59 protein-coding genes and 2 pseudogenes (2 of these 61 only partly in view) are annotated in these 53927 nt (G+C 62.4%); 31 read left to right on the top strand and 30 right to left on the bottom strand.

From position 1 onward, the window contains the following. On the top strand, positions 1-461 hold the 3' portion of the coding sequence (locus PFLCHA0_RS12340) for a DMT family transporter (protein ID WP_015635166.1). The gene continues 436 nt to the left of window position 1, outside the view; 461 of the gene's 897 nt are visible here — the last part of the coding sequence; its start codon lies beyond the left edge, outside the window; it ends in the stop codon at positions 459-461. Positions 462-874: 413 nt separating this feature from the next. Here PFLCHA0_RS12340 and metE read toward each other — a convergent pair whose 3' ends face one another. Continuing rightward, positions 875-3163 (bottom strand): 5-methyltetrahydropteroyltriglutamate--homocysteine S-methyltransferase, encoded by a 2289-nt coding sequence (gene metE / locus PFLCHA0_RS12335; protein ID WP_015635165.1) that lies wholly within the window; start codon positions 3161-3163, stop codon positions 875-877. A 212-nt stretch (positions 3164-3375) separates the two neighbouring features. After that, positions 3376-3705, bottom strand: a complete 330-nt coding sequence (locus tag PFLCHA0_RS12330; RefSeq protein WP_015635164.1) for a hypothetical protein — start codon at positions 3703-3705, stop codon at positions 3376-3378. A 419-nt stretch (positions 3706-4124) separates the two neighbouring features. Between PFLCHA0_RS12330 and yfcF the strand changes: the two genes are divergently transcribed. Continuing rightward, the gene (gene yfcF, locus PFLCHA0_RS12325) at positions 4125-4757 is read left to right on the top strand and encodes a glutathione transferase (RefSeq protein ID WP_015635163.1); all 633 of its coding nucleotides are present in this window, start codon (positions 4125-4127) and stop codon (positions 4755-4757) included. 72 nt (positions 4758-4829) lie between these two features. On the opposite strand, the gene PFLCHA0_RS12320 is transcribed toward yfcF, so the two are convergent. Beyond that, entirely contained in the window at positions 4830-5360 is a 531-nt protein-coding gene (locus PFLCHA0_RS12320) for a DUF1993 domain-containing protein (protein WP_015635162.1), read from the bottom strand. A gap of 187 nt (positions 5361-5547) precedes the next feature. Here PFLCHA0_RS12320 and PFLCHA0_RS12315 point away from each other — a divergent pair, with 187 nt between their 5' ends. Then, entirely contained in the window at positions 5548-5985 is a 438-nt protein-coding gene (locus PFLCHA0_RS12315; RefSeq protein WP_015635161.1) for a hypothetical protein, read from the top strand. Between the two features lie 13 nt (positions 5986-5998). Here PFLCHA0_RS12315 and PFLCHA0_RS12310 read toward each other — a convergent pair whose 3' ends face one another. Both PFLCHA0_RS12310 and PFLCHA0_RS12305 read right to left on the bottom strand, forming a co-directional pair. Further along, positions 5999-6460 carry a methyltransferase family protein gene (locus PFLCHA0_RS12310; RefSeq protein WP_011060697.1) on the bottom strand — a complete coding sequence of 154 codons (462 nt, stop codon included), beginning with the start codon at positions 6458-6460 and terminating at the stop codon, positions 5999-6001. Between the two features lie 38 nt (positions 6461-6498). Next, entirely contained in the window at positions 6499-7056 is a 558-nt protein-coding gene (locus tag PFLCHA0_RS12305) for a hypothetical protein (RefSeq protein WP_015635160.1), read from the bottom strand. Positions 7057-7173: 117 nt separating this feature from the next. Between PFLCHA0_RS12305 and PFLCHA0_RS12300 the strand changes: the two genes are divergently transcribed. Both PFLCHA0_RS12300 and PFLCHA0_RS12295 read left to right on the top strand, forming a co-directional pair. Beyond that, entirely contained in the window at positions 7174-7575 is a 402-nt protein-coding gene (locus tag PFLCHA0_RS12300; RefSeq protein ID WP_011060695.1) for a GFA family protein, read from the top strand. Between the two features lie 31 nt (positions 7576-7606). Further along, on the top strand, positions 7607-7972 hold the full coding sequence (locus PFLCHA0_RS12295) for a hypothetical protein (protein WP_015635158.1): 366 nt from the start codon (positions 7607-7609) through the stop codon (positions 7970-7972). Here the strand turns inward: PFLCHA0_RS12295 and PFLCHA0_RS12290 are convergent. Continuing rightward, positions 7969-8592, bottom strand: a complete 624-nt coding sequence (locus PFLCHA0_RS12290) for a cell wall hydrolase (RefSeq protein WP_015635157.1) — start codon at positions 8590-8592, stop codon at positions 7969-7971. The genes PFLCHA0_RS12295 and PFLCHA0_RS12290 overlap by 4 nt on opposite strands. 302 nt (positions 8593-8894) lie before the next feature. Between PFLCHA0_RS12290 and PFLCHA0_RS12285 the strand changes: the two genes are divergently transcribed. The 3 genes from PFLCHA0_RS12285 (at position 8895) to PFLCHA0_RS12275 (ending at position 12936) form a co-directional block, all read left to right on the top strand. Then, entirely contained in the window at positions 8895-9428 is a 534-nt protein-coding gene (locus PFLCHA0_RS12285) for an RNA polymerase sigma factor (RefSeq protein ID WP_011060692.1), read from the top strand. Beyond that, positions 9421-10395 carry a FecR family protein gene (locus PFLCHA0_RS12280; RefSeq protein ID WP_015635156.1) on the top strand — a complete coding sequence of 325 codons (975 nt, stop codon included), beginning with the start codon at positions 9421-9423 and terminating at the stop codon, positions 10393-10395. Before PFLCHA0_RS12285 ends, PFLCHA0_RS12280 begins: the two co-directional genes overlap by 8 nt. A gap of 69 nt (positions 10396-10464) precedes the next feature. Then, complete coding sequence (locus PFLCHA0_RS12275; RefSeq protein WP_015635155.1) at positions 10465-12936, top strand: TonB-dependent siderophore receptor; 2472 nt, start codon at positions 10465-10467, stop codon at positions 12934-12936. A 58-nt stretch (positions 12937-12994) separates the two neighbouring features. On the opposite strand, the gene PFLCHA0_RS12270 is transcribed toward PFLCHA0_RS12275, so the two are convergent. Genes PFLCHA0_RS12270 through PFLCHA0_RS12260 form a run of 3 tightly spaced genes read right to left on the bottom strand, consistent with a single transcriptional unit; the run spans position 12995 to position 14943 of the window. Further along, the gene (locus PFLCHA0_RS12270) at positions 12995-13441 is read right to left on the bottom strand and encodes an NUDIX hydrolase (protein ID WP_169893659.1); all 447 of its coding nucleotides are present in this window, start codon (positions 13439-13441) and stop codon (positions 12995-12997) included. A gap of 57 nt (positions 13442-13498) precedes the next feature. Then, positions 13499-14128 carry a DMP19 family protein gene (locus tag PFLCHA0_RS12265; RefSeq protein WP_015635153.1) on the bottom strand — a complete coding sequence of 210 codons (630 nt, stop codon included), beginning with the start codon at positions 14126-14128 and terminating at the stop codon, positions 13499-13501. Positions 14129-14154: 26 nt separating this feature from the next. After that, positions 14155-14943 (bottom strand): hypothetical protein, encoded by a 789-nt coding sequence (locus PFLCHA0_RS12260; RefSeq protein WP_015635152.1) that lies wholly within the window; start codon positions 14941-14943, stop codon positions 14155-14157. A 434-nt stretch (positions 14944-15377) separates the two neighbouring features. Here PFLCHA0_RS12260 and PFLCHA0_RS12255 point away from each other — a divergent pair, with 434 nt between their 5' ends. From PFLCHA0_RS12255 to PFLCHA0_RS12240, 4 genes are read left to right on the top strand one after another with little or no spacing between them, the layout of a single operon-like run. Further along, positions 15378-15758 carry a hypothetical protein gene (locus PFLCHA0_RS12255; RefSeq protein ID WP_041752167.1) on the top strand — a complete coding sequence of 127 codons (381 nt, stop codon included), beginning with the start codon at positions 15378-15380 and terminating at the stop codon, positions 15756-15758. Positions 15759-15785: 27 nt separating this feature from the next. After that, complete coding sequence (locus PFLCHA0_RS12250; protein WP_041752165.1) at positions 15786-16115, top strand: cyclic-phosphate processing receiver domain-containing protein; 330 nt, start codon at positions 15786-15788, stop codon at positions 16113-16115. A gap of 4 nt (positions 16116-16119) precedes the next feature. Beyond that, entirely contained in the window at positions 16120-16554 is a 435-nt protein-coding gene (locus PFLCHA0_RS12245; RefSeq protein WP_041752163.1) for a hypothetical protein, read from the top strand. 44 nt (positions 16555-16598) lie between these two features. After that, positions 16599-17264 carry a hypothetical protein gene (locus PFLCHA0_RS12240; RefSeq protein WP_015635150.1) on the top strand — a complete coding sequence of 222 codons (666 nt, stop codon included), beginning with the start codon at positions 16599-16601 and terminating at the stop codon, positions 17262-17264. A gap of 52 nt (positions 17265-17316) precedes the next feature. Here PFLCHA0_RS12240 and PFLCHA0_RS12235 read toward each other — a convergent pair whose 3' ends face one another. From PFLCHA0_RS12235 to PFLCHA0_RS31825, 4 genes are all read right to left on the bottom strand, one after another. Beyond that, positions 17317-17868: a GNAT family N-acetyltransferase gene (locus tag PFLCHA0_RS12235; protein ID WP_015635149.1), complete on the bottom strand. Its 552-nt coding sequence runs from the start codon at positions 17866-17868 to the stop codon at positions 17317-17319. Positions 17869-17880: 12 nt separating this feature from the next. Then, positions 17881-18732, bottom strand: coding sequence for an EcsC family protein (locus tag PFLCHA0_RS12230; protein WP_015635148.1), 852 nt, complete (start codon positions 18730-18732; stop codon positions 17881-17883). A gap of 84 nt (positions 18733-18816) precedes the next feature. Further along, complete coding sequence (locus PFLCHA0_RS12225) at positions 18817-19116, bottom strand: barstar family protein (RefSeq protein WP_015635147.1); 300 nt, start codon at positions 19114-19116, stop codon at positions 18817-18819. Positions 19117-19173: 57 nt separating this feature from the next. Further along, positions 19174-19344 (bottom strand): winged helix-turn-helix transcriptional regulator, encoded by a 171-nt coding sequence (locus PFLCHA0_RS31825; protein ID WP_162865003.1) that lies wholly within the window; start codon positions 19342-19344, stop codon positions 19174-19176. 115 nt (positions 19345-19459) lie between these two features. On the opposite strand from PFLCHA0_RS31825, the gene PFLCHA0_RS31820 reads away from it, so the two are divergent. Beyond that, complete coding sequence (locus PFLCHA0_RS31820) at positions 19460-19606, top strand: MFS transporter (protein ID WP_145992905.1); 147 nt, start codon at positions 19460-19462, stop codon at positions 19604-19606. Between the two features lie 131 nt (positions 19607-19737). Here PFLCHA0_RS31820 and PFLCHA0_RS12215 read toward each other — a convergent pair whose 3' ends face one another. Both PFLCHA0_RS12215 and PFLCHA0_RS12210 read right to left on the bottom strand, forming a co-directional pair. Continuing rightward, positions 19738-20670 (bottom strand): alpha/beta hydrolase, encoded by a 933-nt coding sequence (locus tag PFLCHA0_RS12215; protein ID WP_015635146.1) that lies wholly within the window; start codon positions 20668-20670, stop codon positions 19738-19740. A 356-nt stretch (positions 20671-21026) separates the two neighbouring features. Next, entirely contained in the window at positions 21027-21977 is a 951-nt protein-coding gene (locus PFLCHA0_RS12210) for an AraC family transcriptional regulator (RefSeq protein WP_015635145.1), read from the bottom strand. Between the two features lie 233 nt (positions 21978-22210). Between PFLCHA0_RS12210 and PFLCHA0_RS12205 the strand changes: the two genes are divergently transcribed. Next, positions 22211-22642, top strand: coding sequence for a hypothetical protein (locus tag PFLCHA0_RS12205; protein ID WP_015635144.1), 432 nt, complete (start codon positions 22211-22213; stop codon positions 22640-22642). Positions 22643-22705: 63 nt separating this feature from the next. Here the strand turns inward: PFLCHA0_RS12205 and PFLCHA0_RS12200 are convergent, their stop codons facing one another. Both PFLCHA0_RS12200 and PFLCHA0_RS12195 read right to left on the bottom strand, forming a co-directional pair. Then, entirely contained in the window at positions 22706-23131 is a 426-nt protein-coding gene (locus PFLCHA0_RS12200; RefSeq protein ID WP_011060675.1) for a GNAT family N-acetyltransferase, read from the bottom strand. Positions 23132-23244: 113 nt separating this feature from the next. Beyond that, positions 23245-24096, bottom strand: coding sequence for a hypothetical protein (locus PFLCHA0_RS12195; protein ID WP_015635143.1), 852 nt, complete (start codon positions 24094-24096; stop codon positions 23245-23247). A gap of 213 nt (positions 24097-24309) precedes the next feature. Here PFLCHA0_RS12195 and PFLCHA0_RS12190 point away from each other — a divergent pair, with 213 nt between their 5' ends. Next, positions 24310-24792 carry a GNAT family N-acetyltransferase gene (locus PFLCHA0_RS12190; RefSeq protein ID WP_015635142.1) on the top strand — a complete coding sequence of 161 codons (483 nt, stop codon included), beginning with the start codon at positions 24310-24312 and terminating at the stop codon, positions 24790-24792. Positions 24793-24921: 129 nt separating this feature from the next. Here PFLCHA0_RS12190 and PFLCHA0_RS12185 read toward each other — a convergent pair whose 3' ends face one another. Together PFLCHA0_RS12185 and PFLCHA0_RS12180 are read right to left on the bottom strand one after the other, a co-directional pair. Further along, positions 24922-25845, bottom strand: coding sequence for an NADP-dependent oxidoreductase (locus tag PFLCHA0_RS12185; RefSeq protein ID WP_169893653.1), 924 nt, complete (start codon positions 25843-25845; stop codon positions 24922-24924). Between the two features lie 75 nt (positions 25846-25920). Beyond that, positions 25921-26361: a DoxX family protein gene (locus PFLCHA0_RS12180; RefSeq protein WP_011060672.1), complete on the bottom strand. Its 441-nt coding sequence runs from the start codon at positions 26359-26361 to the stop codon at positions 25921-25923. Between the two features lie 219 nt (positions 26362-26580). Between PFLCHA0_RS12180 and PFLCHA0_RS12175 the strand changes: the two genes are divergently transcribed. Further along, positions 26581-27507, top strand: coding sequence for a LysR family transcriptional regulator (locus PFLCHA0_RS12175; RefSeq protein WP_015635140.1), 927 nt, complete (start codon positions 26581-26583; stop codon positions 27505-27507). Positions 27508-27617: 110 nt separating this feature from the next. Here the strand turns inward: PFLCHA0_RS12175 and PFLCHA0_RS12170 are convergent, their stop codons facing one another. Next, positions 27618-28310, bottom strand: coding sequence for a tRNA (adenine(22)-N(1))-methyltransferase (locus PFLCHA0_RS12170; RefSeq protein WP_026022876.1), 693 nt, complete (start codon positions 28308-28310; stop codon positions 27618-27620). On the opposite strand from PFLCHA0_RS12170, the gene PFLCHA0_RS31955 reads away from it, so the two are divergent. From PFLCHA0_RS31955 to PFLCHA0_RS31950, 3 genes and pseudogenes are all read left to right on the top strand, one after another. Beyond that, complete coding sequence (locus tag PFLCHA0_RS31955) at positions 28263-28820, top strand: hypothetical protein (protein WP_152686118.1); 558 nt, start codon at positions 28263-28265, stop codon at positions 28818-28820. The two genes, PFLCHA0_RS12170 and PFLCHA0_RS31955, sit on opposite strands and share 48 nt — an antisense overlap. A gap of 52 nt (positions 28821-28872) precedes the next feature. Further along, positions 28873-29088 carry a hypothetical protein gene (locus PFLCHA0_RS12165; RefSeq protein ID WP_019095014.1) on the top strand — a complete coding sequence of 72 codons (216 nt, stop codon included), beginning with the start codon at positions 28873-28875 and terminating at the stop codon, positions 29086-29088. Positions 29089-29102: 14 nt separating this feature from the next. Further along, positions 29103-29314: pseudogene (locus PFLCHA0_RS31950) on the top strand (HIT domain-containing protein); the annotation flags it as partial. Between the two features lie 27 nt (positions 29315-29341). Here PFLCHA0_RS31950 and PFLCHA0_RS12160 read toward each other — a convergent pair. The 5 genes from PFLCHA0_RS12160 to PFLCHA0_RS12140 form a co-directional block, all read right to left on the bottom strand. Beyond that, positions 29342-30385 carry a hypothetical protein gene (locus PFLCHA0_RS12160; RefSeq protein WP_015635138.1) on the bottom strand — a complete coding sequence of 348 codons (1044 nt, stop codon included), beginning with the start codon at positions 30383-30385 and terminating at the stop codon, positions 29342-29344. 183 nt (positions 30386-30568) lie between these two features. After that, positions 30569-33403 carry a TonB-dependent receptor gene (locus PFLCHA0_RS12155; RefSeq protein ID WP_015635137.1) on the bottom strand — a complete coding sequence of 945 codons (2835 nt, stop codon included), beginning with the start codon at positions 33401-33403 and terminating at the stop codon, positions 30569-30571. 97 nt (positions 33404-33500) lie between these two features. After that, the gene (locus PFLCHA0_RS12150) at positions 33501-34466 is read right to left on the bottom strand and encodes a FecR domain-containing protein (protein WP_015635136.1); all 966 of its coding nucleotides are present in this window, start codon (positions 34464-34466) and stop codon (positions 33501-33503) included. Continuing rightward, positions 34463-34969: a sigma-70 family RNA polymerase sigma factor gene (locus tag PFLCHA0_RS12145; RefSeq protein WP_011060663.1), complete on the bottom strand. Its 507-nt coding sequence runs from the start codon at positions 34967-34969 to the stop codon at positions 34463-34465. Before PFLCHA0_RS12145 ends, PFLCHA0_RS12150 begins: the two co-directional genes overlap by 4 nt. Positions 34970-35180: 211 nt before the next feature. Next, positions 35181-35621, bottom strand: a complete 441-nt coding sequence (locus PFLCHA0_RS12140; protein WP_011060662.1) for an Lrp/AsnC family transcriptional regulator — start codon at positions 35619-35621, stop codon at positions 35181-35183. Between the two features lie 139 nt (positions 35622-35760). Here PFLCHA0_RS12140 and PFLCHA0_RS12135 point away from each other — a divergent pair, with 139 nt between their 5' ends. The 5 genes from PFLCHA0_RS12135 to PFLCHA0_RS12110 all read left to right on the top strand — a co-directional run bounded on the left by PFLCHA0_RS12135 (position 35761) and on the right by PFLCHA0_RS12110 (position 41926). After that, positions 35761-38808, top strand: a complete 3048-nt coding sequence (locus tag PFLCHA0_RS12135; RefSeq protein ID WP_015635135.1) for an aminotransferase class III-fold pyridoxal phosphate-dependent enzyme — start codon at positions 35761-35763, stop codon at positions 38806-38808. 188 nt (positions 38809-38996) lie between these two features. Then, positions 38997-39785: an ABC transporter substrate-binding protein gene (locus PFLCHA0_RS12125; protein WP_011060660.1), complete on the top strand. Its 789-nt coding sequence runs from the start codon at positions 38997-38999 to the stop codon at positions 39783-39785. Positions 39786-39848: 63 nt separating this feature from the next. Then, on the top strand, positions 39849-40496 hold the full coding sequence (locus PFLCHA0_RS12120; protein WP_015635134.1) for an amino acid ABC transporter permease: 648 nt from the start codon (positions 39849-39851) through the stop codon (positions 40494-40496). Between the two features lie 9 nt (positions 40497-40505). Continuing rightward, entirely contained in the window at positions 40506-41165 is a 660-nt protein-coding gene (locus tag PFLCHA0_RS12115; RefSeq protein WP_015635133.1) for an amino acid ABC transporter permease, read from the top strand. After that, the gene (locus tag PFLCHA0_RS12110) at positions 41162-41926 is read left to right on the top strand and encodes an amino acid ABC transporter ATP-binding protein (protein WP_015635132.1); all 765 of its coding nucleotides are present in this window, start codon (positions 41162-41164) and stop codon (positions 41924-41926) included. Before PFLCHA0_RS12115 ends, PFLCHA0_RS12110 begins: the two co-directional genes overlap by 4 nt. Before the next feature lie 168 nt (positions 41927-42094). On the opposite strand, the gene PFLCHA0_RS12105 is transcribed toward PFLCHA0_RS12110, so the two are convergent. Then, positions 42095-42484 (bottom strand): MerR family transcriptional regulator, encoded by a 390-nt coding sequence (locus PFLCHA0_RS12105; RefSeq protein WP_015635131.1) that lies wholly within the window; start codon positions 42482-42484, stop codon positions 42095-42097. Positions 42485-42558: 74 nt separating this feature from the next. Here PFLCHA0_RS12105 and PFLCHA0_RS12100 point away from each other — a divergent pair, with 74 nt between their 5' ends. From PFLCHA0_RS12100 to PFLCHA0_RS12090, 3 genes are all read left to right on the top strand, one after another. Next, complete coding sequence (locus PFLCHA0_RS12100; protein WP_015635130.1) at positions 42559-43638, top strand: SDR family oxidoreductase; 1080 nt, start codon at positions 42559-42561, stop codon at positions 43636-43638. A gap of 156 nt (positions 43639-43794) precedes the next feature. Continuing rightward, a complete protein-coding gene (locus tag PFLCHA0_RS12095) occupies positions 43795-44694 on the top strand; it encodes a DMT family transporter (RefSeq protein WP_015635129.1) in 900 nt (299 codons plus the stop codon). A gap of 253 nt (positions 44695-44947) precedes the next feature. Then, positions 44948-45376 (top strand): hypothetical protein, encoded by a 429-nt coding sequence (locus PFLCHA0_RS12090; RefSeq protein WP_080644476.1) that lies wholly within the window; start codon positions 44948-44950, stop codon positions 45374-45376. Positions 45377-45398: 22 nt separating this feature from the next. On the opposite strand, the gene PFLCHA0_RS12085 is transcribed toward PFLCHA0_RS12090, so the two are convergent. The 3 genes from PFLCHA0_RS12085 to PFLCHA0_RS12075 all read right to left on the bottom strand — a co-directional run bounded on the left by PFLCHA0_RS12085 (position 45399) and on the right by PFLCHA0_RS12075 (position 47126). After that, positions 45399-45653: a bacteriocin immunity protein gene (locus tag PFLCHA0_RS12085; RefSeq protein WP_041117385.1), complete on the bottom strand. Its 255-nt coding sequence runs from the start codon at positions 45651-45653 to the stop codon at positions 45399-45401. A 181-nt stretch (positions 45654-45834) separates the two neighbouring features. Next, a complete protein-coding gene (locus tag PFLCHA0_RS12080; RefSeq protein WP_015635128.1) occupies positions 45835-46521 on the bottom strand; it encodes an HD domain-containing protein in 687 nt (228 codons plus the stop codon). After that, positions 46518-47126 carry a TetR/AcrR family transcriptional regulator gene (locus PFLCHA0_RS12075; protein ID WP_041752159.1) on the bottom strand — a complete coding sequence of 203 codons (609 nt, stop codon included), beginning with the start codon at positions 47124-47126 and terminating at the stop codon, positions 46518-46520. Before PFLCHA0_RS12075 ends, PFLCHA0_RS12080 begins: the two co-directional genes overlap by 4 nt. 105 nt (positions 47127-47231) lie before the next feature. Here PFLCHA0_RS12075 and PFLCHA0_RS12070 point away from each other — a divergent pair, with 105 nt between their 5' ends. The 4 genes and pseudogenes from PFLCHA0_RS12070 to PFLCHA0_RS31690 form a co-directional block, all read left to right on the top strand. Then, complete coding sequence (locus PFLCHA0_RS12070; RefSeq protein WP_015635126.1) at positions 47232-48746, top strand: 2OG-Fe(II) oxygenase; 1515 nt, start codon at positions 47232-47234, stop codon at positions 48744-48746. A gap of 288 nt (positions 48747-49034) precedes the next feature. Continuing rightward, positions 49035-49757 (top strand): lecithin retinol acyltransferase family protein, encoded by a 723-nt coding sequence (locus tag PFLCHA0_RS12065; RefSeq protein ID WP_197731929.1) that lies wholly within the window; start codon positions 49035-49037, stop codon positions 49755-49757. Positions 49758-50178: 421 nt separating this feature from the next. Continuing rightward, on the top strand, positions 50179-52785 hold the full coding sequence (locus tag PFLCHA0_RS12060) for an AAA family ATPase (protein ID WP_015635124.1): 2607 nt from the start codon (positions 50179-50181) through the stop codon (positions 52783-52785). A 154-nt stretch (positions 52786-52939) separates the two neighbouring features. After that, positions 52940-53067, top strand: a pseudogene (locus PFLCHA0_RS31690) (transposase); the annotation flags it as partial. Between the two features lie 186 nt (positions 53068-53253). Here PFLCHA0_RS31690 and PFLCHA0_RS12055 read toward each other — a convergent pair. Further along, positions 53254-53927 carry the 3' portion of a hypothetical protein gene (locus PFLCHA0_RS12055; RefSeq protein WP_015635123.1) on the bottom strand. Its footprint extends 301 nt past the window's final position, so only the last 674 of its 975 coding nucleotides appear in the window; the start codon falls outside the window, past its right edge; the stop codon is at positions 53254-53256.

Raw genomic sequence — 53927 nt, 5'->3', positions numbered from 1 at the left:
TGGGCTATGCCCTGTCCCAGGGCCTCACGGCTTCGCCCGAGGGTGACCTGCTCATGCTCCTGGCCGTGCTGGTATGCGGCCTGGGTTATGCCGAAGGCGCCAAGCTGTCGCGCACCCTGGGCGGCTGGCAGGTGATCTCCTGGGCCCTGGTGCTGTCGCTGCCACTGATGGCCGCACTGACCCTGTTCAGCATGCCCGCCTCCTTTAGTGGCATCAGCCTGCCGGCCTGGGTCAGCCTGGGCTACGTATCGCTGTTCAGCATGCTGATCGGTTTTGTCTTCTGGTACCGCGGGCTGGCCCAGGGCGGGATCGCCGCCGTCGGCCAGTTGCAGTTGCTGCAACCCTTTTTCGGCCTGGCCCTGGCCGCCGGCCTGCTCCACGAGCACGTCAGCCTGGGCATGCTCGGGGTCACCGTGGCGGTGATCCTCTGCGTGGTCGGGGCACGAAAGTGTTCCAAATAAGTACAAGGCAGTGGCGGCGCTTGCCGGGCTGCCACTGATTGCGCGGGGATATGAAGCAAGAGCCGCAAAGGGCTCGGGGGTCAGGTCGGAGAGATAGTCGCGAGCGCACCGAGCGCGATGGTCAAGGCTAAAAATCCAAACAAGAAAAACGCCATCTTAGTCATCAGGCCTCCTGAACAGTAGGTATGCGGTGCAGCGGGCCCGGTCTCCAGCCGTAAAGCCGGCCGGGCGCGCCATTTTCAAACCATGGCTGTTCTGATAACAGACGCAGATGCGCAAGAAAAATACGGATCAGATGCGCCGCACCGGCCTCCGCTACCTGCTTGCTCGCCCTCGCACCACTTGCCCCCGATGCCATGCTGGAAGCAGAAAACCGGAGCACGCCGACGTGCTCCGGTGGCGGGGTTGGCCGATCAGGCCAGTTCTTTACGCAACTGACGGGCCGCGGTGACCATATGCACCAGGGCTGCTTCGGTTTCCGGCCAGCCGCGGGTCTTCAGGCCGCAGTCCGGGTTGACCCACAGGCGCTCGGCAGGAATGCGCTGGGCGGCCTTGCGCAGCAGGTTGGCCATTTCCGAGGCATCCGGCACCCGTGGCGAGTGGATGTCATAGACGCCCGGGCCGATCTCGTTCGGGTAGGCGAAGGCTTTGAAGGCGTCCAGCAGTTCCATGTCCGAACGCGAGGTCTCGATGGTGATGACGTCCGCATCCATGGCGGCGATGGACTCGATCACATCGTTGAATTCGCTGTAGCACATATGGGTGTGGATCTGGGTTTCATCACGCACGCCAGAGGCGCACAGGCGGAACACTTCGGTGGCCCAGTCCAGGTAGTGCTGCCACTGCGCCCGGCGCAGCGGCAAGCCTTCACGGAACGCGGCTTCGTCGATCTGCACGACCCTGATGCCGGCGGCTTCCAGGTCCAGCACTTCGTCGCGGATCGCCAGGGCCAGTTGCCGGGCCTGTACTTCGCGGCTCACATCTTCGCGCGGGAAAGACCACATCAGCATGGTCACCGGGCCGGTGAGCATGCCCTTCATCACCTTGTCGGTCAGGCCCTGGGCGTAGCGGATCCACTCCACGGTCATGGCTTTGGGGCGGCTCAGGTCACCGAAGATCACCGCCGGCTTGACGCACCGGGAACCGTAGCTCTGCACCCAGCCGAAACGAGTGAACACATAGCCGTCCAACTGCTCGGCGAAATACTCGACCATGTCGTTGCGCTCGGCCTCGCCGTGCACCAGCACGTCCAGGCCCAGGCGTTCCTGCACCAGCACCGCGTGGCGGATTTCGCTGTGCATGGCTTCGGTGTATTCGGCCACGCTCAGCTTGCCCTGCTTGAACGACTGGCGCGCCAGGCGGATCGAGGCGGTCTGCGGAAACGAACCGATGGTGGTGGTGGGGAACAGCGGCAGGTCGAGGCCGGCGCGCTGCTTGGCGATGCGCTGGGTGAAGGCTGAGCGCCGCTGGCTGTCCTTGGTGGTGATGGCCTCCACCCGAGCCTGTACCGCCGGTTTGTGGATGCGCGGCGAGGCCGCGCGGCTGGCCTGTACGGCGCGGCTCTGCGCCAGTGCCTTGAGCACCGCCTGGGCCTGCGGCTGGTTCACCGCCTGGGCCAGTACCGCCACTTCCTGGCATTTCTGCACGGCGAAGGCCAGCCAGCTCTTGAGCTCGGCGTCCAGCTGGTCTTCACGGCCCAGGTCCACTGGGCTGTGCAACAGCGAGCAGGAAGGCGCCACCCACAGGCGCTCACCCAGGCGCTCATGGGCGTGCTGCAGGGTGGCCAGGGCTTTTTCCAGGTCGCAGCGCCAGACGTTACGCCCATTGACCAGGCCCAGTGACAGCACCTTGTAGGCCGGCAGGCGATCGAGGATGGTCGGGTACTGCTCGGGAGCACGCACCAGGTCGATGTGCAGGCCATCCACCGGCAGGTTCGCGGCCAGGCCGAGATTCTCTTCCAGGCCACCGAAATAGGTCGCCAGGAGTTTTTTCAGCGGCTCGCGCTGGATCTGGTTGTAGGCACGTTCGAACGCGTTTTTCCAATCCTGGGGCAAGTCCAGCACCAGGATCGGCTCGTCGATCTGCACCCACTCCACACCCTGGGCCGCCAGGCGCTGGAAGATCTGGCCGTACAGCGGCAGCAGGCGGTCCAACAGCTCCAGCTTGTCGAACTCGGCGCCCTTGGCCTTGCCCAGCCACAGGTAGGTCAGCGGGCCGATCAGCACCGGCTTGACGGCGTGCCCCAGGGCCCGGGCCTCCTCGACCTCTTCGAAGAGCTGCTCCCAGCCCAGCTGGAATTGCTGGTCGGCGCCGAATTCAGGCACCAGGTAGTGGTAGTTGGTGTCGAACCACTTGGTCATTTCCTGGGCGTGGGCACCGCCGCAGCAGCCGTCGCTGACGCCACGCGCCATGCCGAACAGGGTCTGCAGCGTGGCTGGGCCATGCTGCGGACGGAAACGCTGGGGGATCACGCCGAACATCAGGGAATGGGTCAGAACCTGGTCGTACCAGGCGAAATCGCCTACGGGCAGCAGGTCGATACCGGCGTTTTTCTGCAGCTCCCAGTGAGTCTTGCGCAGATCACGGCCCACGGCGCGCAGGCCGGCTTCGTCGAGTTCGCCCTTCCAGAACGCCTCTTGCGCTTTCTTCAGTTCACGGTCGCGGCCAATGCGCGGAAATCCTAGAGAATGGGCCAAAGCCATGACATGCAACTCCCCTGTGTTTGATGGGAGCCATTGTCGGCACTCGGCACTTAGTGAGACAAACTCATTTTAATCGCGATGATCACAAGTTCCATTCATGATCAAACAGGCAGATCAGACACTGCCGCAGGAGGCCGCGCGCCCTTCAGGCTCCTGCCCGGGGCGGCCCGGGCCAGCTACAGGCCTGCGACCCGGTGCAGATCTGCGCCCCCTCAGCGGCGAGCCAACTTATACCTCAGGCAATCCTCGTTAAAGCTTTTGCGCAGTGCCTCGGGCTTGATCCGCGAGGGGCTGTCGTAGGTCTGCTCGGTGATGCCCAGGGCCATCATGCGCATCCAGCCCTTGCTGAACTTGTAGGTCTGGATCTTCTGCCGCGCCGCATACAGCGACACCCCGGACAACTTCAATTCCTGGGCCCTGGCGGCAGTGCCCGCCCCCCAGCTGCAGACATACCGGTCATTGGCCGCCAGCTCCCGGGCCTGGGCCGCAGAAGCCCCGCCCAACAGGGCAAACGAAGTCAGCGTAATCAACACATGGCGCATTTTGCGGTCACCTAACCACCTGAAAATAAAGTGATTTTGGCGACACTTCAGACTGCCCGGGGCCAGTACTTTGCCTTCTCGATCAAGGCAATGTGCCTGCCAATGCTGGCCACTCGCGCGGCACAGGCGCACCCGCCGCTGACGCCAGTCGATCAACTGCAACACGCTGAAGCCGGGTTTTTCCGCACCCCGGGAGGGCCCACCGTGGGCCGACTCGATAACCGACGCTAGCCACTGCTGCACGCCCCGGTCCGCCTCCGACGCCCGCCCGCGACTCCAGAACCGCATCGCCACGGCTGCATCGCGCACGGAGGCCGAAACGCCAGTATTCCTACGAGGAATGCACGGATAAAAAACCTGCATTTTATTTATCGACCAGGATCTCCTAGCGTGGGCGCTCCCCCCTTGGAGAGACCGCCGTGACCGCTTCCCGCCCGCGCCTGTACGTCGATGCCCAGTTCACCAGCCCCTATGCCCTGTCCGTGTTCGTGGTGCTGCGGGAAAAGGGTATCGACTTCGACCTGCTGCCCCTGGACCTGGACGCCGCGCAGAACCGCGAGCCGGCCTACACCCGCCTGTCCCTGACCCAGCGCGTGCCGACCCTGGTGCTGGACGATTTTGCCCTGTCCGAATCCTCGGCCATCGCTGAATACCTGGAACAGCTATTCCCGCACAACCCGGTCTATCCCCAGGACCTGCGCCAGCGTGCCAAGGCCCGCCAGGTCCAGGCCTGGCTGCGCAGCGACCTGCTGCCGATCCGCCAGGAGCGCACGACCCTGGTGGTGTTCTACGGCTGCAAGGGCGAACCGCTGTCGCCCCAGGCCCAAGCGGCGGCTAACACCCTGGTGGAGGCCGCGCAGGAGCTATTGGCGGATGGCCGCGACTTCCTGTGCGGCCAGTGGTCGATCGCCGATGTCGACCTGGCGCTGATGCTCAACCGGCTGATCCTCAACGGTGACCCGGTGCCGGCGAGCCTGGTGGACTATGCCCGGCGCCAGTGGCAACGGCCGGCAGTGCAGGAATGGGTGCAGTTGCCGCGGCCGGCGCTGTAGGGCCTGGAGCGCCGGGTGATGCGGCCATCGGCGTTGACCTGACGCTGGCCGGGGAGTCTGCGGCCGGCGCGGCTAGGCTTCTTGCGGTTGGCGCAGGTAGGCGAACATGTGCTGGGCATAATCGGCCTTGCCCAGGGGCACACCGTTGTGCCGCAGGATGTTGTAGGCCGTGACCAGGTGGAAATAGAACTGCGGCGTCGCCCAGTTGCGCGCGAACTCCTCGCCGTTCATGTCGAAGGCAATACCGTTGTGCAGCTCGATGGCGATGGCCCGCTGGCCACTGCTGTCGATCAGCTCGCGGTCCGCCGCCGCCAGGAACGCCAGGGTGTCTTCGATCAGTGCCCTGGCCTCGGCCATACCGGCCGGCGCCTGCAATGCAGTCACAGGCTGCCCGCTCAGGCGCTGTACCGCTTCCCGGGCCTGGGTGCAGGCAAAACGCACCTGGGCCGCCAGGTCATACATGTCCGGTGCCAGCCGCGACTGCAACAGCACCTGGGGTTCGAACCCCCGCTCCCGGGCCTGCTCTTCGCCCTTGGCGAGAAAGCCCTCCAGGGCGCGCAGCATCTGGGCAAAACAAGGAACGGTGAGGGTGTAGATCGACATGGGTGTTCCTCGATGAGATCAAGACACAGGGGCCGGGTGCTGCCCGTCGCCCCGCCATAAAAGCCGATGGATCCTAGCAGATGTCCCCCCTCTCTCAAGCCGCGAACAATGCCAGAAAAGTACCCCTGGGCCGATCCGGCTGGTATGGTGCGCCCCTTGAGAAATACACCGCCTGACAGTGAGGAAAATGACCTTGAGCAGTGAAGCAAAAATGACCGGGGACCTGTTCGAAGTCGACAAGCGCCTGGCCCTCAAGCCCATCGTCGATTTCAACAGTTACCTGCGCGCGGCCTTCGCCGATGGCCCCTGCTCCTGTGGTCGCTGCGTCACCAGCCAGGGTGACGAGAGCGGCTACGACTACCAGCACACCTTCAACTTCGCCGGCCGGGTGGCCAACCGGCGCTTCGCCTCCACCGCCGGCAGCGATGTGCTGCAGGCCCTGAAGAAAGCCTGGCTGTCCTTCACCAAGGCCGAGCTGCCGGCGAGCGGCGATCTGGACCTGGCAACGGTCAAGGAATTCGTCGACCCCCAACTGCACAAATTGCTGGTTCCGCTATTCGTCGCCAGCGGCCTGACCCGCGAAGTGGATGGCCAGTTGCAACTGCAGGCGCAAGTGGCGGCTTGAACAGCCGTACCGCCTAAAGCCAGCGCCGCACACGCTGGCGATACGCCGCAAAATCAGCCCCGAACAATTGCCCGAGCGCCCGTTCTTCGGGGTAGATCTGAAAGCGGTTCATGTACAGGACGAACCCCAGCACGCCGAGCAGCACCAGGGGCGAGGCCAGGTACAGCCCCCAGGCCAGCAGCCACAGGGCAAAGCCGACATACATCGGGTTGCGTGTGTACTGGTAGATCCCCGAGGTGACCAGGGCCGAGGCGCTGGCGGGTTTCAGCGGGTTGACCGTGGTCTTGGCCCGGCGAAAGGCAAGCCCTCCGGCCAGGACAAACAGCAGCCCGGCCATCACCAGCGGCAGCGCCAGCAACAGGCGTGTGCCCAAGCCCGGATCCAGGCCCGGCAAGCCGCGCGCAAGCAGCCCCATCAACACGGCGAACAGGACCGCGACAAGGGGGGGTGGAATGCGGTTTTCCAAGGCCTGCATGGTGCCTCTCTCCTCTGCCCGGGTTCAGGTCCGGGGCGTTACAGGTTGTCCGTCACCCGGCACAGCTTGCTGTCTTTCAACGGGGCCGCAGCATATTCCTTCGAGCCAAGCGGCGCCTGCTTGAGCATCACCGCGCACTTGTACATCCCCGAGGCTTCCAGCTGGTAGTCCATGCCTTCCTTGGGCACGAAGCTGAACAGGTTGTAGCACTGGTTGCCCAGGTAGTGAAACGCCATGGGCTGCCCGGTCGGCACCAGCACTTCGGTCCGGGTACCGGGCACTGCGGGAGTCTGCGGCGCCGCCATGCCCAGGCTTTCACCGTTACGGTTGGCGTAGCCGTCCCGGGCAGCCACCACGACCCCGGCACCGGGCAGGCGGAAATCCACGCAGTCGGACCTGGGCACACCGCGCACCATGCCGTCGCTGATCACCCGCAGGCGCACGGTTTCGCCACCCGGCGGCGTGGAATAGGGCGTGGAAAAGGACCGCACATCGGTCAGGGCGCCGCAGCCGGCCAGCGCCAGCAACAGGCCGGCGAGACCCGGCAGGCGCACGCGCCCTATGCAGGTGTTGAGGGGATGAGGCGATTGACTCACTATGTCGCTCCTTGCGGGTCGGGTTCCTGGGCAGCTGCTGCGATCAGCAGCCGGCGTTTTATAAAGGGTTCACCCACTCGCGGCAATGCTGGCCCTGAAACTTCGGAAACCCTGACCATGCAAAACCAGCATCAAGGCAGTTGCCTGTGCGGCGCGGTGACTTACCAAGTGTGCGGCGCGCTGAAAGCCGTCACCCACTGCCATTGCCACAAGTGCCAGAAGGGCCACGGCGCGGCCTTTGCTTCCTACGCCAGTACGCCGCGTGCGAATCTGGAAATCCGCGACCAGAGATCGGCGCTCAAGGTGTACGAATCCTCCCCTGGCGTGCTGCGCCAGTTCTGCTGCCACTGCGGCTCTTCGTTGTTCTGGCAGGACACCCAGGGCGAATATCGCCAGTGGATTTCCATCGCCATTGCCACCCTGGACACGCCCTTCGCAGCCCCCAGGCAACAGCATTACTGCGTGGCCATGAAAGCCGACTGGTATGCAATCACCGATCAGTTCGACCAAGTGCAATAAGCCACGCCGCACCCAGAGGAATGCCCCTGTCATGACCCGGCACTTCAGCTACGTCTGGCTCCTGCCGTTGCTTGAACGCCCCTACGAATCGGTCGCAGCCGACCTGCCTGGCGCCCTCGCCGGGCTCAGGATAGAACCCCCGCCGGGTGAACCGCTGTGCCTGCGCCAGTTGCTGCTGAGCGCCCTGGGGTCCGGCTCCGAACACTGGGAGCACTGTGCTGTGGCATGGCTGGAAGCCGGCTTCCCGCTGGATCGCGAGCTGTGCGAAAGCCTGCTGCACCAGGTCTCGCAAAAAATGTTCAGCCAGCCCATCCGCCATCGGCTGACCACCCTCGGCAAACGCTGGCTACGCCAGGACAACCAGGCCCGTACCCACGACTCAAACCCACGCCACTAGCGCGCCGCGACGTCCTTGGGTTTGTAGAAGCTGAAGCTGCCGATCTCGGTGGTCTTGATATAGGCCCGGGACCAGTCCGGCGAAACACTGCGGTCGTGAAAGAACAGCGCGCCGCCGGTACGGTCCTTGAGCTGCTGGTTCAGCGCCTTGCGGGCAATTTCCTTGGCGATGGTATAGCGGCCCTCTTCCTCCACCTGGTCGGGCCGGCCATCGCACCACCAGGAGAACTGGCAGGGGCTTTTTTCCGAACCCTGCTTGACCACTTCGCACACCGTCCCGGGAAAACCCTCATGGCCCAGGCGGTTCAGCACCACATTGGCCACGGCCTCCATATCGGCGCTTTCACCGCCCTTGGCTTCCCAGTAGATGGTCCGCGACAGGCACGTGATGGCGTCGTCCACCGGGGCCTGGCCGGCCGGGTCCACGGCCTGCACTTCGGTCTTGGTGATGGGTGCCGCCTGGGGCTCGGCCTTCGGGCTCTCCTTGTCCGCGGCTTTCTGCTCCAGCGCCTGGGCCTTGTCCTGGGCAGCGGCCTGCACCGCCGGCTGCGGGTCGGCGGCCCAGAGCTGGGCTGCGGGCAACAACAAGGCAAAACACAGGGTCCTGACAATCCAGCGCATGATCGATCCTTCCCGAAAAACCTTTACCCCCTGCCAGCGCCGCCCCTGAACGTACCTGGCGGCAGAGCGGCGCAACCGGTTGCAGCATGGCCGGCACAATGGCGCGTCGAGGGGGAGCGAACGGGTCACCGGGGGCCATGTTGAATCGACCATGGGCCGCGCGAATCATTCCCTGGTGCCGCAAGCCCTGCACAAAGCCCAGGACAAGGCTCCCGTGGAAATTCGCTGGTAATGATAAGAATTCTCATTAGAATGCCCAGCCATTCACGCTGAGCCGTATCAGGTAGTGGGAGCAGTGGGCGATGGAAACCGGAGACGACCAGCAACAACTCAGCGCGCTGTTCATTGCACAGCGCGGGGGGCTGATCCGCATGCTTGCGCGGGTGGTGGGGTGCGCCAACCTGGCCGAGGACCTGGCCCAGGAGACCTACCTGCGGGTGGCCAAGGCGCTCAACGCCCGCCCCATCGAGCACTTGCAGCCGTTCCTCTATCAGACCGCCCAGTACCTGGCCTTCGATCACCTGCGCAGCCAGCGCAGCAAACGCCGCTTCGAGTACCAGCCCACCGACGCCAGCCAGCTCAGCGAAGTGCCCACCGCTGCCCCCGGGCCGGAAAGCCATGTCCAGGGCCAGCAGCAGTTGCACTTGCTGCAACAGGTACTGGCCACCCTGCCCAAGCGCCAGCAACAAATCCTGGTTTTGCATAAACTGCATGATCTTTCGCAAAGCCAGATTGCCCAGCGCTTGCAGGTTTCCCTGAGCACGGTGGAAAAGGACCTGCGCCATGCACTCAATGCCTGCATCAAAGCCACCGACCGGCAGAACCCCGATGACTGAACACCTCAGCGCCCTTCCCGGCGACGCCATTCGCGAGCAGGCGAGCTACTGGTTCACCCAGCGTGAGGCCATGACCCACAACCTGCCGCTGCGCCAGCGCTTTGAACAGTGGCGCAACAGCCATGCGCAGCACGCCGAGGCCTACCGCGCCCTGGAAGACCTGTGGCAGGCCAGCGCCTTCGAACAGGCCCTGGAACAGCTGGCGCTGGGCCTGGACCTGCCGGCCGCGCCGGCCCCCGCCACGCCGCGCAGAAAACGCCACCGCACTCGCTGGCTGGCCGCCGCGGCCACGGTGCTGGTGATGCTCGGTGCCGGCTGGTTCGGCGACCTGCCACTGCGCCTGCAGGCCGATCACCTGAGCGCGGTCGGCGAACTCCAGCGCTTCGACCTGGCCGATGGTTCGCACATCGTGCTGGGCAGCGACAGCGCCATCAGCAGCGACTTCAGTAACGCCCGGCGGCGCATCCAGCTGCTGCGCGGCGAGCTCTATGTCGAGGCCTTCCACGACCCGTCCCGGCCGCTGACCATCGAGGCCGGCAGCGCCACGGTGACCGTGGTCGGCACCCGCTTCAGCGTCAACCGCCAGGCCGACGGGGTGACCGTGGCCGTACGCGAAGGCCGGGTACGCCTGGCCGACGAAAACGGCCAGCAGAGCCTGCTGCAAGCCGGCAACTGGCAACAGTTGCAGGGCCACCGGTTGCAGCCCCTGAACCCCGAGGGCAGCGAACGGCAACTGGCCTGGATCAACGGCCGCCTGTCCTTCCAGGACGCGCCCCTGGCCCAGGTTCTGCAAGAGCTGCAGCGTTACCATCGCGCGCCGATCCTGCTGTTCAACGCCGACGCGGCGCAGCAGAAAGTCAGCGGCAACTACCAGCTCGATGACCCGCAGGCCATTGTCCGGGCCCTGAGCAAAGTCACCGCCACCGAGCTCACCCGCCTGCCGGGCGGCATCCTGGTACTGCGCTGAAACACTGCCCGGGGGGGCTGAAAAAAGTTTTACGGCTTTGCCGAGGCCAACCCGTCAGGGTGTTTGCTTATGCAAATCATTCCTATTTCGTACGGGACTTCCATGCACCTTCCAACACTCACCCCGGCCCGCAGCATCCTCGCACTGGCCATCTGCCTGGCCTGCAACCCCGTGATGGCGGTCGAGCCCACCACCGCTACCGGCAACCAGGCAACCGCCACCTACAGTTTTGCCATCGCCCGCCAGTCCCTGGCCAATGCCCTGGACCAACTGAGTACCCAGAGCGGTTTGCAGATTGCCTACTCCGCGGCACTGGCCCAGGGGATCGAGTCGGCGGGGGTCAGCGGGCGCATGAGCGCGGAACAGGCACTGGGCAAGCTGCTGGCCGGCACCGGCCTGGGTTTTGAACGCAACGGTGCCAACGCGGTGCTGCTGACCCGCCTGCCCCAGAGCAGCCAGGCCGTGGAGCTGGAGGCCACCCAGATCGTCAGCAACCAGTTGGGCACCGTCACCGAAGGCAGCGGCTCCTACACCCCAGGCACCATCGCCACGGCGACCCGCATGGTGCTGACCCCGCGGCAGACCCCGCAGTCGATCACCGTGGTCACCCGGCAGCACATGGAAGATTTCGGCCTCAACAACGTCGACGACGTGATGCGCCATACCCCGGGCATCACCGTCTCGGCCTACGACACCGACCGCACCAACTACTACGCCCGCGGTTTCTCGATCAACAACTTCCAGTACGACGGTATCCCCTCCACCGTGCGCAACGTCGCCTATTCGGCTGGCAACACCCTCAGCGACATGGCCATCTACGACCGGGTGGAAGTGCTCAAGGGTGCCACCGGCCTGCTGACCGGCGCCGGCTCCCTGGGGGCCACCATCAACCTGGTGCGCAAGAAGCCCACCGCCCAGTTCCAGGGCCACGCCTCCCTGGGCATGGGTTCCTGGGACAACTACCGCAGCGAACTGGACGTCAGCGGGCCGCTGACCGAAACCGGCAATGTTCGCGGCCGCGCAGTGGCGGCCTACCAGGACAAGCAGTCGTTCCTCGACCACTATTCGCGCAAGACCTCGACCTACTACGGCATCCTCGAATTCGACCTGTCCCCCGACACCCTGCTGACCGTGGGCGGCGACTACCAGGACAACATCCCCAAGGGCTCCAGCTGGTCCGGCACCTTCCCGCTGATCAACGCCACCGGCGGGCACAACAGCATGTCGCGCTCCTACAACAACGGCGCGACCTGGAGCGGCTGGGAGCAATACACCCGCACCGCTTTTGCCATGCTCGAACACGACCTGGGGGATGGCTGGGTCGCCAAGCTGCAACTGGACCACAAGATCAACAGCTACCACGCCGAACTCGGCTCGATCCAGTTCGACGAGCCGCAGACCGATGGCACGGCCAAGGTCAACGCACAGAAGTACACCGGCGACACCACCAGCGATTCCGCCGACCTGTACCTGAGCGGCCCCTTCAATCTGTTCGGCCGCGAGCATGAACTGGTGCTGGGCGGCTCCATTGCCAACTCGCGCTGGACCGGCAAGGGCTACTGGTCCCCGGACTTCCCCGGGGGCAAGGGTAACGTGGTGGACTTCTACAACTGGCACGGCAAGATCGAACGGCCCATCTGGGGGCTGCCGGCCCAGCGTACCGACGACACCGTGCGCCAGACCGGCACCTACATGACCACCCGCCTCAACCTGATGGACGACCTGAACCTGTTTCTGGGCGGGCGCGTGGTCAACTATCACCTCACTGGCCTGACCCCGTCCTACAAGGAAAGCGGACGCTTCGTGCCCTACGTCGGCGCGGTCTACGACCTCGACGACCACTTCTCGGTCTACGCCAGCTACACCGATATCTTCATGCCCCAGGAAAGCTGGAACAAGGACAAGGACAGCAAGCTGCTCAACCCGGACGAAGGCCAGAACTACGAGCTGGGGCTCAAGGGCGAGTTCTTCGAAGGCCGCCTCAACAGCAGCCTGGCCTACTTCGAAGTGCACGAGACCAACCGCTCGGTGCCGGACGATGCCTACAACAACCAGTCGCCCACCCCCGACAACTACGCCTTCAAGGGCGCCAAGGCCGTGACCAAGGGGTACGAACTGGAGATTTCCGGCGAACTGAGCCCGGGCTGGCAAGTGCAGGCCGGCTACACCCACAAGATCGTGCGTGATGACGAGGGCGACAAGATCTCCACCTTCGAGCCGCAGGACCAGGTCAACCTCTACACCAGCTACAAGCTCAAGGGCGACCTGGACAAGCTGACCGTCGGTGGCGGCCTGCGCTGGCAGAGCGAGGGCTGGTATTCGGTCTACAACGCACCGCGCAAGATCAACGAAGACATTTCCCAGGAGGCCTACTGGCTGGTGGACCTGATGACCCGCTACCAGATCACCAAGAACCTGTCGGCGACCCTCAACGTCAACAACATCTTCGACAAGTCCTACTACACCAACGTCGGTTTCTATAACTCGGCGGCCTACGGCGAACCCCGCAACTTCATGCTCAGCACCCGCTGGGACTTCTGAGCCGGCGGCCCTGCCGGGCCACCCCGCCCGGCAGGGCACCAAGCAGCATCAGTGCCCGTCAGCCAAGCAGGCCCGCCTGCTTGAGCAGGTCCGCCAAGCCCGCGGGAACCAGCGGCGTCTGCTCGGTGAAGCTGGCGCTGCCCTGCCAGCGGGCCACGAAGGGCGCGCCATCGCTTTCCCGGGCATCGAGCTGGGCACGCTGGTAGACACTCGGATCGTCGAAGCGGGCGTCGTAGACCTGGACGAACTCATGGCCGGGCTTGCCGGCATAGGTGAACAGGCTTTCCAGGGTGCCGATCAGGCGCAGGCTGTTGATCGACAGCCCCAGCTCTTCCTGTATTTCTCGAACGATTGCCTGGGCACTGTGCTCGCCAAAGTCGATGCCGCCACCCAGGGGGCGAAACAGCATCTGTTGCTTGTCGGCATCAAAGAACTGATTGACCAGGATCTTGCCCTGGTGATGGAAGATGCACAGCGCGAGCGCGCGGATGCGGGGTTCAGACATGGGGTGAAGTCCATTTGCCGAGACGAGGCGCGGCATTAGAACACGGCGCCAGGCCCCTCAGCCAACGTAAAAATACTTCACCGCCAAGGCCGGGACCTCCTCCATCGCCGACCACAGTTGCTCGTCCAGTTCGCCACTGATCAGCTCATGTTCCTCGTCGCTCAGCAGCCCGGGAATGTCCCACAGTTGCTCCAGTTGCGGGTGGCCTTCCAGGTGCGCGATCAGCTGGCGCTGGCGGCTGACCAGGGCCCGAGTGTTGCGCGCGCCGATCGCGGCCAGGGTGCTGAGCGCCAGCTCGCAGGTCTGCTGCCCCCAGTTGCAGAAGAACTGCAGGAAGCCGCCGTTGTAGCCGTCCGCCTCCAGCCGCCACAGCGCGACGATGGCCTGGTCGTCCGCCGGCAGTTGCTGCAGTTGCCAGCCCAGGGCCTTCAGGCGAGCCATGGACTCATCGCACAGGCATTCCCAGATCCAGTCGATGGCGTTGAGACTGAGCACCGGCTCGCCCAGGTGCGGCCAGGACACGGACCAGCCCCGAGGTGCGATGGCAAAATCCGCCCGCTGCTCGGGCGTGGCCTCCCGCAGCCGGCTGTAACGGCTCAGGGGCTGGCGCAGCCGCAAGCCGTCGGCCCAACTCAGGCAGAGCATTTCATCCTCGAAGGCGACGTGGGTGATGGGGCTGAGGTTCATCAGGCAGGACCTTTGGGCAATGTAATTCAGTCGTAAGCGGCCGGACGGCGGCGCGGGCCGATGCCGTGGAGCACCGTGAACAGCCCACCGCCCAGCAGCCCCAGCAGCAGGAACGGAAAGATCCCACGGTTGAGCAAGGGGATCCAGTAGTCCAGCCCCGAAGCCCCCTTCAGGGACCCGGCGAACAGCCCCGGGGCGCCGGACAGCAGCCAGATCAGCACGCCACTGAGGCCACCGCCGATCACATAGCGCCAGCCAGTGGCGAGAAAGCGCTCCACCAGCCACAGCACCGGCCAACTGACCAGCATGCTGATCCAGGCCCCGATCATGGCCCCCAGCAAGAATACCGGCAGGCTTTCCGCGCCCTTGGGATAGAGGGTTACCGCGACGCCTCCCAGGGTCAGCGCCCCCGACAGCGGCACCGCCAGCAGCCGCCGCAAGCCCTGCCCTCGCCCATGGGGCGGCACCGACAGCTGATCAATCCCACGGCTCAGCAGGCTGTACAAGCCAGCCAAGGCCAGCCCGCCCGCCAGCGGCAGCAGCAACAGCTGCATCCATGAAGTACGCACCAGCACCGTGGCCACCAGGCTCAGGATCAGGCTGATCCACAGGTAGCGCGCCCTGGCCTGCGGGCAGCGCCGCTCAGTCCACAGCAACAGGGGAATGCCCAGGACCATGGCGATCACACTGCCAAACAGAAACCCGGAAAACAGCTCCGTGCCATTCCAGCCCTTGATCAGGCCCTTGATCACGGCGTAGACCAGGCCAGCGCACAGGGGCAGTGCAAACAATCGCAGTTCGGCGTTGGGCCGCATGGGGTTCTACCTGGGGTGGCAACGGGTGCCGGGTTGAAGGAAGGTGCGTTTCTACACAAGTGCGGCGGACTAATCCAGTGCCGGAGAAACAATGCAACCTTGAGCCCGGCAATGGCTTATTGCTCAATATCGGGGTATACAACTGCGCGAAAATCCATCCAGACATCCACCGTAAAAGACCACCCACCGCAAGTCGCTGCACTGCTGTCAGAGCAGAACAAGCATTGGCTTACAGGCAGCCGCCGAGTCCTGTTGCAAGTTCAACAGCAGCTCTGCGACCAGGGCGTGCCCAGCACGATCACCTTGGCACCTGAAACAGCCGGCGCCATTCCTCTGGACAGGCCACTCTGTCACGCTGACGCGGTCCTGTCAGCGCTCCGGCGCAGGTTGCAATGACCCAACGTTGACCGATGCGATACGAAAGGAAACTTGACGTGCTGGCAAGACTGAACGGACAGGAACTGCATTTCTTTGGCACACCCAAAGCATTCAATGCCATGGCACGAGCCATTCGCAAAGGCCGGCACGGCGAGTCTCAATCAATGCCGCTGGAGCAGGAGCAATCCAGTTTCAGCACCTTGTTCCTGAGTTGCTCCGGTCAATCGAGCAGGATCTGGATTGAGCACAGCGAGGTTCATATCCAGTATGCCGAGGCCAGTAAAAACCGACTCTACCCTTGCCTCTCCATGCCCGCTGAAACAGCGCCGGGTGCGCTTTTTTTCATCGACAAGCGGCATCAGGATCACCCACCGCTGCTCACCGACGACTCGCTAAGCCTTGTGCTGCATGTCATCGCGAACGACGCCGATGCTTGAATTGCATCTGAAAGAGTAAACAGGCCCATGAAAATCTACCTCGACGACGAACGCCAAACCCCGCAAGGCTGGGTTCGCACCTACTGGCCGGACGAAGTCATCGCGCTGCTGAAGGCCGGTGGCGTCGAGGACATCAGCCTCGACCACGACCTCGGAGATGATCAGCGCGGCACCGGTTACGACGTGATCCTGTGGATCGAAGAGGCCGTGGCCCTCAATGGTTTTCATCCGCCGCGTATTCACATCCACTCGGCCAATGCCAGCGCCGTGGAAAAGATGCGTGCGGGTGTGCAAGCGATCGATCGGCTCGCCCGCAACAACGGATGCCGCCAATCAACCCATAACGCAGGCATCTGACCCCATGAGCGGCAACCTGTATGGATACATCCATTGCTTTGACCCTTCGCCGGCTGCCGAAGCGCACAATCGTGCGGTACTGCAAAGCCTGCCAGTGACGGGGGCGCAGATCACCCGGGCGCTTTTCAGCGTGCTGCCAAACAGCCGGGGGCACTGCTACTACGGGCATATGGTGCACTTCGCCACCTACCCCAAAGGCAGTTACATCTTCGATGATTCGTGGCTGGCCGAGTACGAAGCCCTGCTGGAGTGCCTGTTCTGGGACAACTCGGAGGTGGTGCATACCTACTGCGGCGAACGGCGCACCTGGAACTCCAGTAAAACCCACGGGCTCGAGCAACCAACCGCCTTGAAGATCACTAACAGGAAGGTTTTTCCTTCCTATCACGACTTGGAGCCCGTCGCAGACAGCGATGTGCCGGAGCCGGGCAACAGCTGAAAGGTCGCCCGCCATCCCCCCTATAACGACGCAAGGAACACGTAATGCCACTGAGTCCTGAGCAAGCGAAAACATTGGCCGATGCGGTAGCAGGCTATGCCTTCCCCACTGCGCATTTTGACTTTGCCCGCCAGACGCCCGTTGTGCGGCTGTCCATGTCCGAACTGGAAACCCGGATTCGCCAACAACTCCTTAGCGACTCGCTGAACACCGTCAAGGACGGGCTATCGAATGTTCTCTATTGGGGGTTCACTCAAATGGGTGGCTTGGCCAATGTTCGTGTTGGCCGCTTCCGCTCCGGGGTCAAAGACTTGCAGATCGCACAGGCCTCGGCGCTGTTCAAGGAGCAACCGCGCCCGGCACTTTACGAGATCGCCAGCCTGAAGATGCCGCAGTTTTCCAGTGTGTCGTTTGTCAGCAAGATCCGCATGTTTCTCGACCCGCTCCAGTCGGCCACCCTGGACCTGCAGATCATGAAAATCCAGCAGGTCCACAGCGACACCGTCCTGGCGGCAATCAAACAGGACCCGACCCGGATCCGTATCAGTAAAGCCAATTCGAACGCTTACGAGGGCTGGTGCGAACGCCTGGCTGACATAGCTCGGAGCTACCTGCCAGAGGCTCGCGTCGCCGATGTGGAACGTGGTCTGTTTCAACTGGTTCAAGACAACAAGGTCACGCAGGCCGCCGCGATCCTGCGCAACGCCTGAGTTTTATGAAGGGTGCACGGTCTGGATCAAGTACACGGGCGATTGGGGAGGCTCATCGCGCTGTAAACTCTGCCCGCAGCAGCGCGTACTGAACCAGATCATGATGGGCGCCCAGCCAGTAACCCGCTTGCCGTGAAACCCCTTCGCGGACAAACCCTGCCCGCTCCAGCAACCGGAGCGACGCCAGGTTCTGCGGGTGTACCTGGGCCTCGATGCGGTTCAATGCCATGTATTCAAACCCCCAGCCAACAATGGCTTGCAATGCTTCCCCCATCAGCCCCTGCCCTTGCGCCGACTTCGCCAGTTCGAAGCCGACGGCGCAACTGCGCCACTGCCGGTTCCATTTGAACAGGCCGCAGGTACCCAGCAGACCCGGCTGGTTGTGGCGCTCGATGGCCCAGCGCGTCCCCGGGTTGGGCAGGCTGCGCCAGCTGGTAAACAGCGCCAGCAGTTGCTCGGCCTGCGGGTAGTCGGTAATGGGGTCGGTGCCGAACCACTGCATGGTATCGGCGTCGCTGTGGATCGCGAACAGTGCCGGGACATCGGCCGGGCACAGTTCCCTGAGGATCAGGCGCGGGGTGCGGATAACGGGAAAGTCGCTCATGTGGATACCGCCCTAGCCTGCCAGCTGCTTGCGCAGGATGTGCGCATACTCGTCCTTGATCTGCTCAAAACCGTACTTGTGCTCCAGGCGCTTGACGGTGAAGTGCCCACGGGCCATGTCCTGGTAGAAGTCGGTGAACAGCGCATTGATGGTGGCGCCGGTAAAGGCGCCGATCACCGGCACCGCCTGGGCCGCGAACTTGCTGGAGATGGTCACGCCGTAACGGCTAGCGACTTTCTCGATCAGCAGCGCCAGCCACTTGCCCACCTGCCCCGGCGACAAGCTGCCCACCGCCCCGGCCCCGCGCTTGGCGGCAATGGCCGCCAGCTCCTTGGACAGTTGCTGCATGGCCTGGGTGGTGAAGCTGCGGGTGATGTAGTAGCCGGTTTCCGTGGCGTCGTCGGCCTGGCTGTTGCCGCCCATGGCGAACACTTCGATGCAGGCCTGCTTGGTGGCAAAATCCGCCAGATCGAAGCCTTCGCTGCGGGCCACATCGGCCACCGAGCGCATCATGATGGTGGTGGAAATGGGCAGCTCGACAAACAGCGCGGCAAAACCGAAGGCCCCGCCCACAGCGCCGGAAGTGGCCGCGTACATCTTGTGCAACAAGGTCGACGCCGGTTTTTTGGGCGCGTTGTCCAGGCTCCACAGCGCCGCATCGGCGGAGCTGTGCAGTGCCGCCACCACCGCGCCGTTGATCTTTTTCGCCACCACTGCCGGCAGCGCCTTGACCGCGCTTTCGATGGGCGAACCCAGCAGCCCGGACAGGCGCGCCGTCAGTGAAGGCGACTCCAGCAAGGCGACGGCGCGCTTGAGGTCCTGGTAATCCGCGGGATGGTCTTTGATGCTCACAGGCGTCTCCATGGGTGGCTGTTCACTGCCTCGGGAAAGAATAAACCCTTGCCTGGCAGCGTCGTGGCTCAATTGCGCGTCCGGCGATAGGCAGGACTAAGGCTTGGCTGGCTCCAACAGCAGGTCCGCAGCCAGCGTCGGGTATTGGACCTTCATCCGCTCCAGGCATTGCAGCAGCAGTTGCGCGTCCCGGGGCAGGCGCCGGGACAATGCTGGCAAGCCGCTGATATGCAACTGTTCGGGCATTTCCACCAGCCCGGTAATGGCGTCCCAGAAGGCGTCCCAGTTACAGCCGTACCAATGGGGAAAACCCAGGGCATCGCGCAGCACCAGGTGCAATTCAGCGGTGCTCGTCACCTGGCTCAGGTCGATATGTTGCAGGGGCAGGCGGCTCATTCGTCATTCCTTGGGGTGATGGCTTGAAGGGGCTTACGCTGGCTGGCCACAAGGGCTTCAGGCCAGCGGCTGGACACCCAGCTGGCGCTGCAACTGCTCCCAGCCCAGCTTGCAAAAGCTCTCCAGCAGCTTGGCCAGATGCGAACTGGCGGTCTGCGGTGACATCCCCGCCGCTTCGGCCAGGGCGCTGGCGGACAGCGAGCTGCCATCGGACAGGATGATGAGCATGCCCCCCGCACCGGCTCGGCGAAGGTTTCGCCGCACACTTCGATCCAGCCCGAAGCATTGTGTGCAAAAAGGTTCGTATAGTCGCACCGCACTGCGGCAAAGGAAATACGCCCCCATGGACCTCAAGCACCGCCTGCGACGCCAGGTACTGATCGCCCCCTGCCGGAGCTATGGGGTGGTGATCCTCGACACCTCGATCGTCAATGTCGCCCTGGAATCCATCGCCCGGGACCGGGATGCCGGCATCACGGCCCTGCAATGAGTCATCAATGCCTACCCCCTAAGCTTCGCCAGCCTGCTGCTCACCGGCGGCCTGCCGGGGGAGCGGTTTGGCGCCCGGGCGCGACAAAGCCGCCGTCGCCGGCCAGGCGACAGCGGCGGCTGCCTCTCCCCTTACAGGTGCTGCTGGAAGAACGGCACCAATTGCGCCATGGCCAGCGCCACCGTTTCGGCGCGGTCGTACAGGTCGTAGTGGGACCCGCCTTCAGCGACCACCAGATGCTTGTCCCTGGAGGCCGCGCGGCCATGGATTTCCAGGCCGTCGCGGTAGGCACCGAAGCCGCCGGGCTTGTCGCCGACCACCACCATCAGTGGCTGGGTCAGCAGCACCTCGGCCTGCAGGAAGGCATCCCAGCCAAAGGCCGCGCTATTGAAGGAAAACAGACCGCTGGTGGCGCCGTTTGGCTGCTGGCCCCGGGCGGTCTTGTAGTACTCGGTGGCTTCCAGTACGTCGATGTCGCTGATGCCGTTCTGCTGCGCCTCGGCTACCGATGCTGGCAGGTAGTCGATCACATGACGCGCCTCGCCCCGGGCCTCGGCGGTGCGCTGCTTCGCCATGGCGTGCAAGGCGCTGACCGGATCGAAGTTGCTGAAACCTTCGCGGATCAGGCGGCCGAAGTTGACCCCGGTAATGGAGGCCAGGGCCTTGATCCGGTAGTCGGTCATTGCCGCCTGGATGGTGTAGCCACCGCCACCACAGACACCGATGGCACCGATGCGCTCGGGGTCGACATAAGGCAGGGTCACCAGGTAGTCGATGGCGAAACGGATGTCCGACACGCGAATGGCCGGGTCTTCGATAAAGCGTGGCTGGCCGCCGCTGGCGCCCTGGAAACTGGCGTCGAAGGCGATGACCACAAACCCGGCCCGGGCCAGCCCGGCGGCGTAGATGTTGCCGGAGGTCTGCTCCTTGCAACTGCCGATGGGATGGGTGCTGACGATGGCCGGGTAGCGCTTGCCCGGGTCGAAATCCGCCGGCAGATAGATGTCCGCGGCGTTGTCCCAGCCGAAGTTGGGGAAGCTGACGTGTTCGATGCTGTTGCTCATGACCGTACTCCTTGAGCCGCCCTGGGCAGGCTCGTCTGGATCGATAGGCGGACCGCTCGCTCCCGTGTGCGGGAGTGCGGAGTCGGGCGTTACCGAAAGCGCCCGGGACACGGCAGGCCTTGGGGCTGCTGCGTCGTCGGGCACCAGTATAGAAATGGCTCGCGGCGAAACCTTGCCTATTCTGACGGCAAGTTTGCCTGTTTTGCGGATTCTGCCGGCTCACCCCGAAGGCTGTTTCGCTGCAACACAAACAGCTAGAAACAGGCCTATCCGTGGCGGATCAAATGGTTAGGCGCCCAGAGCCGTGCCACAGACTGTTTGCCTATTTCGCTGAACCCTGCACTGCAACCTGGCCCTTACCCGGCCTCGCGCATCCTGCGGATATCCCGCTGCGGCGGCGCGCCGAACACCCGGCTGTATTCCCGGCTGAACTGCGAAGCACTTTCATAGCCCACCAGCCCCGCGGCGCGCCCTGCATCGATGTTCTGGCTGAGCATCAACTGCCGGGCTTCCTGCAGGCGCAACTGCTTGTGGAACTGCAACGGGCTGACGCCGATGATGGCGCGAAAATGCTGGCGGAAGGTGGACGGGCTCATATGGGCGCGCTGCGCCAGATCATCGACGCGCAACGGCTGGGTGAAGTTCTGTTTGAGCCAGGCCACGGTCTTGAAGATCTGCTGGGTCGGCGAACCCACCGCCAGCAGCTGCTGCAACGCCAGGCTGTAGGGCCCGGCCAACAGCCGGACGATGATTTCCTGCTGGATCAATGGCGCCAGCTGGGGAATCAGCGCCGGCTCGTCGAGCAAGCCCACCAGCCGCTCCAGAGCGCTGGCCAGCCCCGGCTCCAGTTCATCCACCACCACCGTCCGATAATCGCTGGCCCGCGAAGGCGGTGGCGGCTGCATCTGCGCGGCGGTTTGCAGGATCTGGTGCATGTCCAGGGTCAGCATCATGCCCAGGAAAGGTTCGGCCGCCGAGCCCTGGGTCACCCGGGCCACCACCGGCTGGTCGATGCTGGTCAGCATGCCCTGCCCGGCCCGGTAATTGATCACCGCCTCCTGCAGCAGCACCTGCTTGCCGCCCTGGGCAATCACCCCCAGGCCCAGGCTGTAGATGCAGGGAATGGCCGAGGTCGGCGTGGAACGGCGGTGCAAGGTCAGGTTGGGCACGGCGCTGGGAAAGTCGCCGGAGTGCGGGGTGTGCCGGGCAATCAGGGCCGCGAGTGCGGTGGAGGTTCGGGGCTGGGTCATGGGCGGGCAATCGGAAGTGGCAACAGTACAGGCGGCCACTGTGCGCCGATTGGCCATGCAGATCGAGTTTTTCTTCACGGCCACCAGGGCGGCGGACACGGGTCGATATCCGCCTCGGAGCAGTAGTGGCTGGCAAAAGCAGGCGATCCAATGGCAATCCCTTGCCCACTACGGCCAACTTCTGCCCGCCATCGCTGCTGGCGCCGCTGCCAACACCGCGCCGCATCATGTTCAGGGCCCATGGCCCGGGTTTTGCTCTGCTTGGCCAGAACCCACCCAGGAGCAGTCTCATGACAGGAAGCATCTCAAACTCGACATCCCTCGTAGCCATGGGCCTCAAGGGAATCACCAGGGCGCTGGAGAATGGCACGCTGAAGTCCATGAAAATCCAGGTAGAGAATGCGACGCCACAAATGCAGGCGAAGATCGACGCCAGTTTTCATGAATCGCAAATCTCGGACGCCAAACTGATAGCCCAATACAGAGCCAACCCCACCTGGGCGACATTCGACGACAAGAGCAACTCCGTCCAACTGCCCGATGTGCAGTCCCTGGGCAAGGACGACGCCACCCATGTGCTCAAGGGCCTGCAATACCTGATGGAAATCGGGCGCCTGGACGGCAAGACGGTCGTTGCCAAAAACGGCGGCCAGACCACCGACAGCCCCGCGCTCTATCAGGACTGGCTACTGGCGCGGATCGGCGTCGATGCCCACGCCTGAGTAGCCGCAGCCCAGGCTGCGGGAACGCGCTGCATGCGGGTTCGCCAGCCAGGGCCCGGGGGTTCAGACCAGGCGTTTGTGCAGGAAGAAACGCCGGTGCTGCGGCGGGAAATCCTCCAGCCGGCCGAATTCGCTGAAGCCATGCCGCTGATAGAACTGCGGCGCCTGAAAGTCGAAGGTATCGAGCCAGATGCCGATACAGCCCTTTTCCCGAGCCAGCTCCTCGGCCATGTTCAGCAATTGCGAGCCCGTGCCCTGGCCCCGTGTCTGCTCGGGGACCGCCAGCAGCTCGATGAACATCCAGCGATAGAAAATTTCCGCCTGCAGGCCACCGAGAATCTCACCGCTGTGCTCGTCGCGAACCACCAGGGCGATGGCCTCGGGCTTGGGATCGCCCGCCTGGGCCCGGTTGTGGGCCCGCAAGGGCTCGAGGATCGCAGCGCGCACCTCCGGCCCCGGGTTCATCAGCATGTCGATACGCGTACTCATTCGCCGTTTCCTTGGATGATGGCTGTGCCGGACCGGGGTGAAAGCGCCCCACGATCCTCTCTGGAGGATCGTGGGTTTGGCAAGGCTGCGCTACCTGGCCGTCGCTGTCGCAACTAGCGGCTGACGTACTGCTCGGTCTTGCTGTCGTAGACATAGGTGAGGTTGTCTGCGGCCGCCAGCGAACGGACCTTTCCCGGGCCCTCGAAGGTAGTGCCGCTGACCTTGACCTGCACCTGCGGCAGCGGCTCCTGGCCGGCGACGAAGCTCAGCTCACCGTCGCTGCCGATGCAGGGCATGACCGCGCCGTCGTCGCAGGCCGCGGAGTTGTCCTCGCCGGTGCGCACCTGGCCCACATAGGACCAGACCCAGCCATCGTCTTCGGGTTTCTTGTTCGGATTGAACACCAGCATGGTGTAGCCCCTGGTGATCACCCCATTGTCGAAAGTGGCCGTGGGCACCGCCAGCAGCAGGCGGCCGTCAGCGGTACGGTGCTCAACGGCCTTGCGCTTGGTGTCCACTTCCTCGGGCTTCTCGCCGCCGCCGAAGAAGCCGATCTTGCGTTCGATGCTGCGAATGGAATAGGCCTGCTTCTGGCCCGGGTTGGTGAGTTCGAAGGTGGCATCGGCCAGCCGTACCTGAACCTCCGGCGCGGCAAAATCCTCGCCTTCGCGGGCGGCGCGGTCCCGGGTGTGCCAGACAAAGGTGGCGTAGTAGTGCTTGCCGTCGAAGTCCAGCTCCTGGCCGTACCAGAAGGTGGCGGTAACGCCGTCTTCCAGCTCCACCTCTTCATCCTGGTCCGGCACCTCGACGTTCTGCATCACCGCCAGCACTGCGCCGGGAGGGATCGGCGCACCGGCCTGGGCCAGCATCGAAGCCGCCAGCATGCACGGCGCCAGCAACCAGCCGGCCAGTCGCGCAGCCAGCCGGCCTTCCTTGTACAGACCTGTATTGCTCTTGATTTTCATCCCTGGAACATCCCTGTAGAACCGATGAGGAAACGCCGGCCACGCAAGTGGCCAATGGCATGACGCGCGATCATATAGCCAGCGTTTCATCAGCGACAAGATGCTGGCAAATGGCAAGCGCAGGCCGCCGGCAAGCGCAGCACCGGGCAAGGCGCGCTTGTTCCTGCGCCAGCCTTGTGAGAGGTTGCTGCCTCACTCGACCTGAAGACCACCATGGATATTCGACCGACGCAAACCAAGGACTGGAGGCTGTTGAAGCAAGTTCGCCTCGCCGCGCTGCAGGACGCCCCGACCGCGTTCGGGGTCAGCTACCAGAGTGCCGCCCGGTACAGTGACCAGCAGTGGCAGGAACGTGCCTCGGGCGCGACCAGCGCATTCTGGCTGGCCATCGAGGATGGCCAGCCCCTGGGAATGATCGGCGCCGCAGTCAGTGAGGCAAACCGCTACAACCTGATCGGCATGTGGGTCGCACCCGCGGCCCGTGGCTCCGGCGTGGCGGCCCGGCTGGTGGAAGCGGTGAAGTCGCGCGCACGGGAACAAGGCCATGAGCGGGTGTTCCTCGACGTCTCCCCCGCCAATGCCAGGGCCGCGAGTTTCTATCTGCGCCAGGGGTTCGCGTTCATTGATGAGTGGGAGCCTCTGCAAAGCCACCCCCACATCCAGGTGCAAACCATGCTCTGGACAGTGCAGGGCTGACTGCAACGGCCCCTTCGGCATCAGGCCCGCCGGTTAGCCCTCGCCAATGCCGCAAGCGGCAGGCCCGTACCCTGGACCGCCGCCCTGGCTTGCCGGTGGTGCCGGCTGTTCTGGGAGCCCGCCAAGCGATCAGCGGGCCATGTCGAGGACCAGCCTGCCATGGCCATGGCGGCCCCTGCTTTTTTCCAGCGCCTGCGGGGCGTCACTCAGGGGGAAGGCTTGGACAGCGACCTGCAAGCGGCCCTGGTCGAACAGCTCGGCAATCCTCGCCAACTGGCCACCATCACCACGGGTGGCGAAATTCACCGGGGTCACGCCATAGTCGTTGGCCAGGGTGATGTCGGGCTGGCTCACCGGGGAAACCAGCACCCCGTGCCGTTTCAACAGGGCGAACGACAGCGCCTGGGTTTGCTCCCCCACCAGGTCCAGGACCACATCGACCGCGGGCCGCCATTGAGTGAAATCCTGGCGGCGATAGTCGATGACCTGATCGGCCCCTAGCCCTTTGAGGTAGGCATGGTTGTCCGCCGAAGCGCTGGCGATGACCTCGGCCCCTAGGTACTTGGCGATCTGCACCGCCATGCTGCCCACACCTCCTGCCGCGGCATGGATCAACACCTTCTGCCCGGGCTGCACGCCGGCATGTTCGGTCAGGGCCTGCCAGGCGGTCAGCGCCGTGGCGGGCACGGCGCCGGCCTGCAACGCAGTGAGGGAACGGGGCAGCAACGCCAGCGTGGATTCCCGGGCAACCGCCTTGCCGGCATAGCCGCCCGTGATGTTGATGAAACCGAACACCCGGTCACCGACCTCGAACCGGCTGGCGCCCCGGCCGGTGGCAAGCACCCGCCCGGCCACCTCGACCCCCGGGGTGAAAGGCAGTGGCAGCGGGATGAATGCCTGCATGGCACCGGACAGGATCTTCCAGTCGATAGGGTTGACTCCAGCACCGGCGACATCGATCAGCACTTCACCTTCGCCGGCCACAGGGTCGGCAACTTCTTCCAGGCGCAGGACATCGGGACTGCCGTATTGGTAGGCACGTATGGCTTTCATGGACACCTCGATCAGGCAAGAAAACACAGGGAAACCGCAGCCGCCGCGAGGGAACCGGCCCCCGCTGGCGGGTGATCAGCGACGGCGGGCGTCGAGGCTGAAACGACCGGCACCGAACGCCACGACCTGCAACAGGCCACCGGCCATGGCCAGGTTCTTGAAGAAGTGGATGAACTGGTTCTGGTCGCCCAGTGCGTTATGGAAGGCCAAGGCAGTGACCACGCTGAACAACGCCAGCAATGCCGCGACAGTGCGGGTCCGCCAGCCAGCGACCAGGGCCAGGCCGCCGCCGATTTCAACGATGACCGCCAGGGCCAGGGCCAGCTGCGGAAATGGCAAGCCGACAGAGCCGATGTAGCCGATCATCATCGCCGGTGCCGCCAGCTTCGAGACGCCGGACAGCAGGAAGATCGCGCTGAGCAGCACTCGGCCAGCCAGTGCGGCCACGGCCTGGGGAGTATCGGAGCGGCTTTGTTGGCGAGTGTCGGGCTGAGCAATATGGGCAGAAGCGGACATGAGGTATTTCCTTCAGTTGGGTGCGATCCGAGATGAATCGCCCGGGTGAAGAAAGCTTGCGCCGCCACAGCTTCTCTGAATAGCCGACTAATTTAGATCATTAGGTTCGATAAAATAGGCAAGAATACAACGCTCACTGGACACTGCCTCAACCCCTCCCCGGCTGGAATCGATCACACTGCCGGGGCGTCAACGCCGATAACGCTCAAGGAACCCGAGATGATCTCCGACCCCGGCACCCCGACGCTGGACCAATTGCGCGTATTCCTGACCGTGGTGGAAGTCGGCAGCTTCGCCGGCGCCGCAAGAAAACTGCACCGCGCTACGTCCGTCATCAGCTACTCCATCGCCAACCTGGAAATGCAGCTCGGGGTCTCGCTGTTCGACCGCCAGAGCACGCGCAAGCCGCAACTCACCGAGGCCGGACGCACCGTGCTCGTGGAGACCAGGACCATCGCCAACGGCGTCCATGGCCTGCGTGCCAAGGTCAGGGGCCTGTTGCAAGGCCTGGAGGCCGAGGTCCACCTGGTGCTCGATGTGATGCTGGCCCCCGAGCGTGTGGTGGACGCCCTCAAGGCCTTTCGCGAAGCCTTTCCCACGGTGGCCCTGCACCTGCACATGGAAGCCCTGGGAGCAGTCACCGAGCGGGTGATCGAGCGCGGCGCAGTCGTCGGCATCAGTGGGCCGATGAACGAAAGCATCGACGGGATCGAAAGAATCGGTGTGGGCAGTGTCGAGCTGATTCCGGTGGCCGCGCCGGATCATCCCCTGGCCGCCAGCGATGCCAACCTGACCGGCGCCGGGCGCGAATTCATCCAGCTGGTGCTGTCGGACCGCTCGACGCTGACCCGAGGCAGGGATTTCGCGGTGCTGAGCAACCGCACCTGGCGGCTGGCGGACCTGGGCGCCAAGCACATGTTGCTGCGTGCCGGCATCGGCTGGGGCAACATGCCCCGGCCCATGGTCGAGGAGGACCTGCGCAGCGGCCGGCTGGTGCGCCTGAATCTTCCGGAATATCAAAGCGGGATCTACCCCTTCGACGCCATCTACCGCAGCGACACGCCGCCGGGCCCGGCGGCGCGATGGCTGATCGAACGGTTCCTGCACCAGGTCTCGACGCCGCCGGCCATCCAGCCCCAGGCATAAGGCCTGGAGCCGGCAACGCGCTGAGCGTGGGACATTGCGCGGCTCGGTAGCGTGTCGTACGGGCCGGCGGTGATTGGCACCGGGCCCAGGCAAACGGCCGCCTGGCGCACTCAGCCCAGCAACTCGCTGATCCAGCGCACCTGCCGGGCCATGTCCTGCACCTTCTCTTCGGGCACCGCCTGTGCCCGGCTGAAGTTTTCCAGGGTGCGCTGTTTCAGGCGCAGCAGGCGCTGCCATTTGGCCAGGAACGCCGGGCTGCGGGCCTGCAGTTGCAGAGGGCCGAAGTACAGCTCCCGGGGGCTGTAGCTCACCGGCCCTGTGCGCTCGGCGACGATGATTTCGTAGTCGAAACGGTTTTCCCGCAGCACCTCTTCGCACAGGATGCGGTAGCCGTTGTCCATCAGCCACTGGCGCAGGGGCTGCTCGCCCCCGTTGGGCTGCAGGATCAACCGCTCCTGGCCATTGAGGCGCGCCTTGCCGGCTTGCAGCAGGTCACGGATGGTCTCGCCACCCATGCCGCACAGGCTGATGGCGCTGATGGCGTCGCCCGGTTCGATCGCCGCCAGGCCATCGGCCAGGCGCACGCTGACCTGCTGCTCCAGGCCGTTGTCGCGCACCGTGCGCCGGGCCGCGTGGAACGGCGTCAACGCCACCTCTCCGGCCACCGCCGCGCTGATGCTGCCGCGCAGCAGCAAGGCCACCGGCAGATAGCCGTGATCCGAGCCGATATCGGCCAGGCGTGCGCCGGTTGGTACATGCGCCGCCACGCGCGCCAGGCGCATGGACAATGTCTGCTGATTCAACTGCTGCCCCTTTTCACCACCAAGGTCCGGCACCTTGTGCCGGATCGGGGGGCGATTCTGGCGAGCAATGCCGGGCATTTCAAATTTATGCGACCGGGGCCGGGAATGCGGGTGCCGCAAAGGCCCGCTCCGGACAGGGTCGAAAGCAGCGTCCTCCATGGCGGGTTTCTGAGCGCAGGCAGACCTTCGTTGCTGGCCGCGTGCAACCTGGTCAGTGATAGACTGCGCGCCCATTGGGGAGGTGAAAAAATGCTGTGTCCGGAATGTGAACAAGGCGAAGTAACCCAGGTTCAAGTGCGGGCAACGCAGGAAATCCTGCACCTTTGCCAGGAGTGCGAGTTGCTCTGGCTCAGCGCCGAAGTCATTGGTACCGAGCCTTTCAACAGCTTCACGTCCTACATGGAGGAACTGGGTTTACCACCGCTCTGGAGCTCGCTGTATGTCCTTGAACCCGAAAAGATCACCAGCCCTCAGGCACGGAAATACCTGCGTTCGGTCGGCTCGATCTAGGTTGCTCGAGCCACAACGACGATAGCCTCCCCCACACTCAGAAGCGCAAGAGATGAACTACCAACTCTGGATGGAACCGGATGACTGCCAGACCTTCTGTCTGAGCGGCCCACAGGGAAACACCGCACGCAAACTGCTTCACCCCGACGCCCGGCTTGTGTGGGAAGTGGAAGCCCCCAGCCACTTCGAAGCAATGACCCGGTACTACGCGTACATGCAGTGGGGCGAATACAAGAGCGACCTTCCCGAACAGGAGCCCATGCCTTGAACACCGCTCAGCAGGTGGGCATAGCCCCCGAGTTCATCATTCTGCAAACCGACCATTGGGTGCTCAATCATCACCTGTCGTCCGCCCTGCCCGGCTACCTGATGCTGGGCTCGCGATCCCGGGTCAATTCACTGGCCGAGCTGCCCGAGAGCGCCCTGACGGGGTTGGCAGCCTGCTGGCCAGGGTGCAGAAAAACCTCGAGCAGCAGCTCAAACCCAAGTGGCTGTAAATCAGCCGGTTCGGCCAGCCTCCCTTACCTGGCGGTCTTCTTCAGGGAAACCGGGATGCCCCACACCAGGTCTTCCATGCCGGTGTCCCCTTGCAGGCGGGTTTTCATCGGTTCGATACGCGCCAGCACCCGGCGGCCTGTGTCGTTGACATTCGCCAGCTCCTTGTCGCTGAACTTCTTGACCAGTTCCACGGGGGCCGGCCTCACGTAGACCTGGATATCCCGCAGTGCGCATTTGATGTTCTGCGGGTCGAAAGCCTTGCAAGTCTTCTTGTCGTAGCTCACGGCCGGGGTTTTCAGGTGGAAGCGGTCGCTAAGCAGTATCTGGCCGGGCTGGATACTGAAGGCCAGGGGCGCGTAGGCGTCGGGGATCTGTGCCTTCAACTTGACGGACTGGACATCACGGATCTTGGTACCTTCGGTCCAACCGCCTTCCGACACCTGCCGGCGCGTGTTGTATTGCTGCTCTTGCCAGGCCACGCACTGGCCGGAGGCGACATGCACGGTACTGCAGACATTCTGGGTGTGGGTGGTATCCGCGTAGGAAGCGTCGCGCCAGTATTGTTCCTTGACGAACTGGCGATACAGCACCGCAGACATGTCCACCGAACCACGGGCACTGCTGGTCGGCTGGCCCTTCGCAGCGCCTACCTGGACCAGGCTGCTGTCGATCCTGTAATCAATGCCGCCGGACATCAGGTAGGTTCCCGGCGGGACGATGTGCACTTCAAGGAAGTCCCAGAGAAATACGGTTTCCTTGATTTTCTCCAGGTCGTTATTGGCGAAGGACTGCATGTAGCCCTGGCCCGGCTGGTCCTTGTTGCTGAAGATCACGCGATGGGAATAGCTGGAGAGGTCGGTCACGCTCTTGTTGGGCATGAGCGCCGGCACCAGCACCACGGACATACCGTCCCGGGTCGCGCCATCGATGGTTTCCAGGAGCTGGTTGGTCGGGTTCTGCGTGGCGCTGCCATTGAGGTCGGAACTGCCCAGCGGGGCACAGGCACTCAAGAGCGTGACTGAAACCAGAACAGCCAGGGGGCGGAGACGCTTTACCAGGGTCTTCATTGGATATCCTTATCTGTAACGCAGCGAGGGCCAGATCCCTTTGGCAATACCGCTCAGGTCAGGGGCGAGTGCCGGCCAATGGGGGCGAAAGCGGCCTACTCTACTGCGTCGACCCGCCGCAGTAAAAGGCCGGCGCAGCAAGGCCGCACCTTGCTGCCTGGTCCGGAGAAGGCCGCCCGCATCCTAGAACTTCGCCTGCATCCCCACCCGCAGCGTGCGCCCCGGTGCCGGCATGAAGCTCTGTGCCAGCGGGTCCAGGTAGTAGCGGTCAGTGAGGTTCTGCAGCGACACGTTGAGGCTGGCGTCTTCCTTCAGTTTGTAGTTGAGGAACAGATCGAACAGCGCCACTTCGCGGTAGTTCAGCTGCGGCGTGGTGGCGCCGGTCTGCCAGGGCTTATCGGCGGTAACCGTGGGGCCGGAGGTGTAGGTGATGCGCGTACCGAGGGTCAGGCTCTGGTCAAAGAAGCGCAGGCCAGTGGTCAGGTTGCCGGCAAAGCGTGGCGGGTTCTGGGTGTTGGTGTAGGAGCCCATGAAGCTGCCCGGGGTGCAGTCCGGGGTGTCGGCGGTTTTCTGGTAGGGATTGCTGGTGGCGCGCAGGGTGGCCGCGAAAGCCGCGTCGCAGGTTTCGGTCTTCAGGTAGTAGGTGGACGACAGGTCGGCAAACGCCCGCCCGGCATCGTAGCGGGTCTGCAGCTCCAGACCGCTGGTTTTGTAGCTGTCGGTGTTGCTGAAGCGCATCAGGCCCCACAGGCCCGGGCTCGGGTCGTAGTAGCGGGTGATGTAGTTCTTGATGGTGTTGTTGAAGTAGGCCAGCTTGAACGCCGCCGAGTCGTCATCCACCAACAGGCCCTTTTGCAGGGTGCTGGCGCCGATCTCCCAGTTGCTCGAACGCTCGGGCTTGAGGCCCTTGCCGGGCATCGTCTGCTGCACGCCCTGGCTGGTTTCGAACAGCGACGGCATGCGAAAGCCCTGGGTGTACGAGGCATATACGAAGGTGTCCGGCAGCACTTCGATATTGATACCGAAGGCCGGGGCAAAGGCGCCACCGCTGTTGCTGTTCTTGCCGGAGTAGTTGTAGCCGGTGACCACTTCGCCGACCTCGGACGGATAGACCGTGGAGTCGGTGGCGCCAAAGTCGTTGTAGCGCACGCCCTCGAAGGGGAAGTTGGTGTTCTGAAAGACGATGCCGTTGTTCAGGCGCGGGTCGGTGGCGTCGGTGTACTGGCCGTTCTGGTCGGGGAACCACATCATGTTGCCGGAATTGTCGCCGTTGGAAACCCGTAGGTAGCGCAGGTCACGTTCCTCGCGACGCGCCGTGGCCGTGGGCACGTGATCCTTGCTGCGATAGTGGGTGTAGCGCCCGCCGCCCCACAGGGTGAGGCTGTCCACCGGCTTGTACTCCAGCTTGCCGTTGAAACTGAACTCCTGCCGCGAACCTTCGCGCAGCATGCGGTTGGCGTTGATATCGTCCTGGGTGGTGGCCACGCTTTTCTGCGGGCGCAGTTCCTCCAGCTGGAACGAGCTGCCCAGGTCCAGCTTCAAGTCGCCGTAGCCGGTCTCGAAACGCGAGGTATTGGCCAGGCCACCGCCCACCCGGCGATCGGCCTGGCGGCTCCAGTTGCGGTCCGAACGGTAGGCCTGGGATGCCGGCGCCGAGACGGCGGTCAACTGGCTGGTCTGCGCATCGGTCATCCACAGGTCGGCGCTCAGGTCCACCAGCGGGTTGCCTGCAGGCAGGTAGTTGTAGCGCGCGGTGTAGGTGTCGATCTGGGTGTGGCCCAGGGGGTACTGGTAGATGCCGCCAGTGCCGAAACGGAAGATGTCCGAGGGCATGATCTCGCCGATGCGTCCGTCGTAGCGCCGGTAGCCCAGGTCGAAGGTGTGGCCGTCCGCCGGGCGCAGGGTGGTCTTGAGCAGCCAGGATTCGGTCTTCGACGAGGAGTTCAGCACTTCTTCCCCGGCGTTGTAGGTGGTGGCGACGCTGGTCTCTTCATCGCCGTAACGGTCATAGGTGCGGTAGCGATCCTGGCCCTTCTTGCCGGCGAAATAGTTGCCCTGGTTGCGATGGGCGTAGGCCGCCACCACATCGAAGAATTCATGGGAATAGGCGAACGCGGCACTGCCGGCCTCGGCCTCCGAGCCGAACAGCCCGCCGCGGCTCTGATGCGGCTCGGAGTACAGATCCTGGGTCTTGGAGTGCGGATCGCGGGAGGCCGGGGCCACACCGTTGTTCCAGACATCACCCTTTAGCCGCAGGCCGATATTCTGACCGTCCTTGAGGATGTCGCCGACCCCGAGGGTGCGCATCTTCACCGTGCCGCCTATGGCACTGGAGGTCAGGCTCGGGCCCTTGTCGATGGCGATGTCGCTGATCATGTCCGGGTCGATGTAGCTGCGTTGCTGAGTCCCGGCATAACCGCGATAGACATCCAGCGCCTGCTGCGAACCGTCCACCGTCACCGCCACCCGGCTCTGGCCCTGGATGCCGCGGATGTTCACATCCAGGCCGCCGCCATTGCGGCTGTCACCGACCTGGACCCCGGGCTGGCCCTTGAGCATGTCGCCCACCGACACCACGCCAAAGCGCTGCATGTCGTCGGCAGAGATGTACACCGATGAACGCGGTGCCCGGTACACCTCTTCCTCGTCAGGATTTTCGCCCTTGACCTTCTGGGTCGGCAGCGACACAGCATCAAGGCGCAGGCGCAAGGCATAGCCGCCGTCGGCCTGGCGCACGTAGCCCAGGCCGGTGCCCGACAGCAGCTGGTTCAAGCCCGCCTCGGTATTGAAATCCCCTTGCAGGCCCTGGCTGGTCTTGCCTGCGGTGAGCAGCGCACTGCCGGCCATGCTGATGCCCGCCTCGGCGCCAAAGCGCGACAGCACCTGGTCCAGGGGACCGGCGCCGATGCTGTAGTGGCGCTCGCCGGCAGCCAACACCACTTCACTACAGAGCGGCTGCAAACCGAGCAACAGCAGGCCGAAGGTATGGGTACGCAAGACACGAGCAGGGAAAATCATGCAGGGCTCCTAGGGATCGAAACCCACCTGTGCCGGTGGGTAATACCTGAAGGCCAAGCCAGATCGAAAAAACTATCGCGCCGGTGAAAAAAAAGTTTCAGGCCGGCACCACGGTCACCCAGTAACGGGTTCTTCGCTCAATGCGCACCGGCAAGGTATTGGCTACCAGGGCCAGGGCGGCATCGGTGTCGTCCAACTGAAAACTGCCGGTTACGCGCAGGCCCGCCACGGCTTCGCTGCAACGCAAGAAGCCCGGGCGATAGCGCGACAGCTCTGCCAGCAACTGATCCAGGCGCATGCGCTCGGCGGGCAGGATGCCGCGCATCCAGGCCTGGGCCAGAAACGTATCGATGGGGCTTGGCCGCCCTGCTCCCCGGCCATCGACTCGGGTTTGCCAGCCGGCCTGCAACGCCAGCGGTGCTGGGTGCTGCCGTGCGCTCACCTGCACCAGCCCGCGCAACACCGTCACCTGGGTGCCCAGGCGATCGTGACGCACCAGCAGGTTGGCACCACGGCTATAGAGCACCGCATCCGGGGTCGACAGTTGCAGGGATGCAGAGCCCGCCGGGGTGTCCAGGGCCAGTTCGCCCTCGATCAATTGCAGGCTGCGCTGCCGGGCGCTCAGGTCCAGGTTCACCGCACTGGCGGTGTTCAGCCATAGCGAGCCACCGTCGGCCAGGGCCCAATGGCGTCGCTCGCCGACGCCGGTGCGATAACTGGCCAGGGCTGAGCGCACCAGGGTGGAATCCGCCCCCTGCCAGGAAATGCCCCCCAACAGCCCCAGGGCCAGCAGGCACTTGAGCACCTGTCGCCGTCGCTGCGGATCGGCGCCCGCCGCTTGCAATGCCCGGCGCGCCGTGGCATCGGCCAACAGATTGGCCCCTGGCTGCAACATCAGCGGCAGGCTGCTGACCCGCTGCCACGCGTATTCATGCTCGAGGCTGGCTTGCCGCCACTGCTGCAGGGCCTGATGGTCCGCGGCGCTCATCAGCCCGGACTGCATCCGCACCAGCCAGTCGATGGCGTTATCCCGCACTCGGGGATCGACCGCAGCGCCACTCATTCAAAACGGCTCGCGTAACAGACACTGAAGGCCTTGCCCATGGCCCGCTGCACCTGGGCCACGGTCAAGCCCAACTGCGCGGCGATCTGCGGATAGGTCAGGCCATCGAGCTGGGACAGAAAGAAGATCTGCCGCACCCGCGACGACAACCCCACCAGCAGCGAATCCAGCTGCAACAGGGTCTCGATCATCAGATGCCGCTCCTCCGGCGAAGGCTCCTCCCCCACCGGCCGCGCCGCCAGGGCTTCCAGATAAGCCCGTTCGATCGCCTGGCGGCGCCAGCGATTGATCAGCAGGCCGTTGGCAATGGTGGCCAGAAAGGCCATGGGCTGGCGCAACTCACGCACATCCTCCTGGGAGCGCAGCACCCGGATAAAGGTGTCATGGGCCAGGTCCTCGGCATCGGCACTGTGCCCCAGGCGCCGGTGCAGCCAGCCCCGCAGCCAGCCGTGATGGTTCGCATACAACTGGGCGACGGGCGAAGAGAGGCTGTGGTTGTGCATGGCAGATTCGCATTAATGATAATGCTTCTCATTTTATGGTTTTGCGATGCACCTTGTACAGGGTGGGAAGCGGGCGATTGCCGCAAGGGAATGGGCCCGCCCTCCCACATCCGGCTGCCGGGGACGGGCGCCAAGCGAGCATTTCAGAGCTTTTGCGGGTGCGCCCGGCACTTCTCGCAGGCACATCCCGCCCGCTCTTCGTGTCGCAGAATCAGGAAGTCTGCCGGTCGATGTCGCGCCGAAGCACCACCGCCGTGGTGATGTCCTCGACGGACTCATGACTGGCTACGGCATCCCGGACTCGGTTCAGGTCATCAATGGTGCGGGATTCGATCTCGATCACCAGATCGAGCTGGCCACTGACCGAAGAGATGCGTCGCACCTGGGAGTGCTGGGCCAGCATGTCCAGCAGGCTGATGGCCGGCGTGCGTTTCAGGCACACCAGAAACATGGCGCGAATCACGTTGGCGTCGATTTCGCCAATATCCGCCCGGTAGCCCCTGATCACGCCATTGCGCTCAAGGTTGAGGACACGCTCGCTGGTGGCGCTTCTGGACAGTCCGATTCTCGCGGCCAGGGCCTTCAGGGCAATCCGCGCTTCTTTAGACAGAATGTCCAGTATTTCGCGATCTTTCACGTCCAGGTCGCGCATCAAGACTCCTCACTTTGACTACCGAATTTGTGCCGGTCGATTCCGACAATATGCAGGCCAACACCGACCGCATACCTACTGCCGTCAAGGATTTCGCATGCCAAGCTAACTGAAAACAATAACTTGGAAAACCATTACCATGACCAACCTTTCCCATCCCGCCCCGCAGTTCTCGCCCCGCGATGCCGAACAACTGGCCGAGCAGCTTTTCAATGTCGTCGCCACGGCCTCGCCCCTGGATGGCGAGCGCGACTGCAACTACCGGTTGAACACTGCAAGCGATGCGGGATGGATTCTGAAGGTGGTCAATTCGAGTGAACCGCGTACTGAAAGCGAGCTGCAGACGGCCATCCTCAGCCACCTCGCCAGCTACAACCCCGAGCTTGCCGTGCCTCAGCTGAAGAAGAGCCTTGCCGGTGGCTTCCTCGCCTCGGCCGTGGCGCCCTCCGGTGAAACCCATGCGGTGCGCCTGGTGAGCTGGCTGCACGGCACTCCCCTGGCCGAGGTCAAGCGCACCTTCGCCCTCATGCGCAGCCTGGGCCAATCGTTCGCCGACATGGATCGTGCGTTGCAGGGCTTCATGCATCCCGGTGCGGTGCGCGACCTGGACTGGGACCTGCGGCACGCCGCGCGCTCCAGATCGCGCCTGCATTTCGTCAAGGACCCTGGCCGACGAGCCATTCTGGAGCGCTTCATTTCCGCGTTCGAAAACACCGTGCAACCCAGGCTTGCGCGGTTGCGCACGCAGGTCATTCACAATGACGGCAATGACTGGAACATCCTCGTCGACCCGCAGACTCATCAGCAGGTCTCGGGCATCATCGACTTTGGCGATGCCGTGCATACGGTGCTGATTGCCGAAGTCGCCATCACCTGCGCCTACTCCATTCTCGACATGGAGGACCCCATCGGCGCGGCCGCCGCGCTCACCGCCGGCTTCCACGAGCGCTACCCGCTGCAGCCGCAAGAACTGGACGTGCTGTTCAACCTGATCGCCATGCGCCTGGTCATCAGCGTCACCTTGTCGGCCTCGCGCCACGAGCAGACCCAGGACAATCCTTACCTGGCCATCAGCGAAGCCCCGGCCTGGCGCCTGCTGGAAAAAATGGACCGCATGAACCCGCGCCTGGCGACGGCGATCCTGCGCAAGGCCTGCGGCTATGACGCGATAGAAGGTGCCGGGGCGGTTCGCCGCTGGGTGGATGAAAACCGCCACGCCTTCGCGGACATCGTGCATCCGGCGGCGGCGACCCTGAACAAGGCCATTGTGCCGTTCGCCGATGCCGCCCATGTGCTGACGGTCGCCTCCGCCGAGCAGCGTCCGGCAGAGGCGGCGAAATGGTGGAACGATTTTGCGGCTGAACATCAAGTGCCACTGGGCATCGGCCCCTGGGGCGAAGAACGGACCATCTACACCGATGCGGCATTTGAATCGCGCTTCATTGCAGGGCAACGTCGGATCATTCACCTGGGCGTCGACTTGATCATGCCGGCCGGAACGCCGCTGTACACACCGCTTGCCGGCGTAGTGCGCAGCGTCGAGGTCGAGCGTGAACCGCTGGGCTATGGCGGCTTGATCATGCTTGAGCATTCGCCTGAGGGCTGCCCGCCGTTCCTGACCCTGTGGGGGCACATGGCCCACGAAGCGCTGACCCGCCTCAAGCCCGGGGACCGTCTTGAGGCGGGCGCCCTGGTGGGCCACATGGGCGCAGACACGGAAAACGGCGGCTGGCTGCCCCATGTGCATTTCCAGATGTCCACCGACACCCAGTTGCAAGCGAGCGAGTTCATCGGCGTCGGTGAGCGCGCCTACCTTGAGGTGTGGGCCGACCTGTTCCCGGATGCATCGACCCTGGCCGGAATCCCTGCGGAAACCTACAGCCAGGAAGGCAGAAGCAAAGCAGAGATCGTGGCCAAGCGTAAACAACTGCTGCTGCCCAACTTGTCGATTTCCTACTCGGACCCGATCAAGTTCGTACGCGGTGATGGGGTCTGGTTGATAGACAACTTTGGCCGGGCCTACCTGGACTGCTTCAACAACGTCTGCCACCTGGGCCACTCCCATCCCGACGTGGTGCAGGCCCTGGCGCGCCAGGCTTCACGCCTGAACACCAACACCCGCTACCTGCACGACAACATCGTGGAGTACGCCGAGCGGCTCACCGCGACCTTGCCCGAAGGCCTGGCGGTGGCCTCCTTCGGCTGTTCGGGCAGCGAAGCCAATAGCCTGATGCTGCGCATGGCGCGCAATCACACCGGGCGCAACGATGCCATCGTGCTGGACTGGGCCTACCACGGCACCACCCAGGAGCTGATCGACCTCAGCCCCTACAAGTACAAGCGAAAGGCCGGCAAAGGCCGTGCAGAACACGTATTCGAGGCGGCCGTGCCGGATGCCTACCGCGCTGCGGATCACTGGCCGGTCGAGGAGCTGGGCAAGCGTTTCGCGCAAAGTGTCGCCGAGCAGATCGATAGCATGCGCAAGCAGGGCCGGGCCCCGGCGTTCTTTCTCGCGGAGTCCATTCCCAGCGTCGCCGGGCAACTGTTTTTCCCGGAAAACTACTTGCAGGAAGTCTATGCAATGGTGCGTGCCGAGGGCGGCCTGTGCCTGGCCGATGAAGTCCAGGTCGGCTTTGGTCGAGTGGGCAGCCACTGGTGGGCCTTTGAAACCCAGGGCGTGGTGCCCGATGCGGTGTCCATGGGCAAACCCATTGGCAACGGGCACCCGATGTCGGCAGTGGTGACCACCCGCGAGATCGCCGACAGCTTCAACAATGGCATGGAATACTTCAACACCTTCGCCGGCAACCCGGTTTCCTGTGCCGTGGGGCTCAGCGTTCTCGATGTGATTGAACGCGACAACCTGAAACTCAACGCACTGACGGTGGGCAACTACTTGCTCGATGGCTTTCGCACGCTGCAGCAGCGCTACGATGCCATTGGCGACGTACGCGGCCTGGGGCTGTTCCTCGGGATTGAACTGGTCACCGATCGCAAGAGCAAGGCTCCCGCTACGCAACTGGCCAGGAAGGTCGCCGATGGTGCCCGGGAGCGCGGAATTCTGATCGGCACCGAAGGCCCCTACGACAACGTACTGAAAATGCGCCCCTCGATGATTTTCAGCCAGAAGAATGCCGACTTCCTGCTTGAGGTCCTGGACGAAAGCTTCAAGGCGGCACTGCGCTAGAGCATCAGGATCGAGGCCGCAGCGCCCCAAACCGGGCTGGCCGACATAGTGTCGGCCAACTCCGGCAATGTGTCCGGCACGCGGACACCTTGCCGGGTGCTTTGCGCAATGACCTGTGCAAAGCTTTTCCCGAGGCCAGGGTGAAGAGCCCACAACAAAAAATAATAATTCTTCAAAGGTGCCATCCCATGCTAACCAGAACGCTCAAGGGTCTGCTTGCCGCATCCACCGTCGCCGCCGCGGCGCTCCTCTGCCCCGCAGCCGCTCAGGCTGATGACTTGCAATCGATCCGGGAATCCAGAGAGATCCGCATCGCCATGAGCGGGCAATACTCGCCCTTCAGCTTTGCCAACGAGCAGAACCAGATCGTCGGCTTCGACGCCTCCATCAGCGAAGCCCTGGCCCAGCGGCTTGGGGTGAAGGTCAGCATTGTCACCACGCCCTTCGACGGGATCATTGCCGGGCTCCTGGCCAAGAAATACGACGCCATCATCGCCTCCATGACCATCACCCCTGAACGCCTGAGGGCCGTGGATTTCGTCGGCCCCTACTACCACGCCGGCCGCACCATCGTGGTGAAGGAAGACTCGCCGATCAACAGCCTGGCTGACCTGAAGGATGTGACGGTGGGCGTCACCCTCGGCGATGCCCACGACAAATGGGCCAGGGCGCGCGGCAACCTGAAGGTCAAGACCTACAAAGGGCTTCCCGAGATGCTGGTCGACCTGGAAGCCGGGCGCCTCGACGCGCTGGTGATGGACAGCGTTCCGGTACTGGTGGCCGTCAAGGAAACCGGGCAGAAAGTGCGCATCATCACGCCACCCGACAGTGACGGTGGGGTTGAAGGCATGGGCATTGCGCTGCGCAAGAACAACCCCGAGCTCAAGGCAGCGATGCAGCAGGCACTGAACGACATGCTCGCCGATGGCAGCTACGAAAAGATCTCGATGAAGTGGATCGGCAAGGACATTCGCTGACTCATCTTCAGCCTGGCTCGACCTGGGGTCGGGCCGGTCAACCTGACCTTTTCGAGCCTGCCCATGGATCTGACACTCATACAGCGCACCCTGCCGTTTTTTCTGGAGGCGGCCTGGGTCACGGTGCACGTTTCGCTACTGGCACTGCTGCTGGGCCTGCTGGTCGCCATCGTGCTGGTGGCGGCCCGGCTGTCCGGCTTTTTCCTGCTTCGCTGCCTGGCCAGGGTCTACATCAGCGTTTTTCGCGGCACGCCCTGCCTGGTCCAACTCTTCCTCCTCTACTTTGGCGGCCCGCAGATCGGCCTTGAGCTGGAGCCGTTTTCCGCTGGCGTCATCGGCCTGGGCCTGAACATCGCGGCCTACATGGCTGAATCCATTCGCGGCGCCATCAGCAACGTCGATCCCGGCCAGGTCGAAGCGGCCCGCTCAATCGGTTTCGGCAAGGGCCAGACCCTGTGGCTGATCACCCTGCCGCAAACCGCCAAGCTGATGATCAGGCCACTGGGGGTCAATGCGGTCGCGCTGATCAAGGGCTCGGCCCTGGTGTCGACCATCTCGGTGGTGGAACTCTCCTACACGGCGCAGCGCTTTATCAGCTCCACCTACAAGCCATTCGAGATCTTCACGGTGTCGGCCATTTTGTACATCGCCATGGTCTACACGGTCAGGCTGATGGTGGACCACCTCGATAAACGCTTCGCGGCAAAGTGAGACGCGTCAATGCAAAGCCTCGATCTCAGTATCCTCACCCCCTATTCCGAGCTGCTGGCAACCGGACTCTGGTGGACCATCGTCCTGTTCCTCTGCTCCAGCGTATTGAGCCTGATAGCGGGCATAGCCTTCGCCCTTATCGTGCTCTACACCCCCAAACTGGTATCCCTTCCCATACGCTTCATGACCTGGCTGCTGATGGGCACCCCCCTGCTGCTTCAGCTGTACCTGATCTATTACGGCCTGGTGCAAGTGGGGATCGATATCCCGGCCCTCGCGGCCGGCATCATCGGCCTGAGCCTGCATTTTGCGGTCTACAACGCCGACGTGATTCGGGCCGGAGTCCTGTCGGTCGACCCCGGGCAGATTGAAGGTGCGCGCTCCATTGGCCTGAGCCGCAGCCAGGCGCAACGCTACGTGGTGGTGCCACAGGCACTACGCAATACCCTGGCCCCGCTGGGCAACAACCTGATCGTCCTGCTCAAGGACACCTCCCTGGTGTCGATCATCGGCATCGCCGAACTGGTCTACAGCGCCCAGCGCGCCGTGAGCGAAACCTACAGCCCGTTCGAGTTCTATCTGGCCGTCGCGGTGATTTATTACGCGGTCAATCTTGTCCTGGAAGCTGGCCTGCACCTTCTTGAAAATAAGGTAGAGATGTCACGATGACCACCGAAAAGCTCATGGTTGAAGTCAAGGGCGCGCGCAAGGCGTATGGCGCACTTGAAGTGCTCAAAGGCATCGATCTGTCTGTCTCGCGCGGACAGATCATCGCCATCATCGGCCCCAGTGGTTCGGGCAAAAGCACCCTGCTGCGCTCGATCAACCACCTGGAAGTGCTGAACGAGGGGGAGATCTGGCTGGAAGGCGAACACGTCAACCGAGCCTTGAAAGGTCGAGCCTTTGAACAGCACATCAATAGCGTGCGCCAGCAGATGGGCATGGTGTTCCAGCACTTCAACCTGTTCCCGCACCTGACCGTGCATGAAAACATCGCCCTCGGCCCGATCAAGCTCAAAGGGCTGACCAGGCCAGCCGCTCACGAGCTGGCCATGGAGTACCTGTCGAAGGTCGGCCTGGCCAACAAGTTCGACGAGTACCCTTCTCGCCTGTCCGGCGGGCAGAAACAGCGCGTGGCCATTGCCAGGGCCCTGGCGATGCGCCCCAAGGTCATGCTGTTCGATGAAGCCACCTCGGCGCTGGACCCCGAGCTGGTGGAAGAGGTCAACCAGGTCATGAAGCAACTCGCCGCCGAACACATGACCATGTTGATCGTCACCCATGAAATGCGCTTTGCCGGCGAAGTGGCGGACCGGATCATCTTCATGGACGGTGGCGTGGTGGTCGAAGAAGGCGCGCCACAAGAAATCCTGCAAAACCCGACTCACGAACGAACTCGGTCGTTCTTGAAAAAGCATTTGCATGCCTGAGGCACAGAGTCAAAGGGGGATGTCGGGGGCCGTTGTAGATGACATGCTCTCGCGCCATCTCGAATTTGCGCATGACCCGGCGCAAGCGAGACGCCTTGCCGCCAATGGAGACACCGCAAACAAAAGCCCTGATATGGCGACAACTGGCCGCCAAAAATAGCTGAGCGCTCAGCTGGAAGCGTCGTTCAACCGCTGCAGCGCTAGTTGCTCGGCAGCACTGGCTTCGAGCTTTGCACGCTCTTCATCCAGATACCGATAAATGCTTTGGAAGTTGGCGATTTTCTGTTTGATTTCTGCCATCTTTTTTTCAATGAGCTTGGCGCCCTCGGCGCAGTCGATCAGCTTGTTGCGCTGCGCATCGAGAATCTCGCCTATTTCCCCCAGGGAAAACCCCATGCTTTGCGCGCGCTGGATGAAGTCAAGATCCTGCAGAGTTTGTGCGTTGTAAACACGATAGTTGTTCGTTCGCCGCTGCGATGAGATCAGGCCGATTTGCTCGTAGTAACGCAGCGTATGACGGCTGGCGCCGCTGCGGGCCTCGATTTCACCAATTTTCATGAAAACACCACTTGACCATAGAGTTGGGTCGATAGTTTACGCTTGGTTTCTCACCTTCAACAAGGAACAGGGAAATGAGCGTGGAGTGCTTTGTCACCGGGGGTACCGGCTTCATCGGTCAACATTTGCTGGCACACCTGAGTGCAAAAGGTCACACCGTTCGGGTGCTGATGCGTCGCCCGGAGCGACTCGCGGCACTGCGGGAGCAAGTCGACCATTTGGGCGGCTGCGCCTCCCGGGTATTGGCCGTGGCCGGCGATCTGGAACGGGATCAGCTCGGGCTGAGTCCTGCCGACCGAGAAGCGTTGAGGCACGCCAGAGTCGTCTTCCACCTGGGTGCCCACTTCGCCTGGGGGCTTACCTTGGAACAGTCTCGTGCGGTGAACGTGGAAGGAGCCAAGCGCGTGGCGCTGCTGGCGGCTGAGCAAAACAGCCGGTTGGTGATGATCGGCGGCTACATGCTGCAAAATCATGAACACCTGCGACGCATCGGCATCGATCCTCACCATCCGCAGCGGACCGATTGGCCTGCGCTTTACCGGCATGTCGGTGGTTACGAGGCGAGCAAGCTGGAAGCGCATTTTGTGACCCTGGAGACCATGTCCGCCAAGGGCGGAGAGTTGACCGTTGTCCACCCCGCGACAGTGTGTGGCCACAGCCGCACGGGGCATATCCTCGACGGCCAGCCGCTGGTGGCGCTGATACGCAACCTGGTGCAGGGAAAGCTCACGGCCGTGCCCGGTACCGCCAGGCACTGGCTGCCACTGGTCACCGTGGACTACCTGGTGGAGCTGATGACGGCGAGTGCTTTTGATCCGGCCATGGCGGGCCAGGAACTGCTGGCGCTGGATGCGCAAACGCCCAACTTGCGAGAAATGTTGGTGCAGGTGGCACAACCTTTGGGCTTGAAGTCTCCCAAGCATCACGTTTCGCTCCGACTGCTGAAGTGGCTACTGAGCATTCCTCCCGTCGCGCGATTCATGAATACCCAACCCGAAGCCTTGGACTTCATCCAGACCACTCGTTTTGATACCGCGGCCGTCGAGCAATTTGCTAGCAGGCATGGCATAGCCAAACCGGATATACGTCAGTCGTTGCAGCACACTGCAACCTTCGTCAACGCTCATTGCATGGCCAAGGGTCAGGCCGGCTGACCTCTCCCTTCAAGGTCGGCAGTGTCCTGCCGGACGAACTCACTTACCCCCCCATCACCACCGGGAGTGCCGGGAGTTTCGTCCACTCAAACTGTGCGCCGCCGATGTAGAGCGGCATTCTATCGAACAACCATTCAGCGACAGGGATCGTCATCGATGCCATCCACTTTCAGCAAAGGCGTCATATTTGCACTGTGCGCTGCGGCACTGAACGCAACGATCGGTGTACTCAGCAAAGTCCTCATGAATAATGATTTCACCGCGAGCAGTGTCGCTGTCATCAAGACCCTACTGGGTTGCGTGCTGCTATCAATCTTGCTGTTTTTCCTCAAGCGCCCGGAGAAATCGAGCCAATGGATCCAGGCAGCTATCTGCGCATTTCTTGGCATCTTTGTGCTGTTCCACTTCGAAACCTCCGCCTATCGACACTACGCGGCAGCAGGTGTGGTGGTGGTCCTGATGGCCAGCGCTTCCATTTCCTCGATCATTCTGGGGCGCATTTTCCTCAAGGATCCCATCACCGCGAACGCCACCGTTGGCGCCGCACTGGCCATCGCCGGGATCTCAGTGATCTTCGGCGGCGACCTGCAGCAGGGTTTTACCCTGCAAGGTGCGGCGCTTGCCGCCATGGCCGGCTGCGGCTATGGGGCCTTTTCGGTTGCCATGAAGCGCATGGGGGTGTCGGGAGGACTGCATTTCACTCGCCAATTGTTGTTCTTCGGCGGCCTGTACCTGCTGCTGCCAGCGGCAGCCGATGGATTCACAATGGGCGAGCTGTCGCCGCTGGCGATCGCCGCCCTGCTGGCGCTGGCCACGCTGCCGACAATCCTGGGCTTCTTCTGCACTACCAAGGCCATCGAATATCTCAAGCCATCCCAAGTGCAAGCCCTGGAGCTGACCGAGCCGCTGTTCGCCGCGCTGCTGGCGTTTGTGGCGCTCAATGAAGTTCCCCGTGAAAGCCTGTATGCAGGAGCGGCACTGATCATCCTCGGCCTGTGTTTCTCCAATGAACTGATTCGCTTGGGCAGCAAAGCATCAGTCGCGTCGGCCGAATGAGCTGCTCTGGGTCTCTGATTACTCTGGTGATCGGTGTTTTGTTAAGTGTTTCAAGCCACTGGCCGCGTCACAAGGCCTTTGAAAAAGTGCAGGTCAGCGCGGTCACCATCGGCACCGGGCTCAAAGCGTCTTGTGCTGACAGTCAGCACAAGACGCCACACAGCAGCCGGAAGTGGACAACGACCGGCTGCGACACTACCGTCTCCACTCTCAACCCGCCCCCCCTCCCCAAAAAAACGCCCAAGGGATGGAGATGAAATTCTTGCCCCGCCACGCAGGCACGCGCCGGCCCTGGTACGTAACGTTGCTCTGGATAGCGCTACTGTTGTGGCTGGCTACTCATTGGGACTTCGCGTTGCCAAGGGTGAATGTCCACTACTCGCCCTCAGGCCAGGACGCGCTCAGGTACATCTGGAATGTCCAGGATCGGATTGATAAAGGAGGAATGCTTCCCGGAGGCGGCGCAACCGATCATGGCGCACTGTTCCCGGACGAGGAGTTCTTTATGGAGTTTTCGTGGTGGAGCAAAATCACCAGGCGTAATCATTGCATCAGCATCAGCCCGCAATGGCCCACTACCGATATCTACCTGAACGCCGACGGCGACATCGACCAAGGTCAGACAAGTGCAACGAATATCAGCCGGTTGGCAGCCTGTCGGTGGGATCGAGCCAAGCCTTAGATTGATATCACTGGCGCCTCAATCAGTCGTTCTTGAATCCCGGCAGTCCCTGGGCTTTGCGCCACTGCTTCACTGTCTCAGTAACACCCTCGGCGGAATGATCCGCACCGGGCTCAGGGTGGAAAATCAGGTCGTAGCCATCTGGATGGCCTGCGAGATTACTGAACCTTTCAAGCAACTCACCTAGCTCATCTGCCGTCCCGCCCTTGTTGACGACCCGGATGTCTTTGACGAAGGAAATGAATTCGGCCTCGGTAAAATCAGAGATATCTTCCATGCTGTGCTTATTTTTCCTTGTGAAGGTCATTGTGATTTCGCGGGGTGTTAACCCTGAATGTTTATGCGTCGGACGCCGCCGCCTCGACAGTGCGTCCGGATAGCCCCCAATTTCGTAGACTCTTGGATTGACCGCTGGTGGCCGATTGCCGCCGCTCACCAAGGCAACCTGGGAGCGCTCCTCAGTCGAGGCGGTTGATGGCGCGTGCAAGATTAGCGCGCGCTTGCTGTTCGAATGCATCGAAGAATGGGCCGGTCGTATAGATGCGTCCGCGTGCCAGGAAGCCCTCCAGGACCTGGCGCCGCTTTCGGCGGTACACAAACAGAGGTACATATCGGTACTCGCGACGGACTTGGCGGTCGTACTCCTCAAACCGCGCGGCCGATGCCCCAAGAATCGCCAGATCCGTGTCCACCAACACGGCCTCGTCTGCCGACGCTGGAGCGCCGTCGTGTCGCGTCACCATGATCAGGCCGTAAAGCCTGCGCCGGATTTCATCCCCCAGGCCGCTATCCCGTGCCACGTCGTCCAGCCATTGCGCACTGCGCAGCTCGTTGTCGCTGCGAAGGGGGTCGTATAGGGCGTCATGAAACCAGAGTGCGAGGTCGACTTCAGCGGGGGCGTGGCAAGCAGCGTTGATGAGCCGGCGCACCTGGAGACATTCCTGCAAATGCTGGCAGTTGTGATATGCCCGATGGGGCTCGCGGTAGCGTCGAAGGAGCTCTTCATAGGTTGCTCGCGCCGGGCATCCGACGCCAAGCTCCGCCCAGACGCGCGCCCAGGCGGCAAAATCCACACCCTCAGGCACCTCGGGGGCGCTGTGCGCGCCGACCGGGAAGAGGCTGCGCCCTTCAGGTGTTCCCCTCATCGCTCCTCCTCCCCATCAATGTAACGCTCGACCCAGGCGCTCAACGTCGGTGCGGCGAAGGCCGTCGGCAGCAATGGCCGCGCCGTGGTGGACAGCGTGAACGCCCCCTGGATAAAGCAGGTAATGCCCGCCACCAGCGCATCGAGCCCTCGGGCGCGGCGTCCGCGTTCAGCGAACCGCTGCCGGAGCAGGCCCTTGAGAAGCTTCATCTGCGCCGCTAGCACAGCCTGATAGACCTCACGCACGTCTGGGTCGTGGGCCGACTGCTCGCCGATCATCACCCAGGCCGCCACCGCATCGGGCTGTGCGTCCGAACCGTAGGCAAGGTGTGCTGCAATGTAGGCCTGAAGCCTTTGCTCGGCGGTCTGGGCCTCAGCGGCCCGGGACTCGTAGCGCTGATGGGCGTAGCCGGCCAGTGAGTCGACCAGTGCCACCAAGATCTCGCGCTTGTCCTTGAAGTGGTAGTGCACGAGGCCAGGCGCTAGCTCCGCATGCCGGGCGATGGCCGCTACGGTTGCGCCAGCGTAGCCGGCCTTGGCCATGACGGCCTGGAGTGCCGCCACGATCTGGCCGCGTCTTTCATCAGTGTTCGAGCGCCGTGCCATGTCACCTTTCCAATGTTGGTTGCGCGACCAGCTTAGCATTGACATTGACCCTGCCACACCCTAGCTTTCCGAATATTGGTTATCAGACCAATTTTGGAGATCACGATGAATTCCTTCGCTGAAAAACTGGTGGCGGGGGCCACGGCTCCGTCGGCCTCGGTCGAGCTACCGCTGGGTGACAAGGTGCGGTGTGTCCTGGTGCACGAGTTTCTTTCAGCCAGCGAGTGCGAAGCGTTGATAGAAGCCACGGAGCAGTGCGGATTCGCCAGCGCAGGGTCTGACTACCCGTCCTCCTACCGCGATAATGACCGGATCGTGGCAGACGACCCAGCTCTGGCCGGGCGGCTATTCGAACGCTTGAAGCACTGCGCCTTGCGGATGCCGAGGCTCGGGACGGTGATCGATGAGGACGGCTGGCGTCCGGTCGGCATCAATGAGCGGCTGCGCTTCTGCCGCTACCGGCCCGGCACCCAGTTCCGCGCCCATCAGGATGGTGTACACCATCGCCAGCACCAACAGTCACGCCTGACTTTCATGATTTATCTTAACGACGATGCATTCAGCGGCGGAGAGACCGTGTTCTTTGAGGGACGGTCCGCCGCCATGTCGAACCGGGATTCCACGCTCAGGCTGCGCCCCCGAAAGGGCAGCCTGATCGTATTCGACCACACCCTCTGGCACGCCGGCGCCTTAGTGGACGCTGGCCAAAAATACGTCATGCGCAGTGACCTGATGTACGAGCCACAGCAATCCTTGCACGTCGACGGCCCCTTCCAGCCGGGCCACCGCGGTTACGTATGGGCGCTTGCCGACCTTGGCGACAGGGGCTTGGCAAGCGCCGGGCGTGACGCAACCATCCGGCTGTGGGATCGCGAGGGCCGGTGCCTGGGCCAGCTTGACGGACATACACAATCCATTCTGGGTCTGGTGGACGTGGCGCCTGGCGAGCTTGTTTCTCACTCGCGGGATCGAACAGTCCGGCATTGGTCCTTGGCGACCGGCAAGTCAAGGTTGGTCGGCACATCGGATTCGGCCGTCCTGTCCTCGGCAAAGTTAGGCGCTGGCCGCTTCGTAACCGGGGCTGCTGACGGTCGCGTGACAGTCTGGAACCTGGCGACAGGTGCCACGGACAGACGTCAGGCCCACGCCTGCTGGGTCTGGGCGATCGCGCCTACGGCCAAGGGTGGTTTCGCCACCGCATCGGAGGATGGAACCGTCAGGCTGTGGCAACCCGAGGAGCGGGACTGCGTACAAGTGCTCGATCTGGGCCGCCCCCTGAGAACGCTGGCGAGCTGGATCGACGCCAATGGCAGCGTCACCTTGGCCGTTGGTGATCTCGACGGCGCGGTGCACCTGCTAGCGACCGAACCGATGCTGGCGCTCCTGGATTGCCTTGCCGCTCATGACGGGCCTGTCCGACGCGTGCGCTTCGAGGCGCGACACATGCTGCTGACCTGCGGCGAGGACGGATTCGTCAAGCGCTGGAACCTGCCCTCACGGCAAGGGGTGAGCATCGGCTCACACGACAACTTTGCAACCGATGTGCTCCCCACCCGCTCCGGTGGCTGGATCAGCTGTGGGTATGACGGCCGGATATTGGTGCATGGCGACAAGGGTTAGGACGCCCTACTCCTGCGCTACCCAATACCCGTGCTTTCGAGCGCACATACCGCAGTGATACCCGAAGCGCCCAGCCCGCGAAAAGACGCAACGTAAATAGCGGCATTTTGATGGCAACCACTGGGGCCCGATGTTTATGATGCAACCTATGCTCGGGGCGACAATCTTGGCGATACGCCCATGAACAGCTGGAAATGCCTGCATGAAGATTGCGACACGGATCAAGCCCCTCGATATCACCGGAACGCTTGCGAGTGCCGCCTTCAAAAGCACATCACTGGAGCCTGATTGGACATTTACCCCACTGGAACTCATCTTATTGTTGGTCGAGGTCTCTATACCCACCACGGGATTTTTGTCGGCAGAAATCGCGTGATCCACTATTCCGGTATGGGCTCGGGTCTTCATAAGGGATGTATCGAGTCGACCTCTCTTGAAGCCTTCCTGCAAAACAAGAAAGCGCGAATCAAGACCTACAAAAAGGTCTACTTCCGCGGGCCCGAAATCTGTCGTCGGGCGCGCTCCAGGCTGGGCGAGGATGAATACAATCTTCTGTTCAACAATTGCGAACACTTCGCCACCTGGTGCGCCACCGACCGGCACTCCAGCGAACAGATCAACGCCGCGACCGAACGCCTGAGTAGCAACCTCGTAACCCACCTGCTGATGCGCCAAGTGGCAAAGCAAACGGCCGAACAAACGACCAAGGTTCTACTCACTAAAGCGGGGACCTCGGCCGCAGGCAAAATACTGGCCGGCCAGGCAACCAAGACCGCAGCCAATCACGTGGCCCGATCATTGGCTGGACAGGCCGTGGCCAAGGGTGCAGTCAGCACCGTTGCAGGTTTCGCGGCTACGGGTGGAGTTTCCAGCATGACGGCTGTGGGGCTGAGCACAGTCGGTATCGTCGGAGGCACAGCACTTGCCCCGGCGGTGGCAACAGCAGCCGTCGCAGTAGGCGCGGCCTATGTGGTCAGTAGCATCTGGGATTTGGTTACGGACTGGTGGTAGGTCGTTGAGACTTCAGCAACGGCCTGCCCCTCCAGTAAAAAGGCGACGCATTGCGGCGCCTTTTTCGTATCTTCAGAACTCAACCGGGGTGTACGCAGGATCAGCCTGCCCCATGGTTCTCTCACCCAAGGCGCGCAGCAGATCGCAGCCATCGCTGGCAAGTTGCATCGACCGGTTGCATTCACAGCCAGAATCGTTTCAAAAACACACGGTGATCAGCTTGTGACAGGTTGCCTTCGCCCGGAAGCAGCCTCTCACAAGCGACCGTTTTAGGTCAAAAACGGTCGCTCCAGCCAATACCAAATCTGTACTTTTTCTAACTATTAAGGAGGGACGCTTACCTGGTCGAGCCGCACCAAAAGCAATTTGCCACTACTGGCCTATACTCGGTCGTCAGCAGTCTTTTCAAGGAGATGTCTCAATGGGTGTTCCAGATTTGAATGGGCTAGACGCTCCCGTTGCCGACGATTTTGAAATTTGGCTCGGCGAAAGAAGCCGGTGGTTACAGACAGCCGCCAAGAATTTAATCGAGACCAAGAAGCCCCCTACAGACGACCAGATCACGGAGCTTGCCCGGCTTTGCATGGTCGAATCGAAGAAGGAAGAAGATCTAGGCTTCGGCACCGTATCGGCAGGCTCGTTGGCACTTGCTGCGAGCCGTCCTACCATCCGCATAGACGGGATCTCAGAAGTCCACGGGTTGAATGCGATCAAATCAGGCGCAGCACTACCCATTGGTCCAAGCAACATCACAGTGTTCTACGGTCAAAATGGTTCAGGAAAAAGCGGATATGCACGCCTGCTGAAACAGGCATGTGGCTCAAGATCGAAGGACGAAATTCACCCTAACGTCTTCATTGAAGAACCTGAGGCCTGCAGGGCTAATTTCCAAGTCTCGGCAGGAGAAAAGAAAGGAGTAATTGAATGGACGCTTGCCCAGGGGGCAGATCCTTTACTTCGTCACGCCCAGATATTTGACTCGAGAACGGCTTCCCAATACATGGGCAAAAACGAGGCTAGCTACGAGCCAAGCCAAATGAAATTCGTGGCCTCATTGATCGCCGTGTCAGACAAGGTTAATCAGCACCTCACCGCATCGAAGAATGCATTGCTAAGTGCATTGCCACAATTCCCAGCGGACTTAGAAGTCACTGAGGAACGTAAGTGGCTTGCAGGTATTAAGCCTGCAACGACTACTGCTGCTATCGACAAACTCTGTACGTACTCTCCCGAGCAGGACGCTGAGCGGATCATCATAGAAGGTGCGCTGGCCCAGAAGGACGTGGCGGGCCGACTGGCCTCCATCACGAAAGAAAAGCAGGGAGTGGAAACAGTTCGGCTGGCTATGAGCCAGCTCAAGGACAAGCTCTCCAACGAAACAGCACAGATCATCGTAAGTGCCAACGCTGATGCCAAGCAAAAGCGGCAAGCCGCTCAGAAATTTGCTCAACAACTTTTCACCGAAACCCCACTCGAAGGAGTCGGCGAGGCGGTGTGGCAGCAGTTATGGGCTCAGGCTCGATTGTTCTCTCAAAATAATGCTTACCCCGGTCAACCATTTCCTGTTGTGGGTGAGCAAGCAAGGTGTGTGCTTTGCCAGCAAGAGCTCAATGAGGATGCTAGCCATCGTTTGAGCCACTTTGAGCAGTTTGTCACCGAAGGTTTGGAGCTAGGCGCAAAACAAGCAGAAGACAAACATCAGGGCTTTGTTCGTGCCCTACCCCAATCGCCGAAAGAACAGGACTGGTTAGCTCACATGGCACTGATCAAACTGGATCAACAGCAGGCCATCGATCTGCATAAAACCTTGGTGAAAAGACGTTCTGATCTCGAGACAGCTGAACAAATCGAAAATGTTGCCGTATTCGAATGGTCACCGGTAGATCAGGCACTGACAGATTTAACCGAGCAATTAGGCGGCGAAGAAAAGTCGCTAACCGAGCTCTCTCAAGACGGAAAACGACAGCAGATGGAGGCGCAACTCCGTAAGCTGAAAGCCCTGCAGTGGCTGTCGCAAAACAAACCAGCAATCCTGACCGAACGTGACAGGTTGTTGGCCGTTGACCAGTATGGGAAAGCCATCCGACTTACTGCAACCAACGCGCTTACGATCAAGAACAACGAGCTGGCGAAATCCGAAGTGGAGGCCGGATATCAAACTCGCTTCGCCGCCGAACTCAAGCTACTAGGGGGCTCGAGGTTGCCTGTAGCCCCTCAAAGCAAAACAGTCGGTAAAGGCAGGACAACATTCGGACTGACGCTTGTCGGCGCGAAAGGAGCCCGTCCGCCAGAACAAATTCTCAGTGAGGGTGAGACAAGAATTGTGGCCTTGGCTGCATTCCTGGCTGATATTACTGGCTCAAATCAAGTAGCCCCGTTTATTTTCGACGACCCGATTTCCTCACTCGATCAAGATTTTGAGGAGCGGGTTGTCGCGCGACTCGTAGATTTAGCACAGACCCGCCAGGTCATCATCTTCACCCACAGGCTGTCGCTGGTGACACTCCTGGAATCTGCAGTGAAGAAAGTGAAGGAACATCCAAATATCCCAGACATAACCTTTGACGTTCAGACGCTTCGGCGTCTCGACAAAACATCCGGCATTCTGACTGGACAAAGTCCTCGAGACTCGAAACCAAAGCCGGCCATCAACAAGCTCCTAAATGAGAGCTTAGCCCGACTCAAGAGGCACCAGGCAGAAGGCGATGCCGAAAGCTACGACCTCATGGCCAAGAGTATTTGCAGTGACTTCCGAATCATCGTGGAGCGCACTGTTGAGGTGGTGATGCTGAACAGCGTCGTGCTGCGATTCCGCAGGGAAGTGATGACCAAAGGGCTACTGAGGCAGCTAAGCAACATCACTCAGGCAGATTGTGATCTGATCGACGATTTGATGACACGATACTCTGTGTATGAGCATTCTCAGGCAGACGATCTCCCAGCAGTCCCCCCAGAACTTGTTCAACTCGAAACCGATATGCGATCACTTGCGGACTGGATGGATATCTACTCGAAGCGAGTGGCCTGACACACATTGCTAGACGCCCGAGTGCGCGTTTACCTATTCGCTATGCCATACGGCGGCCGGAGTGTCGCGTATATTTGACTCCGGTCACACTGTAGTGGGTCTTGATCCCAGACATCAACTTAGACGAATATCCTCGCCCTTAGAGAGGTGTCCGATGAGCAAGCAACGACTTACGTTTTCTGCCGAGCTCAAGCGAGAGGCCTCGGCCCTAGTACGGATCAAGGCTATAGCCATATCGAGGCCTGCCGTTCGTTCGGCGCCGTGGATTCGGCATTGCGGCGCGCGCATCGTGTGCCGCTTTTAGTTTATGACCGCTTCTGGCCGAGGGCTGCCATTCTCGAACGGCAACTATCGACCCAATGCAGACCCCACTAACCGCCAAAAAACGGCGGCTTGGAGGTATCAGCGAGACCAGGAACGATTCAGACAGTAAGAGTCGTCGAGATCGATATTCCTTACGCGCTTGCCTCAAAAGGCAAGCATCGATGCGAGCGCTGCGCCTGAAAACACCACCGCGACAAGGGCCACAGCCTGCTGCCGGAGCCAGCCCGGTTTGGTCAACAACTGCGCCTCTAGCTGCTCGATTCGAGCCTGAGTTTGTTGCTGGTTTTCCAGTAGTTCGCCCATCTTCGACTCGACACGTTCCAGACGCTGGGCTAGCGTCTCGCTGGCGTCGCTCACCTCTTTAAATGACGCCGTCGTAGAGGTCGACAGGCGTTCCCTCGCCTGGATTTCACTGCCGAGCAGCTTGGTCACTCGCTCGACCTGCTTCTGCTGGGCCCGCTGAACCTCCCCCTGCTGGGCTAACTGATGCGAGGACGCTGCGTTGAGTTGTTCCTGCATCCGGGTGCCGTTCAAGCAGGCCAGACTCAATGCCTGCAACTCCGTCTCATGGTTGTTCTGCGCGATGGCCAATTGGTTCAATGCATGCCTGCAGTACTCATACCCGTCTGCCAGCGCTAACAGTTCGTCGATCTGATGCTTGAACTCATAGAGCACCACCAACGCCCCGTTTTGGTTTCCTTCCAGGGTCTGTGTATCCGCTTGCAGGCGTTCGATCTCACGCACAAGGGCATCATTGAAACCGCGCAGTACATTGTTGTTCACGGTATGCACCTGAGTGACCAGTTGCACCACGCTCT

The organism is Pseudomonas protegens CHA0 (assembly GCF_000397205.1).
Taxonomy (GTDB): domain Bacteria; phylum Pseudomonadota; class Gammaproteobacteria; order Pseudomonadales; family Pseudomonadaceae; genus Aquipseudomonas; species Aquipseudomonas protegens.
This window is presented reverse-complemented; position numbering and strand designations above follow the sequence as displayed.

Bases quoted from the DNA above. Each gene is read 5' to 3' on its own strand.
- PFLCHA0_RS12295 (WP_015635158.1), top strand. From the start codon at position 7,607: ATGACCCGGCACTTCAGCTACGTCTGGCTCCTGCCGTTGCTTGAACGC.
- PFLCHA0_RS12225 (WP_015635147.1), bottom strand. From the start codon at position 19,116: ATGAGCCGCCTGCCCCTGCAACATATCGACCTGAGCCAGGTGACGAGC.
- PFLCHA0_RS12315 (WP_015635161.1), top strand. From the start codon at position 5,548: ATGACCTTGAGCAGTGAAGCAAAAATGACCGGGGACCTGTTCGAAGTC.
- PFLCHA0_RS12290 (WP_015635157.1), bottom strand. From the start codon at position 8,592: ATGCGCTGGATTGTCAGGACCCTGTGTTTTGCCTTGTTGTTGCCCGCA.
- PFLCHA0_RS12230 (WP_015635148.1), bottom strand. From the start codon at position 18,732: ATGGAGACGCCTGTGAGCATCAAAGACCATCCCGCGGATTACCAGGAC.
- PFLCHA0_RS12205 (WP_015635144.1), top strand. From the start codon at position 22,211: ATGACAGGAAGCATCTCAAACTCGACATCCCTCGTAGCCATGGGCCTC.
- PFLCHA0_RS12150 (WP_015635136.1), bottom strand. From the start codon at position 34,466: ATGAGTGGCGCTGCGGTCGATCCCCGAGTGCGGGATAACGCCATCGAC.
- PFLCHA0_RS12320 (WP_015635162.1), bottom strand. From the start codon at position 5,360: ATGTCGATCTACACCCTCACCGTTCCTTGTTTTGCCCAGATGCTGCGC.
- PFLCHA0_RS12100 (WP_015635130.1), top strand. From the start codon at position 42,559: ATGAGCGTGGAGTGCTTTGTCACCGGGGGTACCGGCTTCATCGGTCAA.
- PFLCHA0_RS12160 (WP_015635138.1), bottom strand. From the start codon at position 30,385: ATGAAGACCCTGGTAAAGCGTCTCCGCCCCCTGGCTGTTCTGGTTTCA.
- PFLCHA0_RS12215 (WP_015635146.1), bottom strand. From the start codon at position 20,670: ATGAGCAACAGCATCGAACACGTCAGCTTCCCCAACTTCGGCTGGGAC.
- PFLCHA0_RS12235 (WP_015635149.1), bottom strand. From the start codon at position 17,868: ATGAGCGACTTTCCCGTTATCCGCACCCCGCGCCTGATCCTCAGGGAA.
- PFLCHA0_RS12095 (WP_015635129.1), top strand. From the start codon at position 43,795: ATGCCATCCACTTTCAGCAAAGGCGTCATATTTGCACTGTGCGCTGCG.
- PFLCHA0_RS12270 (WP_169893659.1), bottom strand. From the start codon at position 13,441: ATGTCTGAACCCCGCATCCGCGCGCTCGCGCTGTGCATCTTCCATCAC.
- PFLCHA0_RS12145 (WP_011060663.1), bottom strand. From the start codon at position 34,969: ATGCACAACCACAGCCTCTCTTCGCCCGTCGCCCAGTTGTATGCGAAC.
- PFLCHA0_RS12125 (WP_011060660.1), top strand. From the start codon at position 38,997: ATGCTAACCAGAACGCTCAAGGGTCTGCTTGCCGCATCCACCGTCGCC.
- PFLCHA0_RS12275 (WP_015635155.1), top strand. From the start codon at position 10,465: ATGCAAATCATTCCTATTTCGTACGGGACTTCCATGCACCTTCCAACA.
- PFLCHA0_RS12185 (WP_169893653.1), bottom strand. From the start codon at position 25,845: ATGAAAGCCATACGTGCCTACCAATACGGCAGTCCCGATGTCCTGCGC.
- PFLCHA0_RS31825 (WP_162865003.1), bottom strand. From the start codon at position 19,344: ATGCTCATCATCCTGTCCGATGGCAGCTCGCTGTCCGCCAGCGCCCTG.
- PFLCHA0_RS12120 (WP_015635134.1), top strand. From the start codon at position 39,849: ATGGATCTGACACTCATACAGCGCACCCTGCCGTTTTTTCTGGAGGCG.
- metE (WP_015635165.1), bottom strand. From the start codon at position 3,163: ATGGCTTTGGCCCATTCTCTAGGATTTCCGCGCATTGGCCGCGACCGT.
- PFLCHA0_RS12285 (WP_011060692.1), top strand. From the start codon at position 8,895: ATGGAAACCGGAGACGACCAGCAACAACTCAGCGCGCTGTTCATTGCA.
- PFLCHA0_RS12110 (WP_015635132.1), top strand. From the start codon at position 41,162: ATGACCACCGAAAAGCTCATGGTTGAAGTCAAGGGCGCGCGCAAGGCG.
- PFLCHA0_RS12135 (WP_015635135.1), top strand. From the start codon at position 35,761: ATGACCAACCTTTCCCATCCCGCCCCGCAGTTCTCGCCCCGCGATGCC.
- PFLCHA0_RS12060 (WP_015635124.1), top strand. From the start codon at position 50,179: ATGGGTGTTCCAGATTTGAATGGGCTAGACGCTCCCGTTGCCGACGAT.
- PFLCHA0_RS12240 (WP_015635150.1), top strand. From the start codon at position 16,599: ATGCCACTGAGTCCTGAGCAAGCGAAAACATTGGCCGATGCGGTAGCA.
- PFLCHA0_RS12190 (WP_015635142.1), top strand. From the start codon at position 24,310: ATGGATATTCGACCGACGCAAACCAAGGACTGGAGGCTGTTGAAGCAA.
- PFLCHA0_RS12195 (WP_015635143.1), bottom strand. From the start codon at position 24,096: ATGAAAATCAAGAGCAATACAGGTCTGTACAAGGAAGGCCGGCTGGCT.
- PFLCHA0_RS12105 (WP_015635131.1), bottom strand. From the start codon at position 42,484: ATGAAAATTGGTGAAATCGAGGCCCGCAGCGGCGCCAGCCGTCATACG.
- PFLCHA0_RS12265 (WP_015635153.1), bottom strand. From the start codon at position 14,128: ATGAACCTCAGCCCCATCACCCACGTCGCCTTCGAGGATGAAATGCTC.
- PFLCHA0_RS12280 (WP_015635156.1), top strand. From the start codon at position 9,421: ATGACTGAACACCTCAGCGCCCTTCCCGGCGACGCCATTCGCGAGCAG.
- PFLCHA0_RS12330 (WP_015635164.1), bottom strand. From the start codon at position 3,705: ATGCGCCATGTGTTGATTACGCTGACTTCGTTTGCCCTGTTGGGCGGG.
- PFLCHA0_RS12260 (WP_015635152.1), bottom strand. From the start codon at position 14,943: ATGCGGCCCAACGCCGAACTGCGATTGTTTGCACTGCCCCTGTGCGCT.
- PFLCHA0_RS12310 (WP_011060697.1), bottom strand. From the start codon at position 6,460: ATGCAGGCCTTGGAAAACCGCATTCCACCCCCCCTTGTCGCGGTCCTG.
- PFLCHA0_RS12200 (WP_011060675.1), bottom strand. From the start codon at position 23,131: ATGAGTACGCGTATCGACATGCTGATGAACCCGGGGCCGGAGGTGCGC.
- PFLCHA0_RS12085 (WP_041117385.1), bottom strand. From the start codon at position 45,653: ATGGAAGATATCTCTGATTTTACCGAGGCCGAATTCATTTCCTTCGTC.
- PFLCHA0_RS12165 (WP_019095014.1), top strand. From the start codon at position 28,873: ATGAACTACCAACTCTGGATGGAACCGGATGACTGCCAGACCTTCTGT.
- PFLCHA0_RS12155 (WP_015635137.1), bottom strand. From the start codon at position 33,403: ATGATTTTCCCTGCTCGTGTCTTGCGTACCCATACCTTCGGCCTGCTG.
- PFLCHA0_RS12175 (WP_015635140.1), top strand. From the start codon at position 26,581: ATGATCTCCGACCCCGGCACCCCGACGCTGGACCAATTGCGCGTATTC.
- PFLCHA0_RS12075 (WP_041752159.1), bottom strand. From the start codon at position 47,126: ATGGCACGGCGCTCGAACACTGATGAAAGACGCGGCCAGATCGTGGCG.
- PFLCHA0_RS12250 (WP_041752165.1), top strand. From the start codon at position 15,786: ATGAAAATCTACCTCGACGACGAACGCCAAACCCCGCAAGGCTGGGTT.
- PFLCHA0_RS12080 (WP_015635128.1), bottom strand. From the start codon at position 46,521: ATGAGGGGAACACCTGAAGGGCGCAGCCTCTTCCCGGTCGGCGCGCAC.
- PFLCHA0_RS12140 (WP_011060662.1), bottom strand. From the start codon at position 35,621: ATGCGCGACCTGGACGTGAAAGATCGCGAAATACTGGACATTCTGTCT.
- PFLCHA0_RS12090 (WP_080644476.1), top strand. From the start codon at position 44,948: ATGAAATTCTTGCCCCGCCACGCAGGCACGCGCCGGCCCTGGTACGTA.
- PFLCHA0_RS12245 (WP_041752163.1), top strand. From the start codon at position 16,120: ATGAGCGGCAACCTGTATGGATACATCCATTGCTTTGACCCTTCGCCG.
- PFLCHA0_RS12300 (WP_011060695.1), top strand. From the start codon at position 7,174: ATGCAAAACCAGCATCAAGGCAGTTGCCTGTGCGGCGCGGTGACTTAC.
- PFLCHA0_RS12210 (WP_015635145.1), bottom strand. From the start codon at position 21,977: ATGGCCAATCGGCGCACAGTGGCCGCCTGTACTGTTGCCACTTCCGAT.
- PFLCHA0_RS12070 (WP_015635126.1), top strand. From the start codon at position 47,232: ATGAATTCCTTCGCTGAAAAACTGGTGGCGGGGGCCACGGCTCCGTCG.
- PFLCHA0_RS31955 (WP_152686118.1), top strand. From the start codon at position 28,263: ATGCGCCGCCACGCGCGCCAGGCGCATGGACAATGTCTGCTGATTCAA.
- PFLCHA0_RS12115 (WP_015635133.1), top strand. From the start codon at position 40,506: ATGCAAAGCCTCGATCTCAGTATCCTCACCCCCTATTCCGAGCTGCTG.
- PFLCHA0_RS31820 (WP_145992905.1), top strand. From the start codon at position 19,460: ATGGACCTCAAGCACCGCCTGCGACGCCAGGTACTGATCGCCCCCTGC.
- PFLCHA0_RS12180 (WP_011060672.1), bottom strand. From the start codon at position 26,361: ATGTCCGCTTCTGCCCATATTGCTCAGCCCGACACTCGCCAACAAAGC.